Below are 56,698 nucleotides of genomic sequence, written 5' to 3'. Positions count from 1 at the left end.
CGATGATCTTGCGGCCGGTGAGGCCAGCGTCGCCTTGAGGCCCGCCAATGACGAAACGGCCAGTTGGGTTGATCAGGAACTGGGTGTCTTCGTCGATCATGTCGGCAGGCAGCTCAGGCTTGATGACGTTTTCGATCAGGAATTCCTTGATCTCGGCCAGCGTAACAGCTTCGGCGTGCTGGGTGGAGATGACGACGTTGTTGATCTTAACCGGCTTGCCGTCTTCGTAAGCAACGGCTACCTGGCTCTTACAGTCGGGGCGCAACCACGGCGCGGGGCTGTTTTCGGCCTTGCGGATTTCCGCCATTTTGCGGAGCAAACGGTGCGCATACATGACCGGCGCGGGCATGAGCTCGGGGGTCTCGTTGCAAGCGATGCCGAACATGATGCCTTGGTCGCCTGCGCCCTGCTCTTCCGTGTCCTTGCCTTCGGCGCCAGCGGCGTCCACCCCCTGTGCGATGTCACCTGACTGCTTGGTCAGGATGTTGTTGATGAAAACTTCGTCAGCGTGGAAAACATCGTCGCTGTTGATGTAGCCGATGTCACGAATAGCTTCGCGGATAACGTGGTTGTAGTCAAAATTGGCGGAAGTGGTGATTTCACCAGCCACCGTCACGACGTTGCTCTTCACGAGCGTTTCGCAAGCCACACGGCTCTTGGGGTCCTGCGCGAGGCAGGCGTCGAGAATGCTGTCCGAGATGTAGTCAGCAACTTTATCGGGGTGACCTTCACCCACGGATTCCGAGGAAAAGTGGTAAGATTTACTCATAAGGCTCTAGCAAAGTGCGCAGCCTGAGCAGAAAATCAAGACTTTAAATCAATACATCTAGATTTATTGATGGGAACATTTAGCTAAACCACAAAATGAGCTATTAGCCTGCTAAGATATCGGGTATTACGTTCCTTGATTGCCAAAATCGACATTGCTGTTTATTAGTCCCTGCAAATTAAGATCCCGTGCTCCCGTGATGATTCGAACCATATATCAGCTAGTACTCATCGGTCTCTTTTTGCTGGCAGCCACTGCATCCAGCTCCGGCGCGTCTGTAGAATACACCTCAAACCAAGCGCTTATCAACCGCGCTGACGCAATTGCAGTTGTTGAGATCACAAATGTAACCGGCTACCGGACAGTTACCGGCGCCATTCGCACCAAAGCGCTGCTTCGGGTGATAGAACCGCTTAAAGGCTCCTTGCCGCAGTATTTTTGGGCCAGCCAACCCGGTGGCGTCGTGGGCGAAGAAGCAAACTACATTAGCTCCTATCCCTTCCTGAATCCCCATGTGCGCGCCCTCGTCATTCTTGAGACCAGCGCCTACGGCCCGCAATTTCTGGAAGCACCCTACGGCATCACCCCGCTCCACGCGGATTGGGTCAGCCCAAGCTACACTCTGGCCGAAGAAAGCGCAGAAGACTGGCTAGAGGACATTCGAGACATCCTGACCGAAGAACCGCAGACGGGGGCCAATTATCGCGCCCTCGCCGAAACCAGTGTTTCACAGGCAAGCGTAACAAGCACCGGCCTCTCAGGAGGCGATACGCCCAGGCGCTACCTCGCCCCAGACCGAGGAAGCTACATCCCTGTATTATACGACGTTTCAACGACTCCGCCCGGCATCAGCGCCGCTGATTGCCTAGAGGCGCTTGAAGAAGCCATCGCAGCGTGGGAAGCGGCCAGTTCGGTAGATTTGGAAATCGTGGGAAGCGAAACGTTTGCCCTGGCTGCCAATATTTTAATCAGCAGCTCCCAAAATCCAGACTACAAGCCAGACGGCTATATCTTCATCCAATTCCACGACACTTTTAACACCATTGATAATGGGACCTCTACTCTGGGCTTGGGTGGGCAATCCTTCTCCGCTTCGAGCACCTATCCGCCCGGTGGCGTCATCAATGGCTTAGAGTTTGAGCAAGCGAATCGCGGATTCGTCATCCTGGACCACGATAAGAGTTCGCTGCAAAATTTACCTAAGTTCAAAGAAGTGCTCACTCACGAACTAGGTCATGCGCTGGGCTTAGCCCATAGCAGTGAAAACCAGTTTGAAGCAGACCCGTTTTTGTCAGGCGCAACGATGTATTTCCAAGTCCATAATGATGGGCGCGGCGCCGCCATTACGAGCTATGACGAGGGTATTATCGCCAAGGCCTACCCCACCGACAACACCCCGCCCTATGGCTTTAGCCGCTACGTGAAGCTGGTGAACGGCTTTGCTCCCATTCAAAACGATTCCATCAATCGCTACCGTCTGGCCTATGGCGACATCGATGGCGACAGTGTCACGCTGGAAGTCCTGGAAGATGTCGACTCGACTAAAATGACGAGTGAAATCGTGGACAATGACACCTACGTGGAGTTCACCCCCTCCTCTACTTTTGGCGACAGCGTTGCCACTCCACCTGCATTCTTCACCGGGCGCCGTTTAATATTACGCGCCAGCGACGGCCAATACCAATCCGGCGCTTTTATCATAAGCCTCAAAGCAATCCTCTTGGACACCCGCCCCAGCGGGGCTCCGGATGGTCTACCAGACTCCTGGATGACCACATACTTTGGGCAAACATCGCCTGGAGCCAACATGGGCCCAGACGATGATTTCGACAATGACGGACAAACTAACGAACAGGAATTTCTGGGTGACACTGATCCCACTAACGCCAGTGACTTCTTCCGCCTGACCTCCTTTGAGGACGGTGTGGGAACCTGGGATCAACCGGAGTATGATATGGTCGAACTCATGACTTCCACTGACCTTCAGACCTTTACCCCCGTCCAGTTTTTCCAGGTAATAGACGGAGATACCTCAGGCAGCTTCACTATAGATGCCGATGCTGAGGTGCCAGTGTTCTACAAACTACAGCGCGTAGAATAACTGTGCGGACGAATTAATTGAATGCCTTTGAGGGCGAAACTTCGGCCCAGCTGACGAGCTCTAGTTCACCGACTTCGGCTTCGCCATCGCTGTAGTCACCGCTATCATCCGACGCGCCGTCGCCGAGGTTCACGTCGTAGTAAAACTCAGTACCATTGGTCACCTCAATATAGCTTGCAACGACAGCACCGCGAAACTGGCTCTTGGGCGAGCCGCCAACACCCGCTAAACGGACATTCGAATTAGGCGCGTTAATCACCCCAGTGAAGACATCGAAGTTATTCAAAACAACGTCTTGGCTGTTCTTTGCAATTATCTGAAACTGCGATGGATATTGCTGATCGATGTAATCAGCATTCACGTGGATGTTTTCACCCGCCATGATGATGAGGCTTGCATCGGGCTGGATTTCGATGTTGCCACCAAGGTTCAAATTGCGCTTTGCGTCAATCACCACCGTGCCATAAATCGTCATAGTGGCGTTCTGGTTGGTCGAAATACGCTCTGTGTCGACCCAAGTTGGGGTCAAGGTATTTCCCAACGAAATAGTCCTAGTGTTCTGCCAGTAGTTCTGGTCGTAAGAAACCACCGTATAGCCATCTGAAGTGGGAATATCCGGATCTGTGATTTCGCCGTCGAAATCGGTAGAAATATAATTGGCGTCCACCCCACTGGTTTGCGAAGAGTCAGGCCCGATAACGATGGCGTTTTGGTCCTCCTGATTCGGATTATTGTATCCAGAACTGTATTTAACCGAACCGCCGCCAGTACGAATGGAGCCATGAACGGTGGAATTATTGATTTTAATCGCGCTGTCGCCGGAGGCAGGAGTAGCGACGGTGACATAACGGCCTGTGTTCACTCCAAACTCAGGCACACCGTTATCCACGGTGCTGTCGTAGCTAGCTACGATCATCCCAGGATTATTGTGGTTGAGCTTAATTTTGTCGCGAGCGATCATACCGTAAGCAAAAACGCCAGAGCCTGTATTTTCCTCTTCCTGCTCTTCACTCAGGCCCTGCCTAACCAATGTCTCAACGGCGCGCTGGACGGAATCGCCTGCCATGTCGATCGTCGCCAACGAGGTGATCAGGTATTCGCCACCGCCTTGCTCCACGACTCTAACAGTAGTGTTTGAGTCGTATTGCCCGACGGGAGAATCATCCGAATAGACCCAGGTCAAGTCACTTGTTTTGGACCAGTCGCTGCTGCCAAGCGACTCTTCTGTAATGGCATGCATACCAAGCTCGATGCCCGACTCCGCCAAGTGAAATGCCGTGTACCCGAGGCCATAACGAACGGTCGTCCGGTGCTGGGTTATTAAACCGCGACTCATGTATACGATAGAAAGAATCGCAATAGCGCTGAAAATCATGGCTAGCAGGATGACTGAGCCACGACGTGAGTGGTAAACAGTTTTCATAGGATTCGATTGCGGAAGGTGATGATGGATGTTTCCGTTTTAATGTCTTTGGTGCCATTGGTGGTCGAAATTTCCGTTTGGATCTCCAGCTTTGCGGCGTTGATGTCGATAAGCGTCGAGGTCTCATCCCCAAAACGGTCGTAGTAGGTAAATTCAGCGGACTCTACCTTATCCAGCAGCACACGCTTGCTGCCGCTTCGATCGGCCTCGATGAGCTGCTCGTTTTCGGCGTCGAAGTAAATCGTCAACCGCTCAGCGCTCCCTCCGAGGTCCTTGGTCGTGAATTCAAAACTGGTGGCTGAAGTCGCATGCGGCTCACTGATGGAATGCATCTTCTTGTTGATGCGCTCGAATGCATACTGGGTGTTTGCCGAGTGCTCAGCATGCTCCATTGAGACTTTCAAGCCCTTACTAAATGCCAAGAAAGTCGTCGTGACACCGCCTGCCAACAAGCCGAATATCACCAATGCAATCATCAGCTCTGGCAGCGAAAATGCGCCGCGTGCGACCTTAGTTTGCGGTGCTGAATTTTTTGTCGGATAGTCCATCTTTTGTGAAAATTGCGCGTCCTACTACGCTCTTAGTCCGCCCGCCGAGCGACCATTCAATAGTAACTGTGGATTCGATGACTTCCTGAGCAGAGTCGACAAAGGAGAGCTCACGCACGACTGAGTAATCCACATTGTTTAGGGTAGACTTCGATTTCGTCGTCACTGAGTTCGAGTTGTCACTGATGCCGATCAACTTTGCCAGTAGGCTGTTGTCATCCTCTTCTGAGGAACCCGAAATTGATTCAGATAGCTGATCAAAGGTCTGGGTTCGGAGACTTTCCAACTCGGAATTAAGAACCGTAAAGCCACTGCGCATACTGTCAGACTGGTAATTCAGCTCCCTTATCTCCGGAATCGCCAACAGGCTAGCGCCCATAACGAGCCCCAGGATCGTCATTCCGATCATAATTTCCACCAAGGAGAAACCGCCATGAACACGGTGATGCTTCAGTTCTGTTTGATAAATGTGTTTCACAATGAATCTAAAATATCGGTCTAATCTGCCCTAGCCTAAGTTGACCAATTACTCTGCCCTGATGAAAGCATAAATCAATCCCTTGCTGAGGCGTTTAGGGAAAAACTCCTGTTTGTACATTTTTTTTGCAATTGGTAAGGCCAACGCGACCAGTTTTAGCAGATCTAAACTTAACCATTAGTTAATGACTTTGCAAAAATACACACATTGACTCAAAATGAGTGTTGTTTACTAGCACGCTGTAGGGTCTATTGGCAACGCGGACGACAGTGACATCGATCTGCAATACACTCTCACCGACTTGATCAGACTTTTTCGACGCCCGCTAACGCAATTTTCGAGCTCGATAAAACTTTGTTTGTGAATCTTCAGAGTTACGACCAGTTTAGGGCACTTCGATTAAACCTGCCATGAGCGAAACGTTAGCGATTTTGATTCTGAGTCGGCGTTGCTCAGTTCGAGACAGGGCTTTTTGCCCAGCCACCAAACTAAGCGCCTTGCCTACCTTTCAATGGTTGCACTTTCTCGTCTCATGGAAGGTAATGGAAATGCCCTTTAGCAGAAAAATCCTGTTCAGAACATGAGACGGTTTCCATCAACCCAAAAATGAATCGTGCGCGAAAGCCGACAAATAGCTGAATTTAATCTGGATGCTGTCGTAACTTCATTTGGCGGTGTCGCTACTACGACATTTATTGACTTCCTGCGACAGAAGATCGTTACCAATTGCCCTGGCAACAGCGACCTTTACAAGCACACTGCCCAACCTCCCGTTTCCAATAATCCCTATTTTCGCGCGATTTACATTTTCGGTGACCCAACACTGGCTACGATCTCCTTGTTCAATAGGAATTTCCACCAGCACCATTCGCAAATTATGCAGGCAAATTTTGGGCAAACCTCCTTCATTCATGAGGCCCAAACTCTCGATGCATACCTTCAGCAAGGCGATGATCGTTTCAATTTTCGTCGTCATTTTGACCTCTGGAGAAACTCCGATTGCTGGTATCCTAGACTCATTCTTCGTTATGAAGTTCTCTGGGACAGATTGGATGAAATCGCAAATTTCCTCTCCATTCCGGCAAGCACATTTGCTGATTTCCCGCCACAGCAAGCTCGTGGCTCAGCTATAGATGACTTACCTGCCAAGACTCAAACTGCCCTTTATAACCTCTATGGATCTGATCAAGCTTATCTAGCATCCCAACCCGATTTCCAAATACTCCCCGGTAAACGACTACGCTACTTCACGGATTTGCGCTTCTTCCCGCAATCACACTCACACTTGCGCTCCATACCAAAATCTCTGTTTCGCAATCTCAAAAATCGCCGATGACCTCAAGGGAAAGATATGTTGTGCTCAAGGGCTCCAACGCCGCTGGCTTGGGAGACAGGCTACTGGCACTCTGTAGCGCACTGGCTTACGCTAAGCTAACTGGTCGCACGCTGGTGATTGACTGGCGTGATGGGCTATATGGCCAGGTTGGGCAAGACGCCTTCAGCTCCGCATTGCGCTTAGTCAACGTTAAGCACTCTGTAGAAATCCCCAAAGGCATCACGATTGCCCCACCACTATGGCGGGATAAACTCGATTTCACCTTTTCAGAACTGGTTTCTCACTACGAACCTCAGCACCCCTGGGACCGAAACGCTGCGCATACGCTCTACTCAATTGATCAAGGCAATTTAGACTACCAGGAAGACATCGTCGTCATCTGGGACTATGAGCAATTCGATAAAATGGTTCCTGCATTACGAAAGCACCTGAGACGTCCATGCGCCACGATATATGAACTTCGCAACCAACTCCTCCGCGAACATCTACGACCAACGCCCCCCCTTCAGAATCGAATAGATCGAGCGATTCATGAAATCCAGACTCCAGCAATTGGTCTCCATGTCCGCGCAACGCAGGAGGGTATGTCCCGCTACGTTGACGTTGCCATCTTTGAACACTTTCTTGAAGCCCTCAGCCAACGGCGCGCCTACGCCTCGATTTTCCTGGCAAGTGACAACATCGAAATTGTGGAGCGCCTGCAGCAGAATTTTTCCGTCACCACCACGCAAAAGTGGTATCCGGCTGCTTGGGAACCCATGCACCTCTCGGACAAGCGACCTGATAAGACCGAAAATCTCCTGGAAGCGATGACGGACATTTACCTGCTGGCATCATGTCAGACGATTCTGTATTCGCTCTGCTCGTCGTTCGGCCACGCCGCGAGTCTATTGAGTGAATGCTCTGAAGATGAAGTTTATTTGTTGGAAAATCTCCCCTACTGCCGCACTTGGAAAGCCTACCGCCAGCGCAAACTTAAAAATCGTCTGCGACGCTACTTGAATCGCCTCTTGCGCCGGGCTAACTAGCCAAAAAACTAAGCGAACTCCGCGATTGAATTCCCTTGAGGCGGTTGTTCTAATTGCTCACTTAGTATGTCTTTGCAACAGCAGCCCTATTGCCACTCACGCTTTAAAGCCATTCGCCGCCAAACGCGCGAAGTAATGGTTGGTTCCGTCGGCGTCGGCGGCAACAACCCAATCCGCGTGCAATCCATGACCACGAGCCTGACACAAGATGTCGAGGCCACAGTCAAACAATGCATCCGCCTGGCAGAGGCCGGTTGCGAAGCCGTCCGCGTGACCGCTCCCAACAAGACGGCCGCCGAAGCACTGGGGCCAATCCGCAAGCAGTTCAGTGCGGCAGGTTTTGCAAACGTGCCGCTGGTAGCCGATATCCACTTCCTGCCAAGCGCCGCTATGGTTGCCATCGAGCACGTGGAAAAGGTCCGCGTCAACCCGGGCAATTACGCCGACAAGAAGAAATTCGCCGTCAAGGAATACACAGACGACATCTACGAGCAAGAGCTCGAGCGCCTGCACAATTCCTTCACGCCACTCGTTCTGCGCGCCAAGGAACTCGGCCGCGCCCTGCGCATCGGCACCAACCACGGTTCGCTGTCCGACCGCATCATGAACCGCTACGGTGACACACCGCTGGGCATGGTCGAGTCCGCATTGGAATTTATCCGCATCGCCGAGAGCCACAATTTCCACGACATCATTTTGTCGATGAAGGCCAGCAACCCGAAGGTCATGATTCAGGCCTACCGCCTCGTCGTCGAGAAGATGAACCTCGAAGGCATGCAGTATCCGTTACACCTCGGCGTGACCGAGGCTGGCGAAGGCGAAGACGCCCGCATCAAGAGCGCAGTCGGCATCGGTGCCCTGCTCTACGACGGCTTGGGCGACACCATTCGCGTTTCGCTGACGGAAGATCCCTGGCACGAAGTGCCCGTCTGCCAGGAGCTGGTCAAGCGCGCGCACGCCCACTGGGAGCAGTCCGCCGCCCTGCCGGAAACAGATCGCGCCGAAAAGCACCAGAACTTCTACGAATACCAACGCCGCGAAATCGTCGATTTGTCCTTTGGCCAAAACGCGCCTCTCGGGCCACTAGAGCCGCCTCGGGTGATCACCGCCGCTGGCCGTCCGCTCTCCGAGCACGCCGAAATAGTGAAAGACGTGCTCGCCGTGAACCGCAAGTTCAAGGACGCCAAGGTCGAAGGCTTGTTGGTGGAAGTCGCTTCCAACGACGAGCTGCCCCTCCTCACACAGCTCGCGAAGGTGCTCGGTTCCTCCGTCGAAACCATCGTCGTCAAATGCCTGAGCGAAGACATTTCCATGGAGGGCGTGGAGTTCAGCGATGACGTTCGCTGGATGTTCGTTTGCAAATTCAAAGAGAACTGCCTAGAGCACGCGCACCAATGGGCCGTGGCCAATAATTTCCTCATCGCCCTCGATACCAGCGCGCACCAGGTCCTCGAATGGCAGGACACCATCAAACAGCTCGGTGACGGACATATCGTTTTCACCCGCACCGGCGTTCCAGGCGACACCCACGCAACCGGAGCTTACCGCGCGCTGGGTGATGCGCTGAAAGAAATCGGCAGCAAGGCCCCGCTTTGGATCCGCGTGACGCCAGAAATGCAAGTCCTGCAGGAACCCGGCTTTGGCAACCAACTGCTCGAAGCCTCCATGGTAGCAGGTAATTTGTTTGTCGACGGCATGGGCGACCTGATTTCCGTCGAAAATGTCGACACCTTTGCGCAACGCACGGCCCTCGCCTACAACATGCTTCAGGCCGCCCGCATGCGCGCCACGAAAACAGAGTATGTCGCTTGCCCAAGTTGCGGTCGCACGCTGTTCGATCTTCAGGAAGTCACCCAACGCATCAAGGGCCGCACCGGCCACCTGAAGGGCGTCACGATCGCCGTCATGGGCTGCATTGTGAACGGCCCCGGCGAAATGGCAGACGCCGACTTCGGTTACGTGGGCGGTGCACCAAGCAAGATCAACCTCTATGTCGGCAAGGAATGCGTAAAGGTGAACATTCCTGAAGCGGAAGCACTCGACCGCCTCGTGGACCTCATTTCCGAGCACGGCAAGTGGGTTGAACCAGAGGCCGCCGCAGAAACCGCTGAGGTATAATATTCTTTAGCAAAACACTTTCAGCGCCGCAATCCGTTCACCGGATTGCGGCGTTTTGTTAGCCAGAGTTTCTGAATTCCTGTTCATGAGGTAGGTATCTTAATGCGCAATTAAGAGATCTGTGCTATAATGCTGTCTAATTTCCAATGAGGCGGTTTCTACTCATCCTTTGCGCCATTTGTCTGGCGCTGTTAGCGCTGTGGCGCTGGAGCGGTCCAACGACCGTCGGCGAGTTTGGCCTTGGGCAGCAGGCGCGGATAGAAACGCATTCGGAAAATGAAGCTTCAGAAACGCAAAGTTACTCAGATACATTGGCGAAGACTGAAGGCTTACGAGAAGCCATTTCAGATTTCTCCCGCCGCGATCCCACGCTCGCTGCCATCCTCTCTCGCTCGACGCTGCTCGACACCCAAACCAATGCTAACAGTGACGGTTCCCGCGTCGAAAAGCGCCTCTACCACACGCCAGAGAAATATCCGCATTGGCGCGTGGAAACCACCTTTAGCTCCAGCGGCGCGTTCGTCCGCGATGAAGTCGTGGTGGCCGACCACTTGATCGTCCGTGCGCCCATTGATACACTTGACGCGACTGTCGGTCAATTGGAGCAGGCCGATTTGACGATTCGCCGCAAGCTGTGGGCACCGGGGCATTTGCTGGTCAGTGGCCCGGAGGCAAGTTTGGAGGCCCTTGAAATCATTCAAAACCGCATCCAGCAAAGCCTGGCAACCGAGATCGATACGGCCCAAGCCGACACCATTGTTTTTGCGGTCAACGCCATTACTCCCAACGACCCCAAATACGGCAACCAGTGGATGCACGACACGCTCGGCAATGACAACGGGCCGGACATCAATTCGCCCGATGCCTGGGGCGTTCAGGCGACGGCGGAAGATGTCGTCGTAGCGGTGATTGACTCCGGCATCGACCACACTCATGTCGATCTCACCGCCAATATGTGGATCAACTCCGGCGAAGTCGACGGCAACGGTATCGACGACGACCAAAACGGTCTGATCGACGACTACTACGGCTACGATTTCTACAACGACGACGGCGATCCCTACGACGACAACAAGCACGGCACACACTGCGCCGGCATCATCGCGGCCGCAGGCAACAACGGTGTCGGCATCAGCGGGGTGGCCTGGGAGTCACAGTTAATGGGCCTCAAGTTTCTTTCCTCATCGGGCTCGGGCAGCCTCTCCGATGCGCTCAACTGCATCTACTACTCGTGGTTTATGGGGGCGGATGTGAGCAGCAACTCCTGGGGTGCCAGCGGTGACACGCCCTCGCTGCTGAGTGACGTGATTCGCCAAGCGGGCATCCCGTTCATCGCCGCCGCTGGCAATGACGGCGAAGACACCGACACCAATCCCCACATGCCGGCTTCTGACGATGAGCCCAACATCATTTCCGTTGCTGCCCACCGCAGTTCGGACGCCTTGGCGAGCTTCAGTAACTATGGCGCGACTACAGTCGACCTCTCCGCTCCCGGCCAAAGCATTTACAGCACGCTGCCCGGCAACAGATACGGCAACCTCAGCGGCACCTCCATGGCCACACCAGTCGTTGCCGGCGCCGTTGCTCTGCTCCTTCAGCATTCCCCCGGACTGAGTACTGCCGAGGTCAAAGCGCAGCTCTTGGCGTCAGTCACGCAAATCAGCTACCTGGAGGGAAAAACCATGTCCGGCGGCCGCTTGAATGTAGCGAACCTGCTTGGCGCTGGCGCTCAGCCCCCAGAATTCACCAGCAGCACTAGCGCCCAGGGCTACGTTGGCGAGGCGTTCTATTTTGCCTTAACCGCAGACAACGAACCGACCAGCTTTGCCGCCGAAGGACTTCCCAGCGGGCTCAGTATTGACACGGAAACTGGCGAGATCTCCGGCTATCCGACCACTGCTGGCGAATACTCCGTGACGCTGACCGCCAGCAATGACGCCGGCGACACAGAGCAAACCTGGGCCCTCAGCATCGGTAGTGAGCTCGACCTGTGGGTCACTGAAAACCTGGGCGAGATCCAATCCCTCGCCGACCTGGAGACGCAGGACGCGAACGACGATGGCGTCTCCGACATTATCAATTACGCCACCGGCAGCTCACTCAGCGATAACTCGCGGCAAAATCTGCCCGAGGTAGAAACTGGCAGCGATCAACGCCCAGTCTTTACCTTTCGCCGGCGCGAAGGCTCGGGCTCGGGATCAACGGCCAGCGGTTACACGATTGGGGGCGTCACTTACACCGTCTGGTGCAGCGAGGACATGCAGACCTGGAACACAGGAGACAGCTACATCGAGCAAATCGACACGCCCACATCCAATGGCGATGGCACGGAAAGCGTCACAGTCGCCGGTATCACCGACGCCAATTTCTGCTTTTACCGGCTGGAAGTTACCTTGGCGGAGTAGCGGCTTAGCGTTCCCACTCGAGGCCCTTCTTCTTCATTTCGTAAACCAGACCAAGCGTCAGGATGAAGAGGAAGAACAGAATTGGCCAGAAGTCCAAAACGCCTACGGCCAGCAGTTCGCGGTAAACCATAACCCACGGGATCATGAACACCATTTCGATATCGAACAGGATGAACAACATAGCAACCACGTAGAACTTCACGCTAAACTTCGGGTGCGGCTTGCCCTCTTCCAACATACCGCACTCATAGGCGGAGTCCTTGACGTAGTTGCCTCGGGCGCGCTGGCCAAAGATGTGACTAGCAATCAAGATCGCTGCGGCAATCACCACAGCGAGAAGAATTTGAATCATTACGGGCAGGTAGTCCACCAATTCCATAACCGCCAAGCAAAGCAGCCGCTGAGCCGATGGCAAGCGGGTTTTGCGGAGATTTATAAAAACCCCGTCGGGAATTACGTTTTCGATTGTGGCCCATGAGTGGAGTTGTTTTCTTCAGCGCATGACGGATACCGGAGGAATCTTTATCTCCTTTGAAGGCTCGGAAGGCAGCGGGAAAAGCACCCAAATCGCCCGACTCGCCAAAGAATTTGAAGCACGCGGGCGCGAAGTCGTCCTCACACGCGAACCAGGCGGCACCCCGCTGGGTGAAGAAATCCGCCACTTGCTCAAGCATGCGGACGCTGGCTTTGGCATGTGTCCCGAGGCCGAGCTGCTACTCTTTGCTGCCAGCCGCGCGCAACACGTCCGCGAAGTCATCCAGCCTGGCATCGCCTCAGGCAAAGTCATCCTCTGCGACCGCTTTCTCGACTCGACCACGGTTTACCAAGGCGTCGCCCGCAAACTGAGCGAAGACCCGGTTAGCTCGATCAACCGCTTTGCCGTGGGTGATGCGATGCCGCACCTGACCATCGTCGTGGATGTCCCGGCCGAGATCGGGCTCGCCCGTGCCGCCAAGCGCGCCAGCGACCTCCCCGACCGCATGGAGCAGGAAAATATCGAGTTCTACCAACATGTCCGCCAAGGCTACCTCGACCTGGCCGAGCAAATGCCGGAGCGCTTTTTCGTCGTCGATGGGGCTTTGGCCGTAGAAGACGTCGCCACCCTGATTTGGGCCGAGGTCACCGAGCAATTTAAGTTAGCCTAAGAGGGCGTCTAAAAAGTCTGATCGAGTCGGCGAGATGTATTCGAGAGGCAAAATTTCCAGTGGAGGGTGCTTGCTTGGCTGGAGGGCAACGCTTCGTCGTTGCCGCAACCTGCCGGCCACTCTGCCTCTCCGGAAATCTGATCCCACCTAATGCGGCAACGACGAAGCGTTGCCCTCCAGCTACGGTGATCTTGCAACTGTGGCATACGCTGGTGCCTTAGGACTATCTAAAACGATATCGTCCATCGGACTTAGCTTCTTGAGGTGAAGAAGTGGAATATTGACCCCGAAGACGCTCTCCGACGATGACCACTTGAGTTTTTAGACGTCCTCTAAAATTGGACGGAGGACTGGAAGCCGATGACAAAGGCATTGCTGTACTGATGCGCGGCACCGGGGTTGATGATGTATTGCAGGTCCGGCTGGAAGGTGAACCACTGGTTGACCTGGATCATGTAGGTTAGTTCGATGACGGACTCGTATTTCTGCGCCGGAAGCCCACGGTTCGTCTGCGACTGCGCGAAGTCGTCACTGAATTCGCCGTAAACAAAGCCCAGCGCCAGGAAGTCATCCTTCCGCGACGGGATAATCGCGTCCCAGCGGGCACCACCGTAAAATGAATACGGCATCTGGTTTACCCGCTCGTCCGGCGCAATGCTGACGACAAACCACGGCGTGATGCCGGTCTTATCTCCCTTTGAATTGACGCCATTGGAATAGACCATTTGGTCGAACATCCAATACATCCCCCACTTTCCTTCGACCTCAGAAGAGGTGCCTGGCGGCGGCGGCGCTGGCAGGAACGTTTGGTGATCGCCCGTCACATAGTAGCCACCCATCGAGTAATTGCCCGGCAGCCCCGTTTGCCCGCTAATTTTCAATTCCGGCCGCCAGCCAAACATCCCCATGAAATAGGCGTTGTCGTAGTCGAATGACCAGTCCAGGCCATGGGCGCTGTTCCGATTCTGGTTCGGCGTTTTCGCACCGCCGTAGAGACCCCCTTGAATGAAAAACGACGACTCCTTCGGCGAGTATTTGATGAAACCGCCCCAAGTGGCGTTCGGGTAGGCATACATCGGCGAGTTGAGGAAGATCGACACCGGGTTGCCGTCGAAGGCGTTCTGGACGTAGCTCCAATAAATCGGGCGTGAAAGAAAGTCATCACCCTGCGCGATGCGGCCCAGCTTGGTCTCGATTTGTTTATCTAGCCACAGTTGACGCCAGTAGAGGCAGTAGAGCCGAAGGTTTTGCCCCCCATAGATTTGCTGAGTCTGGAAGACGTTGCCAATATAGTGATTCGACAAGCTCTTACCCGAACGCCAGACGGTCGTCATGTTGATCTTCGCGCCTTCGATGTTGGCGAGCTTTTCCAGATCAGCCTCGACGTCGAAGCCCATTGAACCGGTATAGGTAAAGCCTTGGTCGCGGCCACCGGTAACGTTGCCCAAGCTGTCGGTGACAAACTTCAGCGACAGCGTGAGTCCTTTTTCCGACAACCGCTTTCGCCCGTCGGCATTGCCGAGCAAGTATTGGTAATTCCACCAGTCGTCGAAAGACTCAGGCGGCAGAGGCTCGCTATACTCGGAGAAGAACGTCTCTTCGCCTTGGAGGTTAGCAGTCGAGGTAAACTCGTCGGCAGCATAGGAAATCGACGTCGCGGCCATGAGGCTCGCCACACAGAGGAACCCAAGCGGGCTCCGGGCAACTTTTATGTTCATCGTCGTGGGTATTCGGGGGTTCTAGACGACCACAAAAAAGCCCCAGTTGGGCGGGTTGTTTTTTAACGCGTATCCATTATGGGGCAGCCTTGTGGCAACAAGCAAAGGTGTGAGGTAGAAATCATAAGTCGCGATTGGAGTTGCGCTCAATCAGCGGGAGCATCTGACCGCGACGGAACAGCGTAACCTGCCCCGAGCTGGCCGAGACGACCAGCGCAATGCAGTCCGTGGCCATCGAGATCGAGGCCGCCGCCGCGTGCCGCGTGCCGAGGCCGCTGGGTAGTTGCTGGGGCAATTCGTTGGCGTGAATGAGCGTGCCGGCGGCTTCGAGCACGCCATCGCCACGAATGATAAACGCGCCGTCGAGCAGCGAAAACTCCTTCACGGTTTCGTCCATGAATGGGTTCAAAATATTGCGTTCTTCCGCCTCGTAGCCGAAGAACGGATTGAGCACGAGCTGCTTGGTGTGCGGACGCACTTGCTGGGAATCACCAAGCACAAAGAGCGAGCCAACCGGTTTGCCTTCGCGACCTTCGACGGAAAGCTCCGTCGCAATGGCGAGCACGCGCTCAAGCACTTCGGGCTTCACTGCGGCGGGCAGCATATCCGTCTGGCGCGTGAGCACGCTTTGGAATTCACGCTCCACATCGACGACGACCAGCGTGTCAAATTGATTGCTATGCGGCAGACCGCCCACACAGCAAAGGCGCTCGTTGTGCTTGATGATGCCGCGGGTCAAGCCGATCAGCATCGCACTACGCAGTTGCGACAAACGGCTGTGGCCGAACGAGCGCGCCGGAATGATCGCAGTGACGGTCTTGCTGTCGAAGGACGCTTCCGTAGCCGACTGTGTGACGAGAATCGTCTTCATGTCGCCGAAGGATTCCGTCAAATCAACGCCGCCGATGAAGGTGTCGCCGAAGACCATAATGGCCGAGCTCTGCGAGCCCTTGGCGACCTTGACCGCTTCCTTGAGGATCAGGCGGTTAAATTTATTGTCCTTGGTGCCCTGCTTGGTTCCGCTGCCGCCAAAAGTGGACGCCACCGATTCACGCAGTTCCGTGAGGTCCTTGGAATGCGTCAGCTTTTCGACGACACCGGGCTCCTGGAATGTCCGCGCCAATGAGGCAAGGACATTCAGATAAGACTTCTCCTTCTCCGAAGCGAGCAACAGAAAGATAAGCCGCATTTCGCGGTATTCATCGTGCCCTTCAAACTCCAGCCCACGCGGACAGCGCCCGATGGCGAACTGATAGGGACGCTTCATCGGAATGCGGACGTGCGGCAAGCCAATGCCACTGCCCAAATAAGTCGTCATCGTCTGCTCGCGTTCGATCAGCTCGCCCAGTAGTTGCTTTTTGGACATGCCTGCCTCCTCGGGAAGCTTGCACACCTCAAGCAATTCTTTGAGCGCGCCCTCCAAATCCGAGCTGACGATGTCGATGATTCGGGACTTGGAAATATACCGGTCTAGTCGCATGAAGGAGTTTTATTGAAAATGGGGCATTATGGCCCAACTGACAATCCTTTTCTTTGGTTATCAGCAGGTTATTGATCTCAATTTCGTAACGCGCAACGGAGAAATCAACGACTTGCGCGATTTCCGTTGCCAACACAGTTGAAGGAATGCTCCTTCCTGGGCTTCCAAATCAACCGGAAGAAAATCCGGCGCACCGACCAAGCGATGCAACGGTTCAAAACGCGGATCAAGGACATCACCGCCCGCAGTCGTGGCGGCTCAATGGGGCAACGCCTCAACGAGCTGCGCCAGTACGCGGTCGGCTGGTTCCATTACTTCAAAATAGGCCTAGCCTATGCTGAAGCTCTCCGTCTGGACCAATGGATGCGCCGAAGGGTGCGCCTGTGCTTCTGGAAGAACTGGAAGTGGGCCCGAACGCGTAGGTGCCGACTCATCGCGCTCGGGGTTGATCCCGAGCGGGTGAAACTCGCCTCGCGCTCACGCAAAGGCCTCTGGCGCTTGTCCCGAAACTCACTGGTCTGCCAGGCCCTCAACGACCAACACCTCAAAAACCAAGGCGTCCCGTCTCTGCGGGACCTCTGGGTCGTCTTCAAATACGGCGAGAAGGCCAAAACCTAATCGCCGGTCACTGTCTCTTCGGAACCGCCGTGATACGGACCCGTATGTCCGGTGGTGTGAGAGCGGGGGAGTCAAGGCCCCTCGCTACTCGATTCGCATTCCATTATTCACCTGTCGTCATCCAAAATATTACTAAGGTCATTAAAATTCCTTATTCTGTCCTCAGCTGCATTTATTGCAGACAAACTACTGTCGGAATCTCTTGCTTTCTCATAAAGTCTCCTAGCTTTTGTAAGATCCTTTTCAAAGCCAATTCCCAAAATCAGCATATCGGCCATGTCGATCATGCAGCTACCTTCTCCCAGCTCAATTCCTTTGTTATGCCAATCGATACAATCTTTTAAACAATCAGGACGGGAGCCGCTTTCATAATAATAGTATCGAGCAATATGCAATATCGCCGATGTATTATTACGTGCCGCCGCATCTTTGAGTAAACTGAGGCCCTTTTCTTGATCCTTATCAATCACCTTCTGATTCAAAATCTCTTCAGAATACCCTGCATTTCCCATGCCGCCATTCATGTAAAACCAACCCAAAGTGTAGATGGCATCAACATGACCGAGTGACGCTGACCGTTCAATATAGTCAAAGGCAAGCGAACGGTCGAAGTATCCAGCTAAGCCATCCTGTAAAATAACTCCAGCTTCGTATAGACAAATGGGATCATTGACTGCAATTCCCTGTTCAAAAACTCTAAGTGCTTTTGCTGGGTTCATTTTTACTAGGAACCCTCCGTATCGCAGTTTCATGCCTTTTTTGATTAACTTCGAAATATCAGTCATTCGTTGATTCTGCTAACGCTAAGAGTAGGTGTAATGGCGCTTAGTTAAGGTCTTGTTTCGGTAATTTTAAGGCCTGTCAAAACCTGTGATGGCGGGATTAAAAGCGTTGGCAAGTGCCGAGGCAAGCGCAGGTTGTTGTGATGTCTTTGCACACACCATTTTTTCCTGCTTTAGTTGGTCTGACTGGCGGTCGTCGTGGTGGTTTGTCCAACGTCCAGCGTGAGTGGGATGCGGGGCAGTGGCAGTCGCTTTATGAACTGCTTTTTCCGGCGAGCAGGCTCAGGCGCAGTGGTGAGCGTCAGCGTCTTTTTCCGACGAGCACGGCGTTCTATTCCTTGCTGCATCAGGGCTTGCATCCGGACAGTGCGGTGCGCGAGGCGCTTCAGTTTATTCAGGCCGACTGTTATGAGCGCCGCGCTTCGATGCCCGGCGCAGGAACCGGTGGTCTTTGTCAGGCGCAGCGTCGGGTGCCGCTGAGCTTGCTGGATGCGCAGCACCGGCGAACGGTGGAGCGACTCGACGCGACGATGGAGCCGGTTGTTGGCTTTGGCGCGCGGCACATCAAGCTGATCGATGGCACGGGGTTGAGCTGCGATGACACGGCTGCGAACCGCCACTACTTTCCACCGGCGGTTCAGTGCCGCAAGGGCTGTGGGTTCCCGCTGATGCAGCTGGTGGGGCTGTTTAGTTTGAACCACGGTGGCCTGCTCAAAACGGCGGTCACCGAGATGCCTGAAAGCGAGATTGTGGTTTTTAACGCCGAGATCGCCAGTGCGTTGGAGCCGGGCGACATCCTGGTTGGCGACACGGCTTACTACGCGTTTTGGAACGTGCACGAGCTGCGTCAACGCCAAGTTGACGCGGTTCTGGCCATGCCCGCCGACGCCGCACGGGGAGCCCGCACCGTGGCTTATCACGGCTGTGCGCAAGATCGCCTGGTCGAGCTGCATTTGCCCAACCGGCACCGCAAGCACCTGACTAAACTGTTCGTGGCCAGCCTGCCCAAACGCCAGTTTCTGCGCGTGATCGAGACCCGTCGCCTCGACGAGCAGGGCCGCCCCAAAGCGCTGTTTATCGCCACCACGCTGACCGATCCCCAGCGCTATCTGACCGAGAAAATCCTCGAACTTTACTTCCGCCGCTGGCAAGTCGAAGTCAACTTCCGCGACCTCAAGCGCACGCTCAACTTCCGGCACGTGCGCGCGCGTTCGCCCGAGATGGTCGAGCGTCGTTTGCGCGCGGCATGGATCGCCTACAACGTGGTGCGCATCGTCATGCTTGAAGCCGCCAAAGGCCACCTCGTTGCCCTGGAATCAGTCAGCTTCAAGGGCGCGCTCAAAGGGATCAAGGCCTACGCTCCGTTGATCCATCGACACCGGCGCTGCCGTTCCCGCGCCCGCGCAGCCTTCCACCAAATGCTCGAAGGCATTGCCCGGGACAAAGTCCCCCGCAGACCCAAACGTACCGAGCCCAGACGCGTCAAACTCAGAGACCGCAACTACCTCTACCTCACCAGACCAAGGCACATCGAAAAAACAATCATTGAACACCAAAAAGCCCGAATGAAACAACAGACGAAAAACACCCTTAACTAAGCGCCATTAAAGAGTAGGTGCGATGTGAATCGTCACCTACCTCGGTTTGTTCGATTTGTCGAAGTGATGTTTGGCTCAATGAAGACTGTGTCTATGTCATTAAAATATATCTGAACTGTCTGGTTTTCCTCCAATAGAAATAGCCCTGTGTCAGGAGGTGTTCTCAATGCTACAACATCCTCCTCTTGTCTCAGCTTGATTTTGTCTTCGTTGAAGTTGCCTTTTATGGTTTCTAAATTTCCAAACTCGCAGTATTTAATGTATCCATAGGGAGCCGTATTCGCTATGGAAAATGAATCTCTGATCGAGATAAGTCCTTGGCTGTATGCCTGAACGACAGTCGCATGCACGATATTATCTGATTCGTTTGATTTTTTCCTAGCTTGATCAGCACTGATAACTTCGGCCTTTATGACCTCTCGGTAACTACGATCTATGTTATTGCAACCGGTTAGAGCGATGACGGTGGCAAATAGTGCTAGAATAGAGTTTCTCATCGAACTATTAGTTATGCGACATAAATATGTCGCATAAGTGGATGGCGTAAAGGGTTGATGGTGGCTGTTGAGCCCCTGTTTTTGAGGGGGAATCGCACACGCCGTTGAAATATGTATACTTGCTAAAGGGGACGATTTGTCCCCTATTACTTATTCGACATGTATGATTGGGTGACATCGTGTTTGCAGGATAAGCAAGGGCTGTCTGACGGGCAGCGCGAGGCGTGGTTGATTACACTACGATGCTATTTCGGTTTTTGTGCCAAACGTCAATTGGCGAATCCGCTGGACAGTGAAGCGGGTAAGGTATTTTGGCGTGAGGCTGTACTGTCGCGGCAACTGTCGGCGGATCGGAAGGAGCAGTGTGGGCAGGCGCTGCGGTGGTTGTTTGAAGAGCTGGCGGCGCAGGATGCTGCGGGCGCGAAGATGCGATCGGCGATGCGCCTGCGTCATCTGGCCTTCCGCACCGAGAAGGCTTACATGGGTTGGTTGCGGCGGTTTATGGCGTTCATCCATCCAGCGGATGCCTTGACGGCATCGCCGCGGGAAGTGGTGCGTTTTTTGAGCTAGCTAGCGGAAGAGCGCGAACTGGCACCGAGTGCGCAGGATCAGGCATTTATCCATCTGAAACAACACAGGCGGTACGCCTGTGCTACGCAGTGACGCCACCCCAAATGTGCCGATGCATCGCCGAGAATTCGCCAATTCCTGCCCGAGGATCTAACAGTTCCTGCCCGAGGAACTGGCAATTCCTAACCGAGGAACTGGCGCGGAGCTGGGTAAAAGCACGTGCAGGCAGGCAAAAAAGGCATGGTCGGCACTGATTGCCAGCCATTTGCGAATTTCCGTTGCCAGCGGAAGCTCTGCTTTAATGATGCCAGTGAACATGACCACTCCCCACGCCAATTGGACCGCTATCGCCGCGACGGCTGAAAACCGCGTTATCGGCAACGGCAACGCCATCCCCTGGCGTTTGTCCGAGGACTTCAAGTTTTTCAAGCGCACCACCATGGGGCACGTGCTCGTGATGGGCCGCAAGACCTGGGACTCGATTGGGCGCCCCCTACCCGGCCGCGAAACCATCGTGGTTTCCCGCAACGCCTCGCCTGACGACGTGCCCGGCGCCACGCTTTTGCGCTCCCTCGAGGCCGTGGAGAAATTCGATGCCGCCGACCGCAAAATCTTCATCGCGGGCGGCGCGGAAATCTACCGTCAAACCCTGCCGTTGTGCAGCGAAGTCTTGCTGACGCGTGTTTATGGATCGCCCGAGGGTGACGCGTTCATGCCGGAGTTTGAAGACCTCTTCGAGCCCGTCGAAACGCTGCTTGAGTTCCCGGAGTTTGAGACGATTCGCTACACGAGGTTAAAGTAAAAAGTTTAAAGGCAAAAGCTAGCGCACCACAAAAAAGCCCCCGGCAACTTGGACTGCCGAGGGCTTCATCAAAATCGTTAAACAAGGCCTAGAAGTCGCCTTCCTTGGTTTCCATCGGCACCTTGTTGCTGGTGCGCAGCATGTAAACGGGCTCCTTGTTTTTGATCCAAATCTTCTGCTCTTTGGCGATGCGGGCGGGCACGTGTTCGCAAACTTCGGCGATGGTTTTCACCGGCATACGACGACCCTTCTTGCTGAGGTTGTGCTCGTAGGCGCAACGGAACAGGCGCTCCTCGGCCACGTAAACAGAGTCTTCTTCCGGGATCTGCAACACCCAGCCAACGAGATCGAGGCCCTCGAGCTTGCCTTCGGGGTCGGACACCATCATCACGAACTGCTTCTTGACGGGCGGCGGCTTCTCGTCTTCGTCTTCCTGCGCCTTGAGCTCAAGATTGATCTCCTCGATAATCTGGGCTACCGTACGCACATCGAGGCCGGTGCGCGTCATCACCATCTTCACTAAATCTACATCGACTTTCGCCATAGCCCGCTAAGCTCACGCACAGCCGCGCCGCTGGCCAGTCAATTTTCACTTTGGGCCGAAATTTGGTCGGCCGAGGCTTAAAATGGGGGTCGCCTCATGCCTTGGCTGGGTGGTCCATTCGGGTGCCCGCCTCCACCGTGTGGCGACATGCCCTGGTTGAACTTGCCGAAGCTGTCGTCCGGCTCGCCGAGGAAATAGCGTGGTGCAAAGGGGAACTCCTCCGTGAGGTAATATTGGTAAATGCCGTCCGGGTATTCGGCCGTGGGGCCGAATTTGCCGTTGAGCCAATCCAAGTCGCCGGACTTCGCAATGTATTCGTAGTCACGCGTGTATGCGCCGTCGGGCTTGCCGCCGGGACCGCCCTCGCGCTGGCCCTCTTTCAGACGCCAACTGGACTTCATGCCCTCCAAATAATAAATAGGATAACCGTCGGCCGCCCACCCCACCAGCAGCGGATAGTCCTTGCCCGCAGCAGGATCCTTTTTCTGCAGCTCTTTGACGAGCCCCCACGGAATGCCGTGGTAGTGATACATGCCGCTGGGCTGCACGTGCGCATTGTTCTGATCAACGCCCAAGCGGTCGGGCTCGGACTTCAAAATCGCCTCCTCGCGCCAGCTGCGGTCGTTGCGCCATGCCTCGCCGGTATTGGGATCGAAGGGTACCCCATTGACCGCCACGCCGAACAAGTAGCCATCGTAGGGACGCGCCCGCGCAGCACGCTTGGGCTTGAGCGGCACTTTGAAATTCAAATTCTGCGCGCTCATTCGATTGGGGTTTTTACGGTTGGGGAATTGGCCAACGTCGTGCGTCGGCTGATCCTTCGACGCGATGATCAAGTAATCGCCGGTTTGCGTAATCGACACTTCGCCCAAGGCAGGCGCCTCGGCAATGGAAGCATCTAAGTCAGTTCCGGATTCGTGAGCGTGGTCATCGTGCGCCAACAGCCAGGCGCAAGATGCAAGGTAGAGAGTAGCTAGAGTTTTTAAATTCATCTCAAAAACACCTAACCCCCACCACGAACTATTGTTTCATTAGTGAACCACTTTTCATCGAAGCATGCAGCTGGGTTGCGCTGTCCTCAGCCGTTGGTAGGCGATCAGGGAAGTCCAGCGTGTAATGCAGTCCGCGGGACTCCTTGCGCTGCAACGCGCAGTCGATAATCAGCTCGGCTACCTGGATCAGGTTGCGCAATTCGAGCAACGACATGTCGACTTTGAAATTCCAATAATACTCGGTAATTTCCTGCTGAAGATTTGCCACACGGGTCTTGGCGCGGCGCAGGCGCTTCGTGGTGCGCACAATGCCCACGTAGTCCCACATCGTGCGCTTGAGCTCGTCCAAATTGTGAGACAGCACCACGCGCTCGTCCGGGTCGCGCATGTCGCCATCGAGCCAGTCGGGAAGCTTGTGCGCGGTGGCCTTTTGCTTGTCCAAAAGATCAAGCGTCGTCTGCACGCCGTCGCGGGCGAGCACACAGGCTTCGAGCAAAGAGTTGCTCGCCAGGCGGTTGGCGCCATGCAGGCCGGTGCAAGCCACTTCGCCACAGGCCAGGAGGCCTTCGATGCTGGTGCGGGCCTGCAGGTCGGTCTTCACGCCGCCACACAGGTAATGGCAGGCCGGCACGACGGGGATCTTGTCCTTCGCCATGTTCACGCCCTGCTTGAGCAGCTCATCGAAAATATGCGGAAAACGGTGGCGCAGGCTTTCCTCGGACTGATCCGTGATGTCGAGCCAGAGGTGCTGGGCACCGCTCTTTTTCATCTCGCTGTCGATTGCGCGGGCCACGATGTCGCGCGGCGCCAGATCTTTGCGCTCATCATAGCGGCTCATGAACGCCTCGCCCTGCAAATTACGCAAAATCGCGCCCTCCCCGCGGACCGCTTCAGAGATCAGGAAGCGCTCATTGGTGTAGGTGAAAAGCGAAGTCGGGTGGAACTGGATAAACTCCATATTCCGCACTTCGGCGCCAGCGCGGTAAGCCATCGCAATACCGTCTCCAGTAGCGATGTCCGGATTCGTCGAGTATTGGTAAACCTGCCCCACGCCGCCGGTGGCCAGCATGACCACGCGCGCGCCAAAGGTTTCGACTTCGCCGTTTTGCGAATCGAGCACGTAGAGGCCGACCACTCGGTTCGCCGTGGGCCCCATCGACATGCCTTTGCGGCGGAGCTTTTCAAAAGTAATGAGATCGATCGCCATGTGGTGCTCGAGCACCTCGATGTTTTCACAGGCAGCCACTGCGTCCAAGAGCGCGGCCTCAATAGCGGCACCGGTCAGGTCCTTAACGTGCAAAATGCGGCGCTTGCTGTGCCCGCCCTCGCGGTGCAGCGACACGCGGCCATCGTCCAAATGCGTGAAGTCCACCCCCAGCTCGATCAGCTCCTGAATACGGGACGGGGCGTCACTGATGATGGCCCGCACGACGTCTTCATTGCACAAACCGTCGCCTGCGGTGAGCGTGTCTTTGACGTGCAATTCGAAGTCATCCGTTTGCGAAGTTACGCTAGCGATGCCACCTTGTGCGTAGTTGGTGCTGGATTCGGCACGGTTCTTTTTCGTGATGATCGCGACCCGGTGGCCCTTTCGACCAATGCCCAAAGCATAACTCAGCCCGGCAATGCCGGAGCCGACAACAATGACGTCAAATGTCTTCAAAAGTTATCGAAACGGTTTATTTTCAACGAGTAAAGGACTCTAAACTGAGGAATTAGCTAAGAAAATCAACGTATTTAATAAATTTCGTGAAAGGATGGAATAAATTCCCCGACTACATGTCATAACTAACACAAATACCATGAAAGACTTGCTTCTCATATTTGCCTTCATCGCCGTAGCGTCGGCGCTCTACCTGAATACCAGCGGCAACTGCGCCTTTAGCGGCACCACCGCAACCGCCCAAGCTGCCGCGGGAGATTCTGCAACCACCGTATCCATGGACGCTCAGCCCAACGTGCCTGCTGGCTGGGTAACCGACTATCAAGGCGCACTCGCCAAAGCAAAAAAGGAAGGCAAGGCCGTCCTGATCGACTTCACCGGCTCTGACTGGTGTGGCTGGTGCATCAAACTCGACAAGGAAGTTTTTGACCAAGCGGCATTTGAAGAATACGCCGAGAAAAACCTCGTCCGCGTTTACCTCGATTTCCCGAATAATAAGCCACAAACCGAGGCCCTCTCGAAGCAAAACGAGGAACTTGCCAAGAAATACGGGGTCCAAGGATTCCCTACGATCATGGTATTGGATTCCGACGGTCAATCGCTGGCCAAGATCGGCTACCAGCGCGGTGGCGCGGAAAAATATGTCGAAACACTCAAGGGCATCATTGATGGCACGGAGAAATCCTAATAAATTTCAGTCAGTATAAAGAGTAAAAGTTAGCAGCAGCATAGAGAGTGTCGGTTCGAAGCGAGCCGGCGCTCTTTTTTATGCCGGCTTAGTTCTACTTAGTTAGAAAGAATAGATCGCCACAAAAAGGCGCAAAAGAGCGCAAGACCAGTAGGCAGCGCAGCAAGTATTTGTGTTTTTTTGAGCCTTTTTGCGGCCATTTCCACCTCATGAACCTTCCTGATTCGGTCTAAATGAATTTAACGAAGTAGTCTTAGGCCAAGCTGGACTGATATGCTGCCAACAGCTGGTCTGCGGTCAGGTCCTGCAGGCCCTCGGGCGATTCTTGCCCAAACACCACGCGGTGCTCATCGCCGGGCGGCAACCACTCAACTTTACCCTCGTAGTCGCGAAACCAGGAAACCGTCGCCGTGTTCATCATCAGCGCCAGATGCAGCGCACCGGAATCTCCGCCAAAGTGACGCTTCGCGCGGCCAATCACCTCGGCCAATTCCAGCAGCGTCAACTCTCCGGCAAACACCTTCCAGGGCTGTTCGGACAAGCGGCTGAGCAACTCCGCAACCTTGCCCTTTTCGCGGTCGTTGGGGGCACAGGAAATAACGACCTTCGGGCCGTCATTGTCGGCAATCAGCGCGGCGACTAGCTTGGCAAGCTCGTCCATCGGAAGCTCTTTTAAATCCTGCGTCGTGCACGGGCTGATGTGAATGTAGTCGTGCCCGCCGTCGAGTTTGACATCCACCGCGGCTTTCACGTCAGCGGGGATTTCCACCGCGTAGCCGGCATCTTCACTCACGGGCAAACCAGCGGCCTTCAGGCAATCCAGTCGCTGGATAAACACCGGGCGCCCGCCCTGCCCCACGTCCACCGTGTGCGTGAAGCAGTATTTCCAGAACGCCGCTGGCTTCGGCGGCACGCGGCCCAATCGCCATTTCGCGCCACTCGTGCCAGTCAAAATACTGGAGCGATCCGAGCCGTTGAGGTTAATCACCGCGTCGTAGCCGCTGGTGCGGAGCCTTTTCACGCGGCCGAAATCCTCGTACCACTTCGGACCCTTGGGGAAACGCGGGTAGCCCAGAATCACGTCGATGCCCGGCACAACTTCGAGGATTTTCTTCGCCTTTTCCTCGGCCATCACGTGCAGCTCGGCCTTCGGCCAAGCGCGGCGGATCTCATGCAAAGCAGGAATCAAATGCACCGTGTCGCCCAGAAAGCCCAAATCGAGCACCAACAGGCGGCTCACATCGCGTGCTTGATCATAGAAGCTTCGGCCTTGCTCGTTCATTGCGTAATCGTTTTGGTGGAATGCTTTACCGGCGAACTGACGCCTAAAAATAGAATACTCCCAACCGTGCGACGCGAAAAAATCCTGGCAATCAAATTCAAGTTTCTCGGCGATGTGGCCATCATGGTCCCAGCGCTGAGAATGCTGCGCCAGCACCTGCCCGAAGCCGAAATACACGTCCTTGTGGCCGCCGAAGCCGCCACCGTGCTGGAGCGCCTGGACTGGATTGACAAAGTGTGGAGCCTTAAACGCCACCGCGGCAAACTGCGCCTCCGCGACAGTCTGCCGCTGATTCGCCAACTGCGCGCCGAGAACTTTGACCGCAGCGTGGACTTCGTGGGCAACGACCGCGGCGCCGTACTTTCCCGCATGATTGGCGCACGCGAACGCCTAGGCGTGCTCGCGCCCAAGGGCTTCAAAGGCAGGACTAAATGCTACACGCAAAGCTTGGAGCAGCTCGACACCACCCGCCACGAATGCGTGCGCGATGCCTACGTGCTGTCCGGTTGGGGCGTCCCCTTTGACCGCGAAGCACTGCGCTTGGAACTCGTCCCCAATCCTGATTTCGCTGCCGAGGCCGCTAAAATTCTCCCCGAACCCTGTCTCATTTGCCACCTGTCTACCAGCCAACCCAAGAAGGAATGGCCCATCGGAAACTGGGTGGAGCTCTACGGGCTGATGACGCAAGCCGGGCACAAAGTGGTCTTCACCGCTGGCCACACTGACCGCGAACAAGCCTTGCTAACCGAGCTCAAAGCCGCGCTACCAGAAGCAAACTGCCTGCCGGTTTTTAGCTCGCTGGAGTTATTCATTGCGACGATGGCGCGCGCCACGATGTTGATCTCGCCCGACACCGCGCCCCTGCATTTGGCGGCCGGACTCTGCGTGCCGACCGTTGGCTTCTTCGGCCCCACTGCTTCTTCCTGCTGGGCGCCGATTGGCCCGAAGAACCGCAGCATCCAAGGCGAAGCCTGTCCCTGCAGCGGGCACCTGCATGTTTGCAAAGAAAGCGTGCCCTGCATCAACACGGTGACTCCGGCGCGGGTTGCCGCCGAGGCGAAATCTCTCGCCGCAGCAATCGCGCGCTAAGCTAACCAGCAAACGCGGCCAGCGCCTGCTGAAAGTATTCCAGCGAATGAAGCTGCGCGTATTCTTCGTAGCCAGGGTCCGTAAGCGTGGCGCGGCCAGCCTCGATGTTCGACAGCTGCTTCAGCAAATCATCGCGACTCCCTAGCTGCGCGAGTAAACCCAAGCGATGCGTGCGAATGCGCTCGGCAAGCAGATCAAAGTCCGTGCCGATCACCGGGCGCTGCGCCGCGGCCGCGCGAGCAATGACGTTGGACGAGCCACGGTGCTCCTGATAAAGCAGCGAAACCCAGTCCGCCGCCGCGAAATAAACTGGCGTCATTTTCTCGGCAATGCGCTCATTCCACACGTAAGCGCGGCCTTGCTTCTTCAGCTCTTCGAGTGGCGCTTGGATTATGGGATCGTCTTCTAGTTTCCCCGCCACCAAGAGCTTGAATTTCGAGTCCGGCGGGAGCTGCTGAAATGCGTCAGACAACAGCGCCAAGCCCTTCCGTTTATTGCCCACTCCAAAGTGTAGCAGGTAGATTGCATCGGAGTCCAAGCCCAGCTTTTCACGCGCCGTTGCTTGATCCGGAGCCTTGGCTACTTCCGCCGCCGGGTCCGCCAAGGCATGATGCCGAATCGCTGGAAACTTTTCCTCGGCCAGCGCTGGCAAGCGTTCGTCCAAATAAAAGAAATCCGTGAAGCAGCCGGATTGATAAAGGTTACCAAAGCCACGCCTTTTCAAGAAAGCCGAGACTCCTGACTGCTGATCGAAGAGGTAGTTTGGCCGCAGGAAAATGCCACCGACTTTGCCTTTCAGCTCGGCTGGCAATTGCTTACCCCACGCGCAGGCGCGCAACAGGCTCGACATGTAGGAATCCATGCAGCAAAGGAACAGTCGCTCGCAATTGCTTGCCGCCATCACCGATGCCAGAGCGTGAAACGCAGCCAATGGCTTCTTCGGTTTGAAGGAGACGTCGATGTGCCATTCGATGCCCGCCGCCACCCCTGCTTCTTCCAGAAAAGTCCGCGTCGCCTCCTGCGTCGTGGCGATGGCGATGCGATGCCCCTCTCCGTGAAACGCATCACTGATGTATTTCAGGAAATACAGGTGATGCCCTTTGATCTCCGGTTCGTACAGCAGAATCTTCATGGCTACTCCTGCTCGCCGCGGTGCAGCGACTCGGCCCGCAATTGGTCGAACTTAGCCTTCACTTCGGGCGTCGTCTCGTATTCGTAGATCCGGCTGTGGCGCACGAAAGAGCTAAACGAGTTCACGATCGCAATGTAGAACCCCGGAAAGCCATCCAGAAAACCGAGGCGCAAAAAATAGCCGCGAACAAAGCGCCAGAACGGCCGAAAGATAATGCCCAACACGCTGAACTTTTTGCCCTTGTCGATCTCCCGTTGCAGGAAGATGTCAGAGAAATAACTGATCTTCCCGATCTGCGACGTGAGCGTCGGCGTCGAGTAGTGATGCAGGTCATGCTTGAGCTTATAGACGCTCCCTTCGACGCGCATGCTGTCGTGCTCCCGGGAGCCCGCCCACTTGCCGGAACCGTTCTTAAAAAGACGCAGCGAGCGGTCGGGATACCAGTCGCCGTGGGTAATCCAGCGGCCGAGAAACCAGTTTTTACGCGGAAAACTAGCCCCGCTAAAATCCTTGGCCAATGTCTTCAGAAACGCGCGAATCTCATCCTGCAATGCGCCGGACAGCTCTTCGTCGCAATCGACGCACAGCACCCAATCCTTGGTCACGTGCTGCAGCGCGATGTTCTTTTGGTCGCGGTGGCCGTGCCAGGTTTCGTAGATCACGCGCGCGCCGTATTCTTCTTGCGCAATGGTGTCCGTGCCGTCGTCGCAATCATTGACCACGAGGATAATCTCGTCCGCCAAATCCTTCACACTATCCAGGCAGCGCCGAATGATGGCGGCCTCATTGTGCGCAATTATCGATACAGAAAGGCTGGGGAAAGTTTCACTCATTGTCTATCGACCGACCGGCTCGATGAATCTAGGAAGATAGAAGCCGAACTTGAAAATGAAAGCACTAATTCCTGCACACCAAGCGCTTCCCATCTGCCTCGACAGCATCGCTGCCATTACCTTTGACGCCGCGGGCACGCTGATCGAGCCCTACCCGTCCGTCGGCGAAGTCTATGCCGAAGAGCTCGCTCTGCTCGGCTATCCGCTGGATTCCAACCTGCTGGAAACACGCTTTCGCGCGAGCTTCAAGGCGCTGAAAACGAACCGCCCGGGCGCAGTCCTCGACCGCGTAAGCTGGCGCGAAATCGTCTCTGGCACGCTGGACGGACTCACACCAGCCGAGACCTTCGACTCGCAATTCGACGCGCTATGGAATTCATTCGCGCAGGCCAAACGCTGGCGCATCCTGCCCGGTGCCGAAGCCGCACTACAGAAATTACAAGCTCGCGGGCTGCGACTGTTCGTGCTTTCGAACAACGATGCGCGACTCCACGGCGTGATCGATGGCCTGGGCCTCGCAGGCTACTTTGAGCAAGTCTTCGTCTCGGAGCAGTTCGGCGTGGAAAAGCCGAACCCTGAGATTTTCCACCGCGTGCGTGAAGTCATCGGCGCACCGACGGATGCAATACTCCACGTTGGCGACAGCCCGGCGGAAGACATCGAAGGCGCGCTGAATGCTGGTTGGCGGGCGGCGCTGGTCGGACCGAAAGCGTCAGTCGCAGAGTTCCCGACAGCCATTATTCGCGCGGCGAACATTGAGGAATTATTCGCTGAATAATTTCCTTCAGAAAAATGCATTGAAGCGTGCAAGGTTTTGGCAAACATTACGTCTATAAGAAAAAGATCTTTTCTGACGTATGTTTCTCGCAGTTTACAAATGGTTCACCCGTAACTTCTTAACGTGCCACGACGCGGCGCGTTTAGCGTCCGAATCCTGTGAGCGCGAATTGACCACTGGCGAGAAGATCAAGCTGAAGATTCTTTGCGTCATGTGCCCTTACACGGCCCGCTACGACAAACAAGTTGAGCTGATGCACGACAAGCTGGGCGCCTGCTGTGACGATATTGGCGAGCAAGCGGTGTCCGACGGTATGTCCAACGATTGCAAGGAACGCCTCAAGGCGAAGTTAGCTGCCATCGAGTAAGCCCTAAACGAAATACTGCGCGGTCAACCTGACCAGCACGTGTAGGCAAACGCAGGTTGCGACGCCGGCCGCTAAATCATCCACCACTACTCCAAGACCGCCCGGCATGCTTTGGAGTTTTTTAATGCCGAAAGGCTTGAGGATATCGAAGAGCCGGAACAGCCCAAAGCCCGCGAGCAGGATGATCCACGCCCAGCCGCCGAAGGCCACGATTGCTGGTTGGAGCCCCAGGAAGCACACCGGCAACGCGACCACTTCATCGAGGATCACTTCGCCCGGGTCTTGTTTAAACATCCGCTTCTCCGCCTCACCGCAAAACGCGATCGCGAGGTAGATCCAGATCGCCAGCATCACGAGATACCAGAACGGATGCAGCGGGAAAAACATCACCGTGTAGAGCAAGACGCCCGCGACTGAGCCATTGGTGCCCGGTGCTTTGCCGAGGTAGCCCAGCTGGCCGAGCGTCGCAACGTTATTAATGACGGGGCTCGGCAACAAGCTCGTCCAGGGATGCCATTTATCCGGATTCATTTATTGTTCGGTCTTATCGCCGGCTGGCGGCGTCGAGAATAAATACCAGTATTTCGTCATGTAGGTTCCGCCGGATTGCAAAGTCAGCGCGGCGGCAACGACGAACAGCGCCATGCCGATCCAATAAAACGTGGAAACGAGCCCGCCGCTCATCCCGAAGTCCTGCGAGAGCGAAAGCGCCAGGAGAAGAATCGAGCAGGCCACGATTTGGAAGACCGTCTTGATCTTGCCGCCCTGCTCTGCCGCGAGGACCACGCCGCGACTCGCCGCCACGAGGCGCAAGCCGGTGATCAGGAATTCGCGGCCGATGATCACGAGCACCAGAAACAAGCTCCAGCGCGGCAAAAAGTCCGGATGCGCCACGAGGATCACAAACATACCGACCATCAGCACCTTGTCCGCCAGCGCGTCCATCAGTTTGCCGAAGTCAGTAATCATTTTAAAGCGCCGCGCCACGTAGCCATCGGCCCAGTCGGTGATTGCGGCGATAATAAAGAGCACCAGCGCCGACAGCACCGCGCCTTTAAAGTCAGCGAACAGCAGCGCCGCGATCACAAAGAGAAACGCGATGCGGGACAGGCTGAGCAGATTAGGAAGATTCAAAGTGTTAGGTCGGGTTGGAGTTTCGGGCTCTTAATGAAGCGCAAAATCTCACATTACGCAGCACCCCGCCGCGCCCAAGCCAAAAATCGCCCCTTCGCACGGAAACCGCGAACCGGCACTGAAGCTAATGTAATCTCGTAAATTAAACGTTGCTAGCAGGCCACTTAGGGCCAATCTCCCTAGGCCATGGGCAATTTATTGGCAGGCGCAGGCTGGTTTCTCTATCCTTTGGCTCTTTGTTCGATCCTGATGGTCTTCATTCTGGTGGAGCGCCTCGTCGCGCTACGCAGCTCGAAGATCCTCCCCAAGTCGATCGTCGACAGCTTCGTGAAGGGCGACGTGCTGGAGCTCGAGGGCGATCACGAGTCGACTGCGGGCCGCATTTTGTTCTTCTACCAGCTCAACCGGCCGGACCCCGAGGCGCTCAAGGCCTTTGCCTCGCTGGAAACCGCCCGCCTTGAGCGCGGCATGTTCATCCTCGACATCGTTGTCGGCGCCGCCCCGCTACTCGGCCTGCTCGGCACGGTCACCGGCCTCATCGACGTCTTCAGCGGCATCGACCCGTCCAGCGGTATGCCCGACCCGACTCAATTCATGCAAGGCATTGCGATGGCGCTGACCACCACCATGCTCGGCCTGTCCATCGCGATTCCCGCCCTCGTCGGTGCCAGTTATTTAAACCGCCGCGTCGACCTCCTCACCGCGCAGCTCTTTGTGGGCGTCGAGCGCATGGTGGATTTGGCCAAGGGCCAGAAAGGTTAAAGGGAAAAGATTAAAGGAAAAAGCGCCAGCAACGACGTGCATTCCTTTAGCCGATCCAATTCACCACTCTGAAACTTTAATCTTTTTCCTTTTTACTTTTTCCTCCTTCTCATGAAACGCCTCCGTCCACGCCGCAAAGCCGAGATCAACATCGTGCCGTTGATCGACGTGCTGATCGTGCTCATTTTCTTCTTCCTGATGACGATGCAGTTTCGCAACCTCAACGTGTTGAACATCACCCCGCCGAAGATGGAAACCGCGGGCAAGGCCGGAGAGGTCGACCAGCTCGTCGTGGGCATCACCCCCGAAGGCGAATACTTCCTGAACAACGAAAAGATTACCGAAGACGAAATCAAAGTCGCCTTCGCCGAGGCCGCTCAGCAGGAGCAAAAGCCGAACATCCTCGTCCAGGCCGATGAAGACGTGCCGCTCAAATACGTGACCTTCGTGATGGATGAATCCAACAAGGTCGAGCTGGGCAAAGTCCGGCTTCAGGCGCGCTAACCGAACGTCTATTCAGTCGGCACCCCTCCCTGTTTCGCCCCAACTCCAGACTGGTGTTGGGGTAACTCATGCCCGTGTGTTGCGTCGACACACCCACTGGTGTTGGTGGTTACGCCCGTGGACGTAGCCCATTTACGTCCGTGGACGTAGCATAGTTACGTCCCGGGACGTAGGCCCCTTACGTCCGTGGGCGTAAGGACCAACAACCGAGGCTACGTTACTGCAATACAGCAACTTATGCGTATCCAACAACCGGCTAGGTTCAGTCATGCATGACCATTATGGCTCAATCAGAAGCGCCAGCGTTTTCAGGCATAAAATTATCCATTGAGATAAAAACGTCTCCCTTTTTAGCGCTTGGCACAAAAATACCACCATTTTTAGCTTGAAAAGCAAAATATAGCTGCTTTTTTAGCTTTCAGTTGCATTTACTCATGGCCTCCAACGAAACCACACTCGATTTCTCCATTGTCCGCGACATGCGTAAGCGGGCGGGCATGACGTTGGAGGATGTTTCCAAGCTCTGTGGCATCACCATCGCCGGCCTGTCGAAGCTGGAGCGCAACCAGAACATGATCGAGCTCGACACCCTTTACCGCCTCGCGCGGGTGTTTGGGCTCTCCGCCACCGATCTGCTGAACCTCGCCGAATCCTGCTCGGCCACAAAGAAGGATCAGGATAGCTACACCAGCGGTCCGTTCGACTTCGACCGCGTCGACTTCAAGGGCATCCAGTGCTACCAGGCCACAGCGAAGGCCGGTTCGCAGCTGTCCAAGCCCGAAGCCCACGGCGACGACTTTGAAATCTGCTGGCTCAAGTCCGGCAAAATGCAGATCAACCTCCCCCGCGAAAAGCACCTGCTTGAGCCCGGCCAGGCGCTCAAGTTCGACGCCGCGTTGGAGCACACTTACGAAATCCTGGAAGACAGCGAAATCACTATCATCCACCTCAACAAGGCACACCGCTTTTAAGAATCGCCGCAAAGAAGCACAAAACACACAAAACTTCCCGTCTCCAATTTTGAGTTTTTTTGCGCCTCTTGGCGGCCAACCAAACCACATCCCCAACCTTACGAACTTACACACCTACGAACCCTACGAACTTTTAAATCCCTATGATCGACTTAAACTCCGCTCCCGAACTCAAGTCCCTCGAGCCGCAGCTCAATCAATTCTTCGACCTGGCCAAGACCAAGATCGCGGCCATCGACGCCGAATACGACGACGCCAAGGGCTCGCCCGTTTTCACCGTCGAAGGCAAATACACCACCCGCGGCTGGACCGAATGGACCGAGGGTTTCCGCTACGGCATCTCCGTGCTCCACTTTGACGCCACCGGCGACGAGGAAAGCCTCGCCTCCGGCCGCAAGCGCACCGTCTCGAAGATGGCCAACCACGTGAGCCACATCGGTGTACACGACCACGGCTTTAACAACTTGTCGACCTACGGCAACTTGCGCCGCCTCATGCTCGAAGGCCGCATCCCCGAGAACGAGTGGGAGCGCAATTTCTACGAGCTCGCGATCAAGGTCTCCGGCGCCGTGCAGGCTGCCCGCTGGACCAACCGTCAGGGCGGCGGCTTCATCCATTCTTTCAACGGACCGCACTCGCTCTTCGTCGATACGATCCGCAGCTGCCGCATTTTGATGGTCGCGCACCGCCTCGGCCACGTGCTCATGGGCGAAGGCGACAAGCCGATCAACCTGCTCGACCGCGCGCTACAGCACATCGAGTCCACCGCGAAGTATAGCGTGTTCTACGGCGAAGGCCGCGACAGCTACGACGAGCGCGGACGCACCACGCACGAAGCGATCTTCAACACCAAGGACGGCGCCTACCGCTGCCCGAATAGCCAGCAAGGCTACACCGGGTTCAGCACTTGGACCCGTGGTCAATCCTGGGCCATCGTTGGCTTCGCCGAAGAGCTCGAGCTGCTCAAGGAATTCTCCGACGAAGAGCTCGCCGAGTTCGGTGGCCGCGAAGCCATTGAAAGCATGATGCTGAAAGGTGCCACCGCGACAGCCGACCACTGCATCGAAAACACGCCCGTCTGCGGCATTCCTTACTGGGACACCGGTGCTCCAAAGCTCCACTTGCTCGGTGATTACATGGACCGCCCGGCCGATCCTTACAACGCCTACGAGCCCGTCGACAGCTCCGCCGCCGCGATCAGCGCGCAAGGCATGTTCCGCCTCGGCAAATACTTCGAAGCCAAGGGCGACACCGCCAACGCCGAGAAATACACCAAGGCCGGCATCAAGATGGCGTCCAGCCTCTTCAGCGAGCCTTACCTCTCGACCGACCCGAAGCACCACGGCCTCATCCTGCACTCCATTTACCACGAGCCCAACGGCTGGGACCACAAGCCCGAAGCCGGCAAGGCCGCCCGCGGCGAGTCCTCCATGTGGGGCGACTACCACGCCATGGAGCTGGCGGTTTACCTGCAGCGCCTGATTCAGAATAAGCCGTATTACACCTTCTGGGCCTAAGAAAATAACGGTTCGTAAGTGTGTCAGTGCGTAGGTGCATAAGTAAAACACCGAAACAACTTACACACTTGCACACCTACAGACTTACACACCTATGCTTCGCACCGGCCTCACTTCTATCACCTTCCGTCCATTGTCCGTCGATGAAATCATCGCACTCGTCAAAGAGTGCGGCATCGACGGCATTGAATGGGGCGGCGACGTTCACGCAAAGCCCGGCGAAATCGAAGTCGCCAAGGAAATCAAGGCAAAGTGCGACGCCGCCGGCATCGACTGCCAGTCCTACGGTTCTTACTACCGTTGCGATGAAGAAGCCGGCGCCTTCGATGACGACCTCGCCACCGCGCAAGCTCTCGGCTCCACGGTGATCCGCGTTTGGGCTGGTCGTAAAGGTTCGGATGTGGCCGACGCTGCCTACCGCGCCGAGGTGGCTGAGTCGCTGCGCAAAGCCGTCACCGCGGCAACCGCAGCGGGCATCACCATCGCGCTCGAATACCACGGCAACACCTTGACCGACACGCAGGCTTCCGCGCACCAGCTGCTCGCCGAAGTCGGCCTGCCCGAGCTCAAGCTCTACTGGCAGCCGCGCTCTGGCGGCACGCTGGAAGACGACTTGGTCCAGCTCAAGGCCGCCCTCCCCGTCATGTCGCATGTGCATTGCTTCCACTGGGGCCCCGGCGGTTGGAACGACAAGCTGCCGCTCGCCGACGGCATTGCCGCGTGGACCGAATACCTGAAGCTCATCAAGCAGGCCGAAGGCGACCGCTACATTATCACGGAATTCGTCGCTGGCGATACGCCCGACCAATTCCGGGCCGACGCCAAGGTCCTCAAGCAACTAATCGCAGATTCATAGCCACAAGAAAGCACAAAAGAACACAAAAACACCTAACTACATTTTGAGTTTTCTGTGCCTTTTCGTGACAAACAATTTTATACAATGGACAACCTCGACCGACTTGCCATCCACACGATGACCACCAAGCCCTGGGACCTCCCTACGGCTTGCGCCAAGTATTCCGCCGCCGGTGTGCCCGGCGTTGGCCTCTGGCGTCAATGGCTCGACGGCCGCCCACTGGCCGAGTCCAAGCAGATGCTCGACGACCACGGCCTCAAGGCGGTGTCGCTCGTCCGCAGCGGCTTTTACCCATATCTCAACGCCGCCGAAAAGCAGGCCTCGTACGATGACAACATCAAGGCGCTCGACGAAGCTGCCGCCGTTGGCGCCCCGCAAGTCGTGCTCGTTTGTGGCGCGAAGCCCGAGCTGAGCATCACCGAAAACCGCAAGCAGATCACCGAAGGCATCGGCTCGCTGATCGACCACGCGAGCAAGGTCGGCGTGAAGCTTTCCATCGAACCGCTCCACCCGATGTATGCCGACTGCCGTAGCGCCGTGAATACCATCGGCCAGTGCAACGACATGATCGACCAACTCGGCGACGAGTGGGTCGGCATCGCGGCCGACGTTTACCACATCTGGTGGGACCCGCAGCTCGAACAGGAAATCAAGCGCGCGGGCAAGCGCATCATCGGCTTCCACGTTTGCGACTGGATGACCCCCACCGCCGACATGCTCAACGACCGCGGCCTCATGGGCGAAGGTTGCATCGACAACCGCGGTATTCGCGAGCTCGTTGAAGCCACCGGGTTCGACGGCCCGATCGAAGTCGAAGTCTTCTCCACCCGCCACTGGGCAACTGACCAGGACGAGTATCTCAAAAAGATCATCAGCGCCTACAAGCAGCACGTTTAGGCAATTATCAATTTTCAACCATCGGTTATCAATTTTCAGTGAGCACAAATCACCCCTACGGAATCGATAACTGACCCCTGACAATCGACCACTGACAATTAACCAAATCCTTATGAAAACTCACCGTATCGGCATCATCATGAACGGCGTCACCGGACGCATGGGCACCAACCAGCATCTGCTTCGTTCCATCGACGCGATCATCAAGCAAGGCGGCGTTAAGGTCTCCCCGACCGAAGTCATCATGCCCGACCCGATCCTCGTTGGCCGCAACGAAGTGAAGCTAAAGGCCCTCATCGACCAGACCTCCGTCACGAAGTACACGACGAACCTCGACGAGGTCATGAACGATCCGGCATACCCGATCTACTTCGACGCTCAGAGCACGCTGCGCCGCTTCGACGCCGTCAAGCAGGCTGCCGCCGCCGGCAAGCACGTTTACTGCGAAAAGCCGACCGCCATCACCACCGAAGATGCTTACAAGCTCTACGAAATCTGCCGCGACGCCGGCGTGAAGAACGGTGTTGTCCAGGACAAGCTCTGGCTGCCGGGTCTCGTAAAGTTCCAGCGCCTCGTGGAAAACAATTTCTTTGGCGAAATCATGTCTGTCCGTGGCGAATTCGGCTACTGGGTATTCGAAGGTCACACCGTTCCGCCGCAGCGCCCGTCCTGGAACTACCGCAAGGAAGACGGCGGCGGCATGATCATCGACATGCTTTGCCACTGGCGCTACGTGATCGACAACCTTTTCGGTTCCGTCAAGAGCGTGTCCTGCCTCGCCGCAACACACATCCCCGAGCGCATTGACGAAGAAGGCAAGCCCTACAAGTGCACCGCCGACGACTCCGCCTACTCGACCTTCGAGCTCGAAAACGGCGTCATCTGCCACTTCAACTCCTCTTGGAATGTGCGCGTTCGCCGCGACGACCTGTTGACCATGCAAGTAGACGGCACCAAGGGCAGCGCCATCGTCGGCCTGCGCGACGTCTGGACCCAGCACTACGGCAACACGCCGCGCCCGGTTTGGAACCCCGACATCAAGCAGCCCATCGATTTCTTTGACGGCTGGCAGAAGGTTCCGGAACAGGAAACTTACGACAACGCTTTCAAGATTCAGTGGGAAATGTTCCTGCGCCACGTCGTGCTCGACGAGCCGTTCCGCTGGAACCTGCTCGAAGGCGCCAAGGGCGTGCAGCTCGCAGAATACGGCCTCAAGAGCAGCGAGGAACGTCGCTGGTTGGACCTCCCGGAACTGAAGGCGTAATAGAAATTGTCAATTGTCGGTTTTCAATTTTCAGTGGTCAGTTCATGAGCGATGCAAAGCAACAATGGGCTGACCAAATTGAAAACCGACTGATTGATTTCGGCGCTGATATTATCGGCTTCACTGAATCACTACCGAAGAGTTTCGCAGGCATTCATATCGGCAAGCAATTGCTCAGAGCAGGAACATCGCCAGCTCCGAACTTTGCCGAGGCACGCGGAGCGGAAAGCAGACAAGACTTCGTCCATAAGCTCAAGATAGTCATCAAGGAACTAAACGAGACCCAAGTCTGGCTCAAGATGCTAAGTCGAAGAAATATCGGCAACACATCAGCCACGAGCTCATTACTCAGCGAAGTCGGAGAACTCAGCCGAATCATCAATGCGTCAATAAAGACCGCAAAATCCAATCGATAATTGATAATTGAAATATGACTACTGAAAATTCTTCAAAGCCCGTCGCGCTAGTCACCGGCGGTTCGCGTGGAATCGGCTTCGGTTGCGCCGCCAAGCTTGCGGAACTCGGATTCAATGTCGCCATCAATGGGATGCGCGACGAGTCCGCCGTCAGCGAGCCGATCGAAAAGCTCAAGGCGCTCGGCGCTGAGGTGCTTTACTGCCAGGGCGACATCGGTTCGGCCGATGCCCGCGCTGCGATGCTCGGTAAGATCAAGGAACGCTTCGGCAAGCTCAACGTCCTCGTGAACAACGCGGGCGTCGCGCCAAAGGAGCGTAAGGACATCCTGGAAGCCACCGAAGAAAGTTTCGACTATGTCGTCGGCACCAACGTCAAGGGCCCTTACTTCCTCAGCCAGGCTGCGGCCAACTGGATGATCGAGCAAAAGGCCGCCAACGCGGACGAGTTCTTCACGATCATCAACGTGGGCTCAATCTCGGCAACCGTCGTTTCGACCAACCGCGGCGAGTACTGCGTATCGAAGGCTGGCATCGCCATGATGTCTCAGCTGTTTGCCGCGCGTCTCGGCGAGTATGACATTCCGGTTTACGAAATTCGCCCGGGCGTCATCAAGACCGACATGACTAGTGGCGTGACTGATAAGTATGATAAGCTGATCGGCGATGGCCTGTGTGTCACTAAGCGCTGGGGCTTCCCGGAAGACATCGGCAAAGCAGTGGGCTCGCTCGCCAAGGGCGACTTCCCCTACTCGACCGGTCAGGTGATTATGATTGACGGCGCCCTCACGATGCCGCGTCTGTAAATCAAACCCAATAGATATCATGGCAGACTTAGATCAATTCCCAGTCATCCCGGTTATCGTCATCGACAACGCTGACGACGCCGAGCCACTCGCCGAAGCGCTGATCGCTGGCGGCCTCAACATCATCGAGGTCACCTTCCGCACCGCCGCCGCCGCTGAAGCCATCGAGCGCATCGCCAAGCGTTTCCCTGAAATGCTGGTTGGAGCTGGCACGGTGGTTACGCCGGAGCAAGCCAAGCGCGCGATCGACGCTGGCAGTAAGTTCGGCTTGGCCCCGGGCACCGATCCCGAAACCATCGCCTACTTCAAGGAGCAAGGTGTGCCGTTCATTCCGGGCATCATGACGCCCACGGACATCCAGGCTGCTTACAAGGCTGGTTGCAAGCGCTTGAAGTTCTTCCCCGCTGGCGCAGCTGGCGGCCCGAAACTACTCAAGGCAATGACCGCCCCTTACGGCAACCTTGGCGTGAAGTTCTGCCCAACCGGCGGCGTGTCGCTCGACAACATGCTCGACTACCTGTCGATGAAGGAAGTCTTCGCCATCGGCGGCTCCTGGCTCGCAACGAAGGACCAGATAGCCAACAAGGACTGGTCCTCCATTACGCAGCAAGTCAAGGAAGCCCTCGCCAAAGCATCCGAAGCTTAAGCTTTTATTACCACTCAAACTAAAAAGCGCCCGGGCATGATGCCCGGGCGCTTTGCTTTACAAAGTTACTTTGCGGTAGAGAGTTTACGCAGTTGGCGCCGGCTCTTGAACGCCGTGCTTCGCGGCAAGGCGATCAGCCGCTTCGCCGCGACCAGTTTCACGCAAACGCTTCAGGTAGGCTACCGGGTCCGTCTTCGAGTGCAAGGAGCCACCTTCGCTGAGCACGGTATCCATCGGGTCGACGTCGTAGCGGGACTTCTCCATCATTTCCTGCTTCCACTTGGCGATCATCGCCTTGCCCTTCTCGGCAAGCTCAGGATTGGAATCTGCAAGGTTGTTTTGCTCGTGCGGATCATTGGCCAAATCGAACAACATCAAATCCGGGTAGTCATGCCAGGAGTCGTGATAGGTCTCGATGCAGATGTAGTCATCCCAACGTGCCGCACGCTGACAGCACCATGCAGCCTGAGAGGTGACCAAGTTGTCGCGATGCGCCTTGTTCGGCTCGCTCAGGTTCTGCGCAAAGCCTTGGCCGTCCCACACGTCGGGCACTTCCATGCCGGAAAGCTCCAGCGAGGTCGCGGCCATATCGAGTGAATACAAGAGGCGATCATCGGATTCGCCTGCGCGGTCATCCGTGACTCCCGGCCAGCGAACGATCATCGGAATGTTGCAAGTAAATTGGTCGGCGGTCTGATGGTCGCCATAGACGTTCAGCTCGCCGAGGTTCTCCCCGTGGTCCGCTGAGATGATAATGGCGGTGTTCTCATACAACCCCTGTTCCTTTAGCGACTCGATGATCTTGCCCACATAGTAGTCCGCGTAAGCCACGCCGCAGTCATAGCCATCGAACATGCGCTTGGCCTGCTCCATATCGTGGATGCTGTCAGGCTGACGCTCCTTCACCGCATCGCGACCGTCGAGCAGCCATTTGGGTGCGGGGACATAGTCGTTCACTTCTTGAGCGGAATGCGGTCCAGCTTGCTTCCAGTGCTCTTGGCGAACTTCCTCGGTATACCATTCAGGAATGGGTTCATCCTTGAATGGATTCTCGTAATCAAGCGGTGTGCGATAAGGCGTGTGCGGGTCCCATACATTGAGCCACATGAAAAACGGCTTATCGTCGCCACCTTTGCGCTCCAGCCAATCCGTAACCTGCGGTGCGATCACGTCGGCCGTTTCCTGGCCACCGCCGCCAGTATTGTGGATTTCCATGAAACCGGCATACCAATGCCAAGCGCCATGACGCTGCGCAAACGGGCTGAAGGCAACTGTATGGTAGCCATTGGACTGAAACTGCGAAGCCCAATTCGGCTGTGTCATGTTGCAGAAAAACTGACGATCCTCGCCCCAAATGAACGGCTGACAGGCAACACCGCCGTGATTGATGACGCCCGTGTGAATGCCAAAGCGACCTGTGGTCATCGCCGTACGACTGGGTAGGCAAGGCACGTCCGGCGCATAGCAGTTAGTAAAGCGAAGGCCTTCGGCCGCTAGGGCGTCGATGTTGGGAGTAGTCTTACGGTGGTAACCATAGCAGCCCATGTGATCAGGCCGCAACGAGTCGATATCGATATAGAGGATATTCATAGTGTCGGGTTGGATTTGAGGGTTTTTAAAATCTGAACTTTCTCGCGCTCAGCGCGTGGAGTTTGACGCTGAACGACCGCCAAAACGCCGAGTAATTGCTCCCCGTCTAAAATCGGCTTGGCAAAGCGACGAAAGCCATTCTCATTAAAATCATTGTCCAGCGCATAGCCTTGCGCTTTCGCTTCCTGAACACGCATCGACGCCACACGCGCTCCAATACGCTGACATCGCCCCTCGTGCCAGCACCAGTATTTAGGCACATTGCTGAACTCTTTTTGAAATGCAAAGAAAACGAGAGCTGTTGCATCGAGCTCGGTGAGATCACGCTCAAACCCGATCCGAGCCTTTATCGCCACCATGCCATCTTCCGGCTCAGCTCGATCAACAAGGATCAGTTGGTTGCCTTGAACCCGATAAAGTTCGGTGCAACATTCCGTCTCGGCTGCCCACTGCGGCAAGAGCGACCGGGTCGACTCCAAGGCCCCGCCAGTCGCACTATCGACCGAGCGCAGCACCTGTAGCGCTTCCCATCGCTTGCTTTCAAAATCCTGACGTACGGCACCGATCGACTCCAGCGCCTGTAAATATCGCCAAAGTGACGACTTGGGCCAGCCGGTTTTGCGTACCAACGTTTCCAGCGAGCTCTGGCCATCCCGAGCCAACAGAGCTAAGAGCTCTAACCCACGCGTCAGCGCAGGAGCAGCCTCGGTCTTAACAGTGTCTTTAACAAGCGATTCCATGTTTCATATATAGAATACTTATTTCATAAAAGAAATTTTGTTTTTTACGTCAACCTTAGAAATCACTGCAAAACTTTGACGAAAAGCACCCGCTTTTGCTTTGCCGTGATGAGTAGAATAAGACTAGCTTACCGTGCATGAGCCCCACCAAAATTGTGCAGCGGCTTCGCGATGTGCACTTATTCCGCGAGCTGAGTGACCCCGAACTTCAATCCTTGGCTCAGGCCTGCCAACTGCGTAGCGTCGAAGACAGTGAGCTCATCGTGGAACAAGGCGACGATGGAGACGAACTACACATCATACTTGAGGGGCAGTTCGAAGTTTTTCTCAGTCAGAAAACGCTTGGTTTCGAAAAGCAGATTGGCCAACTAAAGGAGGGAGATTACTTTGGCGAAATCGCGCTGATCTCCGGTAAAAAGCGCTCGGCTTCCGTTCGTGCGTCAACATCGGGTAAACTACTTTCACTCAGGCGTGGTGCATTTCTGGCCCAGTGCGAGCAGTCGCCCAAATTATCCCTCAAGCTTTGCCAGGCATTGGCCAACTATGTTCAGGAAGGCGCACGGCAACGATCCTCGGTGGCTTTCATCAAACTCGGAGACGCCCACCCTCCCAAGGAAACGCTCGAACTGATTCCACCGGAGGTTTCCAAGGCCTGCGATGCCATGTCCATCGAACATGAGGGAGAGCGGGTGACCATTGTCATGGTCGACCCGGACGATGCGCAGAAGCGCAATTTCCTCGAACAGGCGCTCCAGCCCCTCAAACCGGAATTTGCCGCAACAACCGCTGACGAGATGAAGAAGTTCGTCGACCGCATGCAAGTCCAACACGGCTTTCGCGCGAAGCCCCCTGCTGAAGTTGCGCTCGACTTCCGGGGTCCCGATGGGCAGGCAATCGACATCTCACATAACGAAGCAGCCAAAGTTCTGCGAGATGCTTTGCGTGAAGCCATCGCACTGAAGGCCAGCGATGTCCATTTCGAGCCCAAGCGCGGGCGACTGGATGTGCGCGCGCGCATCGATGGTCGCTTGCTACCTCTGCGAAACGACGTGCCCGTAAATTTGGTCCGTCAGGTCATTTCGATGATCAAAGTCTTAGGCAATCTCGACATCGCGGAGCGCCGTTTGCCACAGGACGGCAACTTTGTCATCCAAGCCGAAGATCTCGAAATCGACACCCGCCTATCCCTCATGCCCAGTCAGCATGGTGAGAAAGCCGTGATGCGCTTACTTGATCCACGCGCGCAGCTGCATTATTTAAACCAGATCATCACCAGTGAGCGAGTTCATGCCCTGGCCACGGAGCTCTTTACCCGCGCAGCAGGGCTAACGCTCGTCACGGGCCCGACAGGCTCCGGTAAGACGACGACGCTCTACGCTGGCCTACGCAGCATCTGGGAGGACAACCGACTACTCAATATTGTCAGCGCAGAAGACCCCATTGACCAGCGCCTCGACTTTGCGACACAAACCCAAATCCTGACGCAAGTTGGCCTGACATTTCCCACCGTCTTACGTGGCCTTTTGCGTCAAGACCCCGATGTGATTCTAATTGGCGAGATCCGCGATGAGCACTCGGCTTCCATCGCGTTGGAAGCGGCTATCACCGGGCACAATGTTCTCTCTTCTCTGCACACGAAGCATGCGGCAGAGGCTGTAGCACGGCTGCGTAAACTCGGAGCCGAACCCTATCTGATCGCCGCGGCGCTCAATGGCGTCATCGCCCAAAGGCTGCTGCCAAAACTCAATCCTGCTGCCGCCCAACCCGTTCCTATCGACGACAGCGAACTGACCCGCCTGATTAAAATTGGCGTGCTCGATGAACCGACCGACGCCTTGCGACGCGGCGTATCGATCAGCCCGGATCAGCCCGCAGAACGCGGTCGGGTTGGTTTGTTCGAGGCGTTGGCGGTCGACGACTCGGTACGCGACGCAATCGAATCCCTGGCCACCAGCCAAGAAATGGAATCCCGGCTCAATGCAACAAACTTTGTCGGCATGAAGCGTTACGCGCGCTACCTTCTGCTGGAGCAGCTCGTATCCCCCGCGGCAATTCTCGGCGTTTTCCCAGAATCACCGGAAGTTGGGGCTCTATAGGAAATAGAAAGCCAACGCCCCGATTGCTTTGAGGCGAAAATCGCCTAATGGCAGCAAAGATACTCCAACCATCCGAAATGGTGTTTTTTGCTTTAATCAAGCGTAAGACCCAGGCAATATTGATTCATGAGATCCCCCCTGATCGCCCTTGTCGTTGCCCTGATCATCACGCAAATTCTGTCCGCCAAAACGTCGACTTCCACACTTTATGGCAGTCACATGGTTTTCCAGCGTGACATGCCAATCCTGGTCTGGGGCTTTGATGACCCCGGCCAAGAAGTCGTGGTAAACTTCGCTGGCACAAGTGCGAAGACGGCGACCAACAGCGACGGAGAATGGCGCGTCGAGCTCCCGGCCCAATCAGCCAACGCCGAGGGGCAGAAGATGACCATCGAGGGCTCAAGCTCGCTGACACTCGACGATATTCTAATCGGTGAGCTTTGGGTGCTCTTTGGCCGCTCGAATGTAGGTTTCCCATTAGAGAAAACCGTGAATGGCAAGGCTGTTGCAGCCGAATCCGACCTTCCCTTAGTCAGGATCAATAGCCTATACGACAAGCCGTCTCTGGATCCCGCAAAAGATGTTCAAGCACGCGGCTGGAAAATCATGACACCCCAAGTTGCCGGCAAACAGTCAGCGGTAGGCTTCTATTTCACACGTGCACTTCAGCGTGAGACCGGGATTCCCGTCGGCTTAATCAAAAGTGGCTGGGGTGGCAGCCCGGGCTACATGTGGATCGAGCGCAGCATATACGAAAAGGCGTTTCCCCCCGGAACGAAGGAGAAAAATCTTGAGTGGTTGGCCGATTTTGAGGCCGAGAGCCACAGCTATCACAAGTCCGGCGAAGGAGCGCGTGAGTATTCTGACCAACGAAAAAACGAGCGCATCGGCGCACTCTACCACCCATTTGTGGAGCCTATCGTCGGCTTGCCCGTGAGCGGCATCATCTTTTACTGCAGCGGCACGAGCGCCGAGGAAACCGAGATTGTGGCCACAACCTATCGCAGCGCCTGGGGGCGGGATGACATGCCCTTCCTCTATGTGCAAATTCCACCCAATGGCGGCCCCAAGGATGCCAAACAACCCTGGGGCGACCCGAATTTCAATGGTGCCTTTGACGCGCTTGATCGGTCTGGCCGATTACAGAACTCCGCCATGATCGTTACCATCGACACCGGCGAAAAGTCAGGCAAAAAGGATATTCACCCGCCGATCAAGGAGCCAGTTGGCGAACGCCTCGCCCTGGCGGCGCGCGGACTGGCGTTGCACGAAGAGCTCGTATTCCGTGGCCCCCGCCTCAAGGATGCCCAATTCAGTGGCGGTCAATGCATCATTACATTTGCCGACGTAGGTAGTGGCCTAATGGCGAAAGACGGCGATTTGGAAGGTTTCGCAGTTTCCAGCGACGGTCGCACTTGGGAATGGGCAAAGTCCGCAGAGATCTCCGATGATCAAGTCATCATCGAAAGCGGAATAAGCGACCCCAGATATGTTCGCTACGGAGTCTTCGGGCACCCGACAGGCAACCTCTACAACAAAGAAGGGTTGCCAGCGTCCGTCTTCTCCACTGCGGTGTCCTACCCTGAATGATGCTGCAAATCTCCGCCAGAGTCACGATACCGGCCCATGAAATCCAATGGAACATGGTGCGCGCTCAGGGGCCCGGCGGTCAGCACGTCAACAAGACATCCACTGCGGCCCAGCTCTTCTTCTATGTAAAAGAGTCCTCACTGCCCGACTTCTATAAAGAGCGCTTACTCAGACACCGTGACCACCGGATGAACGAAGATGGCGCGATTGTGATTAAAGTCCAAGACACCCGTTCTCAGGAGACCAACAAAGCCATCGCATTGGAGCGGTTACGAGAAATTATCCTCGCGGCAACAAAAGTTCAGAAAAAGCGTCGCGCAACCAAGCCAACTCGCGGATCGCAGATCAGGCGAGTCGACAAAAAAAAGCAGCACGGCGAGAAGAAAGCACTGCGGCGCAAGCTCGACTAGGGTACTTCGATTAGTTTTCCAGACCAGTCGCTTCCTCAATATCCCAAAACCCCTGAGCAATGCCGTACCGCATCAATTCCGTGGTCGCATGGAGTTCCAGTTTTTTCATCACATTCCGGCGGTGCCACCGCACAGTTTTATCACTAAGAGTTACCAACTGACCTATTGTTCCGTCGTCCAACCCCTTAGAGAACATAGGCAACAACTCTAATTCCTTGTTGCTCAATATCTTGTGAAAAGCTAGGGGGTTTTTCCTAATTTCTTCTTTAACTTGGGCAAATGATTCAGAAAAATACGGCTCACCACGAGCGATAGCATCCATCGCTCGCATCACGGTATCTAATTCATCACTGAACTTATTCACATAACCATGCACCCCAGACTTCAACAACCTAAAGACCGTCACGCTGTCCAGTTTGGCGGATACAGCTAAAACTCTCAGCGAGGACTGCTCCTCAATTAAGGTTTCCGCCACAGAAATGCCATCTGGCTCAGGAATACGAATATCCAATAGCAAAATATCCGGTTTTGTCTCCCGACAGATATCCAGAGCCTCCTGCCCGCTACCAGCCTCTCCGACTACATTAAACTTCTCGCTACACATTTTCACGATCAACTGACGGAATAAACTCTGGTCCTCGACAACAATTACGTTCATGATATTTCTTATATTGTATTCTATCTGCAATACACAAGGAATTGCGCCCATTTTTTCTCGTAGCAGCAATGAATATTCATCCCCTAATGCCCCTTCATAACTTTTTACTACGCACGCTCATCCTGACTTTGTGTAGTGTTACTGGTTACTTATTCGCGGAAGAACCCGAAATCGAGCAACCAGACGAGCCGTTGTATGAGCTCGAGCCGGTATATCTCACTGGGTCACTGTTTATCCCACATGAAAGCGAGTTAATCAAGCCAATCACGATTCTTAGTGCTGAGGACATGCAACTGATGGGCATACAACGTCCAATTGAAGCGCTGCGCCTACAGCCGATGATCTTCGGGGCAATGAATACTGCGAACAACAACGACAGCAGTGGAGCCTCCTCGCCCAATATACACGGTGTTGGCACATTAAGAACCCTGAATTTGATCAATGGTCGTCGCGCGGGTGGAAACAGCGCCTTTTGGCTGGAACCAGGTGGTTTTGCCAACCTGAACTTAATTCCCCAGTCGGCAATCAACCGCATTGATATCCTTCAGCAAAGCGCCAGCACCACCTATGGCTCTGACGCAATCGCGGGCGCTATCAACGTAGACCTAATCCGTCGCTTCGAAGGCGTTGAGGTGGATGCACTGTATGGCGACACGACTGATGGCGGAGGTCAAACCCAGCAATATTCACTAAAGGCTGGCTTCAAGCTCGATGAAGACACCCATTTGACTGTCCTCGGTAGCTTCTATGATCAGCGCGCAGTCTGGGCGCGAGACCGTTCGCTTTCAGCCTCGACGGATTATAGCTCAAGAGGTGGCGTCAATCGAGGCAGTAGCACCTTCCCTGGGCGCGCCACGATTCAAGTCGGGGGAACCCCGCAAGTCAGTATTTTGGCGCCAGGTGTCCCATTTCCCACCAGCGCGGCGAGCTATGTACCCTATAATCACAACACCGACTCTTTCAATTACAACGCATATTCGGCGGACATACCAGCACAGGAAATCACCAACGCTTATGCCGCGATTGAGCACGATTTAACCGACTGGGTAACACTATATGGTGATGTCCTTTACGCTTACAACACATTCGAGAGTGTATACGCCCCTGCTCCTTGGAGCCCTACGCCCGGCACTTCGTTATTCAATGCAGTCGTCAATAGTCCCCATGCGCCCGTGCCCGCCGCCAGCATTAGCAGCGTCTCTTATCGGAGTTTTGAATTGGGCAACCTGACCAACGACATAGATCGCAATGCAGTCCGCACTGTAGGCGGTGCTCGCGGCTTGATCGATAACCGCTGGGAATGGGATACCGCAGCGCTATACACTCAAACATCCGCAGATGTCACCGTCAGTGGCATTGCCGACGCCAGATTGCTAATTCCTTATATCAACAGCGGACAATTCAACCCCTATGCACGTTCGACAACTGGCGTCAATGGCGGTATCGCATTCGACAATGCGACCGCTTTGCGCGCAGCCGCAACCACCGCCAAGAACAAGTACTTTGAAAACCTGTTTTCTTATGATGGAAAAGTGTCAGGAAGCCTATTTGAGCTGCCAGCTGGTGATTTGACTAGCGCTATCGGCGCCGAATATCGCTACGAGAGCATTGATGTGAATCCCGATTCACTCTGGGCAAGTTATCAGAACCTTGGCGCCACCGGGTTTACTCAGCCATTCAGTGGCAAACGTAACGTTTTTGCCATTTTCAACGAAACGCACGTTCCCATCATCTCCAAGCACCATAAAATCCTGGGGCTACAGCAAGTCGATTTAAACTTGGGGTTCCGCTACGAAGATTTCTCCGACCAAGGTGTAGACCCCAAAACGTCTCTCGACGCCAACAATCATTACAACAACTTCTCCTGGGATGCCGCAATCAGCATCAAACCTGTCGAACAGCTAACACTACTCGCCGGCTATAGCACCGGATTCCGTGCGCCTACTTTATTCGAATCCTATTCCAGTAGCGTGTTTGACTATCCCATTCTCGTGGACCCTACAGGCATCACGCCGCCAGGAACCGCGATCCCCACACTAATTCAAGGCAATCCCTACCTAGAACCAGAAGTATCCCAAAGCTGGAACGCTTCCGGCATCTGGAAGCCAGAGTTTGTCAATGGGCTAACTTTCCGAGTGGATTACTATTATGTCAACGTGGATAACGCCATCGCTAACGGCGCCCAGTTTACCCTCAATCAAAATTCGCCAACCGAAGTCATTCGCGATAGCTCTGGAAATATCCTGCTCGTCAATTCCCAGTTCTTCAATGCATCCCGCTTAACCACCCAAGGTATGGACTATACCATTGAATACTCGCATGATTTCACCGATGCGGTAACGGTCGTCACGACTCTCACTGCCAACCAAGTCCTTAGCTACGACGCCGTTGTTCCCGGCGTAGGCGAGTTGAACTTTTTAGGCAACTACATAGACAAACGCACGAATAACCTCAGCCCTGGTGCCATCCCCCGCTGGCGTGGCCTAGCCAGCGTATTTGCCTACGTTTACGATGCATCCTTGGGCGTAACCGTGCAATACATCGACTCATATAACGACGACCCTAATTTCACCGCAGGCAACCAACCTCGTCGTGTCAACGACTACACGACAGTAAACTTGGTTGCAAATTATGACTTCAAAGACAGTAGCAACATGCTACTGAGAAACCTAACCTTGACGGTGGGCGTGGACAATGTCTTCGATACCAGCCCGCCATTTGCAGCCGGTGCCTATGCCGATGGCTATGACACCTCGCTTTACACAATCCGTAATCGCTTTGTCTTTGGATCAGTCAGCAAAAAGTTTTAGTAGGCACCCAAATGAAGCAGTACGCCGATTCAAGGGGCAAGCTCAAGCGACCATGCCGCATTTACGTGGCTGATCATCAGGCGTAGCAGCCTGTCGGAATTGATCGCACTGCTCGAATGAAGTTGATTTGTGGTTCAGAAAACGATGCGACTACTGGCTGTAGCCTTTCCAAAACGAGAAAAGATATATCAATCTCCATTCATTGAAGCGGGGTTGAAGCTGGATGGTTCGGTGTGAAACTTAATCTCTAGCTTCTTTGCACTACATTTCGCCGTATTCGACGACGAATCATTTTTAAGGCTTTGTCCACTCTTGCGCAATCGGGGCGATGAAATAAGAGTGATGGGCGTCATGGGCTCAGAACACAAACACCAGCACAGTTCCAAGGAACACGAAGGCCACGATCACGCCGACCACGGCGAACATTCCTGCTGCGGCGGACACAACCACGACGCACCCCCTAAAGAATCAAAAGATTCCTGCTGCCACGAAAAGCCTAAGGAGAAATCCGACTGCTGCCATCAGGAGCCAGAGCCCGAGGAACATGCCTGCTGCGGTAGCAAACCGAAGCAGGAGAAAAAGTCGTGCTGCCACGAAGATCCCGCCACCAAGGAGCATTCTTCCTGCGGTGGGCATGATCATGGTGAGCACGAACACAGCGAACATTCCTGCTGCCACGGCCACACGCCCAAGAAGCAAAGCGGCCCCGCCGATCCGAATGCGATTTACACCTGCCCGATGCACCCCGAGATCGAGCAAAAGGGCCCCGGCGAGTGCCCCATCTGCGGCATGGCGCTTGAGCCCAAGGAGCCGACCGGCGTCGTCGACGACTCCGAGTATCGATACATGAGCAAGCACTTCTACGGCTCGCTCCTCTTCTCGATCCCTGTCTTCTTGCTCGCCATGCTGCCGATGATTCCCGGCATGGGCGACATCGCGTTTTTCCACTCGGCGGCCAACGGCTGGCTACAGCTCGCGCTAACCATCCCCGTGCTCACCTGGGCGGGCGGATTCATTTTCATCCGCGGCTACAAGTCGATCATCAGCTGGAACCTCAACATGTTCTCGCTGATCGCGATCGGCGTCGCCGCAGCGGTTATCTTCAGCACGGTCGCCGTCATCGCGCCGCATCTGCTGCCCGCGGAATTCAAAATGGACGGCCATGCGCCAATCTACTTTGAGTCGGCCGCCGTCATTATCTCGCTCGTCCTACTCGGTCAAATGCTTGAGGCCCGCGCACGCGGCAAGACCGGCGAAGCACTCCAGCTCCTGATGAGCCAGACGCCAGACACTGCCATTCTCATTGGCGAGGACGGCACAGAGCGCGAAGTCCCGCTCGAAGAAGTAACCGTTGGCCAGCGCCTCCGCGTCAAGCCTGGCGCCAAGGTGCCCGTCGACGGCAAGGTGCTCGACGGCAGCGGCGCAGTCGATGAGTCGATGATCACCGGCGAGCCCGACCCAATCAAGAAAGCCAAGGGCGACGCCGTCACCGCTGGCACGCTCAACCAGCGCGGCTCCTTCACCATGGAGGCGGAAAAGGTCGGCGGCGACACCCTGCTCAGCGGCATCGTGAGCCTCGTCGCTTCGGCCCAGCGCAGCCGCGCGCCGATCCAGGCCACGGCCGATAAAGTCGCGGGCATCTTCGTGCCGGCGGTCATCGCGGTCGCGGTGATTTCGTTCATTTGCTGGGCTGCGTTTGGCCCCTCGCCGCAGCTCGCCTACGCGCTGATCAACGCCGTCGCCGTGCTGATCATCGCCTGCCCCTGCGCACTCGGCCTAGCGACTCCAATTTCCATCATGGTCGGCGTCGGCCGCGCCGCGCACGAAGGCGTGCTCGTGAAGAACGCCGAGGCCATTGAAACTTTAGAGAAGGTCACCACGCTCGTTGTCGACAAGACCGGCACGCTGACCGAGGGCAAGCCCGACGTGACCGACATCGTGGCCGCCGACGGCTTCGACGAATCCACGGTCCTCCAGCTCGCCGCCAGCATCGAAAAGCAAAGCGAGCACCCGCTCGCATTGGCCGTCATCCGTGGCGCGGAAAACCGTAGCATAGCGCTGGCTGATGTCAGCGACTTCGACTCCGAAACCGGCGACGGCGTGCTCGGCACAATCGACGGCGCGGAAGTCCGCATCGGCCGCCTGGACTTCGTCACGAAAGACACGTCCACCAACGATCAACTAAAAGCCAAGGGCGACGCCCTCGCGCAGGAAGCCAAGACCGTCATCTGGGTGTCGCAAGGCGGGAGCCTCGCGGGGCTGATTGCGATTGCCGATCCGATCAAGCCGACGACCAAAGACGCCATTTCCCAGCTCCACGCGCAGGGCCTCAAGATCATCATGATGACCGGCGACAATGAGCAGACCGCGAAGGCGGTTGCCCAAGCAGTTGGCATCGACGACTTTCAGGCGGGCGTGAAACCCGCCGACAAGCACGACGAAGTGCAGCGTCTCAAGCAGGCCGGCGAAAAGGTCGCGATGGCGGGTGATGGTCTCAACGACGCCCCTGCCCTCGCCGCGGCCGATGTCGGCATCGCGATGGGCGCCGGCACCGATGTCGCGATGGAAAGCGCGGGCGTCACGCTCGTTCAGGGCGATCTCGTCGGCATCGTCAAGGCGCGCGCGCTGAGCCAGGGCGTCATGAAGAACATCCGGCAGAACCTGTTTTTCGCGTTCATCTACAACGGCGTGGGCGTGCCCGTGGCCGCCGGGATTCTTTACCCGCTGTTCGGCATTTTGCTCAGCCCCATGATCGCCGCCGCCGCGATGAGCCTCAGCTCGGTCTCAGTGATCACCAATGCACTTCGTTTAAAAGGTCTGCGCCTCCGCGGGTAGGCTCTGGTCAACAGGTAGGCTCGGGTCGGTGGCCATAGCACCGTCGCCCATGCCGATCAGGTCCTTCACGAAGTCTTTCACCAAGTCCAAAAAGTGCTTGATGCCCCCCCAGCCGTATTCCTGGAAGAAGTGGATCAGGAAGTAAATCGCCACGAGGTAAATCACCACCGCTAACACCCCGGCGAGCATTGCCGCCAGCGCCACCAGCCCATCCTCCTCACTCAGGCAAACGCCGATCAGGAAGATGACAAAAGCCGGGAAGGTATTCGTCCCGGGAATGGGCAAAGTCATCAGGCAAGCCATCAAAATCACCAGGAACGAAAGCGCCCGCCGCCCATTAGTTTTGGTAACTCCACGCAGCCGCGGACGGATGAAACGCTCCAAGAAACCGAGAAATTTCGTAGCCCCGGAGATCATTTTTTGGAAAAAACTTTGCGGCAAACTGATGTTTTTTGCCTTCTCCGGAAGCCATGGAGAGTGCTTTCCCTGGAGCATTTGGATCCCAATTGCCAGCATCGCCAGTCCAAATGGCGTGCTGTATCCAGCCGCCGGAACCGGCAGTGCACTGGGCAGGCTCAGGATCACTAGAACTAGCCCAAACCCTTTTTCATCAATTGCTTGCAAAATCTCGCCAATCGAATAACTGCGCTTTTCATCCATGGCGCGGAAGCGGGCAAGCGCTTCGCAGAGACTGGTTTTATGGTTATCCTGCATGTGAAATTGTTATTAGTTTGAAAAATTTCGGCAATTAGCGCGGGTAAGGTGATATATTCAGAAGATCTACTAATTTACTCGAACCCTAATTTCAGTGTGGCATTGTGATCGATTCTCGATGCATTATAAAAGCCAGAAAGGCAACGCCTTCCTTACATTTAGAACGTAATTCTCACATCGAAACCTTGGCGAGCTTGCTGATCGCCACCCAATAATCAACCCACCCTAGAAACATGAGCGTCGAAGACAGGTCTGTTCGCCCGCATCTGATGAGTGGGTTGGGCCGTGTCCAAAGTAAGGACGAGCAGGTCAGCGAGCGCCTCTGCCGCAAGACCATTTCCCGCCACCGAGTTCAGGTAGACTACCTACTCCATGTGCCGGATTGGGACGCGCTATACCAGCCCGGCCTCGAAGATCTTTCCCTCCCCCTGCCCCGCCGCGGCATCAACCTGCGATCCCTGCTCGACAGCCTCCTCGTCGAATACAAGCAGCAGCTCGCGCAGTGGGTCATCGCGCAATACCGCGGCCGCTTCCCCTCCAGCCAGGCCAAGCGCATTGCGCGCATCTGGGCCCTCGACGGCCTCGAAGAACCTATGGGCGAAACCCTCAACTTCAGCGAGTGGCTGGAGTTCAAGGAGCGCCTCCTCTCCCGCATGAAGCTGGAGCACAATCGCTACAAGAAAGCGCAAACCATTCTTTTCCGCCGCTATCAGTCCCTGCTGCACAAGCTGGTCAACCGTCAGGTCTTCGACCCCGGTCAGCGGTCCGACGCCTATCAGGAAGCCTCGCTCGGCCTCATCCACGCCATTGACAAGGTGGAAGACTCCGGTGCCTCCTTTGGCAGCTACGCGCGCACCTGGATTACCCGGCAGATCCGCAACTACCTCATGGGCGAACGTTTCCCCGTGCATGTGCCGATCAACCTCGCTTCGCGCCTTCTCCGCGAAGGCAACGAAGCCCAGCGCCGCGGCGAAGACGACAAGAAAACCAAGCGCCCCGGCGACCCCGCTCCGCGCACCAAGGAAGAGCTCAGCCCCTTCCACGAACTCCTGCACCCCGGCGTGCCGCTCGACGCCCCCACCGGCGACGACGAAGCACCGCGCCAACTGGCGGACGACCTTGCCCAGGACCCGCACGAACGACTTTCCCGCAAAGACCTCCACGCCGCCCTGCGCGGCCTGATGAGCGAGCTCACCGACAAGCAGCGAGAAGTCCTCGCCCTGCGCTTCGGCCTCAACGAGGGCAACCGCCAATGGACTCTTTCCGAGATCGCCCAGGAAGTCGGCATCAGCCACCAACAGGTCTCCCAACGCGAGAAACGCGCCCTCGAAAAGCTAGAAAGCGTCCTCCGCCCCCTTTACGAGGAAATGAACGCGTTGTAAGGCGTGTATCTCGTTAAGTTGCTAGATTTTCTTTAACCCACGTTTACCACGTGTAGCCGTATCTCTCTTTGAGTCTTGTGTGTTCGTCTGCAAAAATTGCGCTTAGCTTGCTTTTCCAAGGTTCTTCCAATTCGCGCTTCTCGCTAACGCGGACTTTGCTTTTCACCGAATCTGGGATAAAGCGCTCGTCTGCCTCTACACCGAGAAAACGGTAGAGATCCATCAACAGCTCCCTGGGATGCTCGGCTATGTCATCGAAGCGACCCACAAAAAGGTTTCCCGGCTTCAGCCGACTTTCCCAGTTTTCAATCAGCTCGCTAAATCGTGCTGCCCGAAGCTGGTGAGCGTCATGGAGAAATGCGTCAACCTCATCTGTGGGTACTTCGTCGAGTGATGCATAGCCGCCATGGCTGATCATTTTACGGCGAAAGTTGGACCACACTTTATCCACCGGATTCCGGACCAGCATGACGCACTTCAGGTCGGGAATGCACTCCAGGATCAAATCGATCATAAACGGGCGCTGCCATGCACTGGAGGCAGTCGACTCACCTAAGATGAAGGGCCTGGGCCCAAAAAAGCGTTCACGCCAAGAGCGATGAAACAGCGCATTATATTCGTCGAAATTCAGCTCATCTTCACGCCCGAGGTACTCCAACAAACGATGCTCGACAAAGAAATGCGGCTCCTTCTTCGCCGACATCTTGATTTGCGGATGCGCAGCCAAATTCACATGCACCCAAGTAGTGCCCGTCCCCTGTGGCCCGATCACAAACAAATTGGGAAAGCGATCATGTTTGATCCGTGGCTTGAGCGCACGCACCATCGCGGAGATGTCCTGTATTTGCTGTTCATCGGCCTGCGGCGGGCCAGCCAGCGAAGACTTGGGTTGATTCATTTCAGTGCTCATCGAGTGTGTAGTGCAGTTTCGTCGATTTCAGGACATCCGTAAAGAATCCACCCCCAGCTTTCGAGCTTTGATATACAAAATTAAGCCAAGCCATCAGACTGGCCCATTGCCGAGATCGCCCAGGAAGTCGGCATCAGCCACCAACAGGTCTCCCAACGAGAGAAACGCACCCTCGAAAAGCTAGAAAGCGTCCTCCACCCCCTTTACCCCCTTTACGAGGAAATGAACGCGCTGTAGGCAGCCAGCACGCGGAGCGTGCTGGAGATATTTGGAGATTTGCAGGCTATACAAGATGTAGCGCAGAGGATGTAGAAGCGCGTGGCTCGCTAATCTGTAGTAGCCACGATCTGATCTGACAGATCGTGCTGTCTGGTCGATTAAAGTGTCAGGCTATTTTCGTTTGGTTGTT

At 55.6% G+C, this 56,698-nt stretch carries 53 protein-coding genes (1 of these 53 cut by a window edge); 31 read left to right on the top strand and 22 right to left on the bottom strand.

Translation table 11 applies throughout. The features are described 5' to 3' along the window. A protein-coding gene (metK, locus tag RBB62_RS13740; protein WP_309399516.1) for a methionine adenosyltransferase crosses the window boundary here: on the bottom strand, nucleotides 1-769 show its 5' portion. The gene continues 404 nt to the left of window position 1, outside the view; 769 of the gene's 1,173 nt are visible here — the first part of the coding sequence; it begins with the start codon at nucleotides 767-769; the stop codon falls past the left edge of the window. A gap of 199 nt (nucleotides 770-968) precedes the next feature. On the opposite strand from metK, the gene RBB62_RS13735 reads away from it, so the two are divergent. Next, complete coding sequence (locus RBB62_RS13735; RefSeq protein WP_309399515.1) at nucleotides 969-2,870, top strand: matrixin family metalloprotease; 1,902 nt, start codon at nucleotides 969-971, stop codon at nucleotides 2,868-2,870. Nucleotides 2,871-2,883: 13 nt separating this feature from the next. Here RBB62_RS13735 and RBB62_RS13730 read toward each other — a convergent pair whose 3' ends face one another. Genes RBB62_RS13730 through RBB62_RS13720 form a run of 3 tightly spaced genes read right to left on the bottom strand, consistent with a single transcriptional unit; the run spans nucleotide 2,884 to nucleotide 5,319 of the window. After that, a complete protein-coding gene (locus tag RBB62_RS13730; RefSeq protein WP_309399514.1) occupies nucleotides 2,884-4,293 on the bottom strand; it encodes a DUF7305 domain-containing protein in 1,410 nt (469 codons plus the stop codon). After that, nucleotides 4,290-4,841, bottom strand: a complete 552-nt coding sequence (locus tag RBB62_RS13725) for a PulJ/GspJ family protein (RefSeq protein WP_309399513.1) — start codon at nucleotides 4,839-4,841, stop codon at nucleotides 4,290-4,292. Before RBB62_RS13725 ends, RBB62_RS13730 begins: the two co-directional genes overlap by 4 nt. After that, nucleotides 4,804-5,319 (bottom strand): pilus assembly FimT family protein, encoded by a 516-nt coding sequence (locus RBB62_RS13720; protein WP_309399511.1) that lies wholly within the window; start codon nucleotides 5,317-5,319, stop codon nucleotides 4,804-4,806. The genes RBB62_RS13725 and RBB62_RS13720 overlap by 38 nt, the downstream gene beginning before the upstream one ends. Before the next feature lie 613 nt (nucleotides 5,320-5,932). On the opposite strand from RBB62_RS13720, the gene RBB62_RS13715 reads away from it, so the two are divergent. The 4 genes from RBB62_RS13715 to RBB62_RS13700 all read left to right on the top strand — a co-directional run bounded on the left by RBB62_RS13715 (nucleotide 5,933) and on the right by RBB62_RS13700 (nucleotide 12,206). Beyond that, nucleotides 5,933-6,655: a hypothetical protein gene (locus tag RBB62_RS13715; RefSeq protein ID WP_309399510.1), complete on the top strand. Its 723-nt coding sequence runs from the start codon at nucleotides 5,933-5,935 to the stop codon at nucleotides 6,653-6,655. Then, the gene (locus tag RBB62_RS13710) at nucleotides 6,652-7,683 is read left to right on the top strand and encodes an O-fucosyltransferase family protein (RefSeq protein WP_309399508.1); all 1,032 of its coding nucleotides are present in this window, start codon (nucleotides 6,652-6,654) and stop codon (nucleotides 7,681-7,683) included. The genes RBB62_RS13715 and RBB62_RS13710 overlap by 4 nt, the downstream gene beginning before the upstream one ends. A 66-nt stretch (nucleotides 7,684-7,749) precedes the next feature. Then, entirely contained in the window at nucleotides 7,750-9,801 is a 2,052-nt protein-coding gene (gene ispG, locus RBB62_RS13705; protein ID WP_309399507.1) for a (E)-4-hydroxy-3-methylbut-2-enyl-diphosphate synthase, read from the top strand. Nucleotides 9,802-9,947: 146 nt separating this feature from the next. Beyond that, entirely contained in the window at nucleotides 9,948-12,206 is a 2,259-nt protein-coding gene (locus tag RBB62_RS13700; protein WP_309399505.1) for a S8 family serine peptidase, read from the top strand. 4 nt (nucleotides 12,207-12,210) lie between these two features. Here the strand turns inward: RBB62_RS13700 and RBB62_RS13695 are convergent, their stop codons facing one another. Next, nucleotides 12,211-12,585 (bottom strand): NADH-quinone oxidoreductase subunit A, encoded by a 375-nt coding sequence (locus RBB62_RS13695; protein WP_309399504.1) that lies wholly within the window; start codon nucleotides 12,583-12,585, stop codon nucleotides 12,211-12,213. A gap of 121 nt (nucleotides 12,586-12,706) precedes the next feature. Between RBB62_RS13695 and tmk the strand changes: the two genes are divergently transcribed. Continuing rightward, on the top strand, nucleotides 12,707-13,351 hold the full coding sequence (gene tmk, locus RBB62_RS13690) for a dTMP kinase (protein WP_309399503.1): 645 nt from the start codon (nucleotides 12,707-12,709) through the stop codon (nucleotides 13,349-13,351). A gap of 332 nt (nucleotides 13,352-13,683) precedes the next feature. Here tmk and RBB62_RS13685 read toward each other — a convergent pair whose 3' ends face one another. Further along, entirely contained in the window at nucleotides 13,684-15,069 is a 1,386-nt protein-coding gene (locus RBB62_RS13685; protein WP_309399502.1) for a carbohydrate porin, read from the bottom strand. Between the two features lie 121 nt (nucleotides 15,070-15,190). Next, nucleotides 15,191-16,549, bottom strand: coding sequence for a diadenylate cyclase (locus RBB62_RS13680; RefSeq protein WP_309399501.1), 1,359 nt, complete (start codon nucleotides 16,547-16,549; stop codon nucleotides 15,191-15,193). Nucleotides 16,550-16,753: 204 nt separating this feature from the next. Between RBB62_RS13680 and RBB62_RS13675 the strand changes: the two genes are divergently transcribed. Then, complete coding sequence (locus tag RBB62_RS13675; protein WP_309399500.1) at nucleotides 16,754-17,167, top strand: group II intron maturase-specific domain-containing protein; 414 nt, start codon at nucleotides 16,754-16,756, stop codon at nucleotides 17,165-17,167. 107 nt (nucleotides 17,168-17,274) lie between these two features. Here RBB62_RS13675 and RBB62_RS13670 read toward each other — a convergent pair whose 3' ends face one another. Next, the gene (locus RBB62_RS13670) at nucleotides 17,275-17,952 is read right to left on the bottom strand and encodes a tetratricopeptide repeat protein (protein WP_309399498.1); all 678 of its coding nucleotides are present in this window, start codon (nucleotides 17,950-17,952) and stop codon (nucleotides 17,275-17,277) included. A gap of 140 nt (nucleotides 17,953-18,092) precedes the next feature. Between RBB62_RS13670 and RBB62_RS13665 the strand changes: the two genes are divergently transcribed. Then, complete coding sequence (locus tag RBB62_RS13665) at nucleotides 18,093-19,547, top strand: IS4 family transposase (RefSeq protein ID WP_309399496.1); 1,455 nt, start codon at nucleotides 18,093-18,095, stop codon at nucleotides 19,545-19,547. Between the two features lie 32 nt (nucleotides 19,548-19,579). Here RBB62_RS13665 and RBB62_RS13660 read toward each other — a convergent pair whose 3' ends face one another. Beyond that, on the bottom strand, nucleotides 19,580-20,044 hold the full coding sequence (locus tag RBB62_RS13660; RefSeq protein ID WP_309399495.1) for a hypothetical protein: 465 nt from the start codon (nucleotides 20,042-20,044) through the stop codon (nucleotides 19,580-19,582). A 159-nt stretch (nucleotides 20,045-20,203) separates the two neighbouring features. On the opposite strand from RBB62_RS13660, the gene RBB62_RS13655 reads away from it, so the two are divergent. Together RBB62_RS13655 and RBB62_RS13650 are read left to right on the top strand one after the other, a co-directional pair. Further along, nucleotides 20,204-20,614, top strand: a complete 411-nt coding sequence (locus RBB62_RS13655; protein ID WP_309399494.1) for a phage integrase N-terminal SAM-like domain-containing protein — start codon at nucleotides 20,204-20,206, stop codon at nucleotides 20,612-20,614. A 316-nt stretch (nucleotides 20,615-20,930) separates the two neighbouring features. After that, nucleotides 20,931-21,416 carry a dihydrofolate reductase gene (locus RBB62_RS13650; protein ID WP_309399493.1) on the top strand — a complete coding sequence of 162 codons (486 nt, stop codon included), beginning with the start codon at nucleotides 20,931-20,933 and terminating at the stop codon, nucleotides 21,414-21,416. 88 nt (nucleotides 21,417-21,504) lie between these two features. On the opposite strand, the gene RBB62_RS13645 is transcribed toward RBB62_RS13650, so the two are convergent. The 3 genes from RBB62_RS13645 to nadB all read right to left on the bottom strand — a co-directional run bounded on the left by RBB62_RS13645 (nucleotide 21,505) and on the right by nadB (nucleotide 24,615). Then, on the bottom strand, nucleotides 21,505-21,960 hold the full coding sequence (locus RBB62_RS13645) for a hypothetical protein (RefSeq protein WP_309399492.1): 456 nt from the start codon (nucleotides 21,958-21,960) through the stop codon (nucleotides 21,505-21,507). Between the two features lie 77 nt (nucleotides 21,961-22,037). Next, nucleotides 22,038-22,952, bottom strand: a complete 915-nt coding sequence (locus tag RBB62_RS13640; protein ID WP_309399491.1) for a YHYH protein — start codon at nucleotides 22,950-22,952, stop codon at nucleotides 22,038-22,040. A gap of 28 nt (nucleotides 22,953-22,980) precedes the next feature. After that, nucleotides 22,981-24,615, bottom strand: a complete 1,635-nt coding sequence (gene nadB / locus RBB62_RS13635; RefSeq protein ID WP_309399490.1) for an L-aspartate oxidase — start codon at nucleotides 24,613-24,615, stop codon at nucleotides 22,981-22,983. Between the two features lie 139 nt (nucleotides 24,616-24,754). Here nadB and RBB62_RS13630 point away from each other — a divergent pair, with 139 nt between their 5' ends. Next, nucleotides 24,755-25,303 (top strand): thioredoxin family protein, encoded by a 549-nt coding sequence (locus RBB62_RS13630; protein ID WP_309399489.1) that lies wholly within the window; start codon nucleotides 24,755-24,757, stop codon nucleotides 25,301-25,303. Nucleotides 25,304-25,556: 253 nt separating this feature from the next. On the opposite strand, the gene RBB62_RS13625 is transcribed toward RBB62_RS13630, so the two are convergent. Continuing rightward, nucleotides 25,557-26,585, bottom strand: coding sequence for a glycosyltransferase family 9 protein (locus tag RBB62_RS13625; protein WP_309399488.1), 1,029 nt, complete (start codon nucleotides 26,583-26,585; stop codon nucleotides 25,557-25,559). A gap of 66 nt (nucleotides 26,586-26,651) precedes the next feature. Here RBB62_RS13625 and RBB62_RS13620 point away from each other — a divergent pair, with 66 nt between their 5' ends. Beyond that, a complete protein-coding gene (locus RBB62_RS13620) occupies nucleotides 26,652-27,674 on the top strand; it encodes a glycosyltransferase family 9 protein (RefSeq protein WP_309399487.1) in 1,023 nt (340 codons plus the stop codon). 1 nt (nucleotide 27,675) lies between these two features. Here RBB62_RS13620 and RBB62_RS13615 read toward each other — a convergent pair whose 3' ends face one another. Next, a complete protein-coding gene (locus tag RBB62_RS13615) occupies nucleotides 27,676-28,806 on the bottom strand; it encodes a glycosyltransferase (RefSeq protein ID WP_309399486.1) in 1,131 nt (376 codons plus the stop codon). A 2-nt stretch (nucleotides 28,807-28,808) separates the two neighbouring features. After that, nucleotides 28,809-29,639, bottom strand: a complete 831-nt coding sequence (locus RBB62_RS13610; protein ID WP_309399485.1) for a glycosyltransferase family 2 protein — start codon at nucleotides 29,637-29,639, stop codon at nucleotides 28,809-28,811. A 55-nt stretch (nucleotides 29,640-29,694) separates the two neighbouring features. Here RBB62_RS13610 and RBB62_RS13605 point away from each other — a divergent pair, with 55 nt between their 5' ends. Next, complete coding sequence (locus RBB62_RS13605) at nucleotides 29,695-30,417, top strand: HAD-IA family hydrolase (protein ID WP_309399484.1); 723 nt, start codon at nucleotides 29,695-29,697, stop codon at nucleotides 30,415-30,417. Nucleotides 30,418-30,496: 79 nt separating this feature from the next. Continuing rightward, complete coding sequence (locus RBB62_RS13600; protein ID WP_309399483.1) at nucleotides 30,497-30,784, top strand: hypothetical protein; 288 nt, start codon at nucleotides 30,497-30,499, stop codon at nucleotides 30,782-30,784. 3 nt (nucleotides 30,785-30,787) lie between these two features. Here RBB62_RS13600 and RBB62_RS13595 read toward each other — a convergent pair whose 3' ends face one another. Both RBB62_RS13595 and pgsA read right to left on the bottom strand, forming a co-directional pair. Further along, nucleotides 30,788-31,315 (bottom strand): phosphatidylglycerophosphatase A family protein, encoded by a 528-nt coding sequence (locus RBB62_RS13595; RefSeq protein WP_309399482.1) that lies wholly within the window; start codon nucleotides 31,313-31,315, stop codon nucleotides 30,788-30,790. Further along, complete coding sequence (gene pgsA / locus RBB62_RS13590; protein WP_309399480.1) at nucleotides 31,316-31,918, bottom strand: CDP-diacylglycerol--glycerol-3-phosphate 3-phosphatidyltransferase; 603 nt, start codon at nucleotides 31,916-31,918, stop codon at nucleotides 31,316-31,318. It abuts the gene before it with no gap. A gap of 186 nt (nucleotides 31,919-32,104) precedes the next feature. Between pgsA and RBB62_RS13585 the strand changes: the two genes are divergently transcribed. The 10 genes from RBB62_RS13585 (at nucleotide 32,105) to RBB62_RS13540 (ending at nucleotide 40,554) form a co-directional block, all read left to right on the top strand. Next, a complete protein-coding gene (locus RBB62_RS13585; protein ID WP_309399479.1) occupies nucleotides 32,105-32,680 on the top strand; it encodes a MotA/TolQ/ExbB proton channel family protein in 576 nt (191 codons plus the stop codon). Between the two features lie 111 nt (nucleotides 32,681-32,791). Next, nucleotides 32,792-33,184, top strand: a complete 393-nt coding sequence (locus RBB62_RS13580; RefSeq protein ID WP_309399478.1) for an ExbD/TolR family protein — start codon at nucleotides 32,792-32,794, stop codon at nucleotides 33,182-33,184. Nucleotides 33,185-33,618: 434 nt separating this feature from the next. Next, nucleotides 33,619-34,155, top strand: a complete 537-nt coding sequence (locus RBB62_RS13575) for a helix-turn-helix domain-containing protein (protein ID WP_309399476.1) — start codon at nucleotides 33,619-33,621, stop codon at nucleotides 34,153-34,155. A 143-nt stretch (nucleotides 34,156-34,298) separates the two neighbouring features. Then, nucleotides 34,299-35,672, top strand: coding sequence for a glycoside hydrolase family 88 protein (locus RBB62_RS13570; protein ID WP_309399475.1), 1,374 nt, complete (start codon nucleotides 34,299-34,301; stop codon nucleotides 35,670-35,672). A 94-nt stretch (nucleotides 35,673-35,766) separates the two neighbouring features. Continuing rightward, a complete protein-coding gene (locus RBB62_RS13565) occupies nucleotides 35,767-36,528 on the top strand; it encodes a sugar phosphate isomerase/epimerase family protein (RefSeq protein ID WP_309399474.1) in 762 nt (253 codons plus the stop codon). Nucleotides 36,529-36,612: 84 nt separating this feature from the next. Next, nucleotides 36,613-37,425: a sugar phosphate isomerase/epimerase family protein gene (locus RBB62_RS13560; protein WP_309399473.1), complete on the top strand. Its 813-nt coding sequence runs from the start codon at nucleotides 36,613-36,615 to the stop codon at nucleotides 37,423-37,425. 112 nt (nucleotides 37,426-37,537) lie between these two features. Further along, nucleotides 37,538-38,689 (top strand): Gfo/Idh/MocA family protein, encoded by a 1,152-nt coding sequence (locus RBB62_RS13555; protein WP_309399472.1) that lies wholly within the window; start codon nucleotides 37,538-37,540, stop codon nucleotides 38,687-38,689. 44 nt (nucleotides 38,690-38,733) lie between these two features. Further along, complete coding sequence (locus tag RBB62_RS13550; RefSeq protein ID WP_309399471.1) at nucleotides 38,734-39,105, top strand: four helix bundle protein; 372 nt, start codon at nucleotides 38,734-38,736, stop codon at nucleotides 39,103-39,105. 14 nt (nucleotides 39,106-39,119) lie between these two features. Further along, entirely contained in the window at nucleotides 39,120-39,908 is a 789-nt protein-coding gene (locus RBB62_RS13545; RefSeq protein ID WP_309399470.1) for a 3-ketoacyl-ACP reductase, read from the top strand. Nucleotides 39,909-39,927: 19 nt separating this feature from the next. Further along, nucleotides 39,928-40,554 carry a bifunctional 4-hydroxy-2-oxoglutarate aldolase/2-dehydro-3-deoxy-phosphogluconate aldolase gene (locus RBB62_RS13540; RefSeq protein WP_309399469.1) on the top strand — a complete coding sequence of 209 codons (627 nt, stop codon included), beginning with the start codon at nucleotides 39,928-39,930 and terminating at the stop codon, nucleotides 40,552-40,554. An 84-nt stretch (nucleotides 40,555-40,638) separates the two neighbouring features. On the opposite strand, the gene RBB62_RS13535 is transcribed toward RBB62_RS13540, so the two are convergent. Next, nucleotides 40,639-42,144 (bottom strand): sulfatase family protein, encoded by a 1,506-nt coding sequence (locus tag RBB62_RS13535; RefSeq protein WP_309399468.1) that lies wholly within the window; start codon nucleotides 42,142-42,144, stop codon nucleotides 40,639-40,641. Beyond that, complete coding sequence (locus RBB62_RS13530) at nucleotides 42,141-42,884, bottom strand: helix-turn-helix domain-containing protein (protein WP_309399467.1); 744 nt, start codon at nucleotides 42,882-42,884, stop codon at nucleotides 42,141-42,143. The genes RBB62_RS13535 and RBB62_RS13530 overlap by 4 nt, the downstream gene beginning before the upstream one ends. A gap of 137 nt (nucleotides 42,885-43,021) precedes the next feature. Here RBB62_RS13530 and RBB62_RS13525 point away from each other — a divergent pair, with 137 nt between their 5' ends. The 3 genes from RBB62_RS13525 to arfB all read left to right on the top strand — a co-directional run bounded on the left by RBB62_RS13525 (nucleotide 43,022) and on the right by arfB (nucleotide 46,980). Next, entirely contained in the window at nucleotides 43,022-44,980 is a 1,959-nt protein-coding gene (locus tag RBB62_RS13525; protein ID WP_309399466.1) for an ATPase, T2SS/T4P/T4SS family, read from the top strand. Nucleotides 44,981-45,106: 126 nt separating this feature from the next. Continuing rightward, nucleotides 45,107-46,570, top strand: a complete 1,464-nt coding sequence (locus RBB62_RS13520) for a hypothetical protein (protein ID WP_309399465.1) — start codon at nucleotides 45,107-45,109, stop codon at nucleotides 46,568-46,570. Further along, complete coding sequence (arfB, locus tag RBB62_RS13515; protein ID WP_343219094.1) at nucleotides 46,570-46,980, top strand: alternative ribosome rescue aminoacyl-tRNA hydrolase ArfB; 411 nt, start codon at nucleotides 46,570-46,572, stop codon at nucleotides 46,978-46,980. The genes RBB62_RS13520 and arfB overlap by 1 nt, the downstream gene beginning before the upstream one ends. 10 nt (nucleotides 46,981-46,990) lie before the next feature. On the opposite strand, the gene RBB62_RS13510 is transcribed toward arfB, so the two are convergent. Further along, nucleotides 46,991-47,638 (bottom strand): response regulator transcription factor, encoded by a 648-nt coding sequence (locus RBB62_RS13510; protein WP_309399462.1) that lies wholly within the window; start codon nucleotides 47,636-47,638, stop codon nucleotides 46,991-46,993. Between the two features lie 86 nt (nucleotides 47,639-47,724). Between RBB62_RS13510 and RBB62_RS13505 the strand changes: the two genes are divergently transcribed. Both RBB62_RS13505 and RBB62_RS13500 read left to right on the top strand, forming a co-directional pair. Further along, nucleotides 47,725-50,448 (top strand): TonB-dependent receptor domain-containing protein, encoded by a 2,724-nt coding sequence (locus RBB62_RS13505; RefSeq protein WP_309399461.1) that lies wholly within the window; start codon nucleotides 47,725-47,727, stop codon nucleotides 50,446-50,448. Between the two features lie 351 nt (nucleotides 50,449-50,799). Beyond that, a complete protein-coding gene (locus RBB62_RS13500) occupies nucleotides 50,800-53,283 on the top strand; it encodes a heavy metal translocating P-type ATPase (protein WP_309399460.1) in 2,484 nt (827 codons plus the stop codon). Here RBB62_RS13500 and RBB62_RS13495 read toward each other — a convergent pair. Then, on the bottom strand, nucleotides 53,257-53,997 hold the full coding sequence (locus tag RBB62_RS13495) for an exopolysaccharide biosynthesis protein (protein ID WP_309399458.1): 741 nt from the start codon (nucleotides 53,995-53,997) through the stop codon (nucleotides 53,257-53,259). The genes RBB62_RS13500 and RBB62_RS13495 overlap by 27 nt on opposite strands. A gap of 233 nt (nucleotides 53,998-54,230) precedes the next feature. Between RBB62_RS13495 and RBB62_RS13490 the strand changes: the two genes are divergently transcribed. After that, nucleotides 54,231-55,379: a sigma-70 family RNA polymerase sigma factor gene (locus RBB62_RS13490; RefSeq protein ID WP_309399457.1), complete on the top strand. Its 1,149-nt coding sequence runs from the start codon at nucleotides 54,231-54,233 to the stop codon at nucleotides 55,377-55,379. Between the two features lie 43 nt (nucleotides 55,380-55,422). Here RBB62_RS13490 and RBB62_RS13485 read toward each other — a convergent pair whose 3' ends face one another. Beyond that, a complete protein-coding gene (locus tag RBB62_RS13485; RefSeq protein WP_309399456.1) occupies nucleotides 55,423-56,289 on the bottom strand; it encodes a sulfotransferase family protein in 867 nt (288 codons plus the stop codon). Nucleotides 56,290-56,394: 105 nt separating this feature from the next. On the opposite strand from RBB62_RS13485, the gene RBB62_RS20310 reads away from it, so the two are divergent. Next, a complete protein-coding gene (locus tag RBB62_RS20310) occupies nucleotides 56,395-56,526 on the top strand; it encodes a sigma factor-like helix-turn-helix DNA-binding protein (protein WP_425499897.1) in 132 nt (43 codons plus the stop codon). Nucleotides 56,527-56,698 lie beyond the last annotated feature (172 nt).

Origin of the sequence: Cerasicoccus maritimus, from assembly GCA_031296935.1 — a bacterium.
GTDB classification, from domain to species: domain Bacteria; phylum Verrucomicrobiota; class Verrucomicrobiia; order Opitutales; family Cerasicoccaceae; genus Cerasicoccus; species Cerasicoccus maritimus.
Note: the sequence above shows the minus strand (reverse complement) of the source record. Positions and strands in the feature narration are given on the sequence as shown.

Excerpts from the sequence above, each read along its gene's own strand:
- RBB62_RS13735 (WP_309399515.1), top strand. The coding sequence starts at position 969 with ATGATTCGAACCATATATCAGCTAGTACTCATCGGTCTCTTTTTGCTG.
- RBB62_RS13730 (WP_309399514.1), bottom strand. The coding sequence starts at position 4,293 with ATGAAAACTGTTTACCACTCACGTCGTGGCTCAGTCATCCTGCTAGCC.
- RBB62_RS13725 (WP_309399513.1), bottom strand. The coding sequence starts at position 4,841 with ATGGACTATCCGACAAAAAATTCAGCACCGCAAACTAAGGTCGCACGC.
- RBB62_RS13710 (WP_309399508.1), top strand. The coding sequence starts at position 6,652 with ATGACCTCAAGGGAAAGATATGTTGTGCTCAAGGGCTCCAACGCCGCT.
- ispG (WP_309399507.1), top strand. The coding sequence starts at position 7,750 with ATGTCTTTGCAACAGCAGCCCTATTGCCACTCACGCTTTAAAGCCATT.
- RBB62_RS13700 (WP_309399505.1), top strand. The coding sequence starts at position 9,948 with ATGAGGCGGTTTCTACTCATCCTTTGCGCCATTTGTCTGGCGCTGTTA.
- RBB62_RS13695 (WP_309399504.1), bottom strand. The coding sequence starts at position 12,585 with ATGGAATTGGTGGACTACCTGCCCGTAATGATTCAAATTCTTCTCGCT.
- tmk (WP_309399503.1), top strand. The coding sequence starts at position 12,707 with ATGACGGATACCGGAGGAATCTTTATCTCCTTTGAAGGCTCGGAAGGC.
- RBB62_RS13685 (WP_309399502.1), bottom strand. The coding sequence starts at position 15,069 with ATGAACATAAAAGTTGCCCGGAGCCCGCTTGGGTTCCTCTGTGTGGCG.
- RBB62_RS13680 (WP_309399501.1), bottom strand. The coding sequence starts at position 16,549 with ATGCGACTAGACCGGTATATTTCCAAGTCCCGAATCATCGACATCGTC.
- RBB62_RS13675 (WP_309399500.1), top strand. The coding sequence starts at position 16,754 with ATGCAACGGTTCAAAACGCGGATCAAGGACATCACCGCCCGCAGTCGT.
- RBB62_RS13670 (WP_309399498.1), bottom strand. The coding sequence starts at position 17,952 with ATGACTGATATTTCGAAGTTAATCAAAAAAGGCATGAAACTGCGATAC.
- RBB62_RS13665 (WP_309399496.1), top strand. The coding sequence starts at position 18,093 with ATGTCTTTGCACACACCATTTTTTCCTGCTTTAGTTGGTCTGACTGGC.
- RBB62_RS13660 (WP_309399495.1), bottom strand. The coding sequence starts at position 20,044 with ATGAGAAACTCTATTCTAGCACTATTTGCCACCGTCATCGCTCTAACC.
- RBB62_RS13655 (WP_309399494.1), top strand. The coding sequence starts at position 20,204 with ATGTATGATTGGGTGACATCGTGTTTGCAGGATAAGCAAGGGCTGTCT.
- RBB62_RS13650 (WP_309399493.1), top strand. The coding sequence starts at position 20,931 with ATGACCACTCCCCACGCCAATTGGACCGCTATCGCCGCGACGGCTGAA.
- RBB62_RS13645 (WP_309399492.1), bottom strand. The coding sequence starts at position 21,960 with ATGGCGAAAGTCGATGTAGATTTAGTGAAGATGGTGATGACGCGCACC.
- RBB62_RS13640 (WP_309399491.1), bottom strand. The coding sequence starts at position 22,952 with ATGAATTTAAAAACTCTAGCTACTCTCTACCTTGCATCTTGCGCCTGG.
- RBB62_RS13630 (WP_309399489.1), top strand. The coding sequence starts at position 24,755 with ATGAAAGACTTGCTTCTCATATTTGCCTTCATCGCCGTAGCGTCGGCG.
- RBB62_RS13625 (WP_309399488.1), bottom strand. The coding sequence starts at position 26,585 with ATGAACGAGCAAGGCCGAAGCTTCTATGATCAAGCACGCGATGTGAGC.
- RBB62_RS13615 (WP_309399486.1), bottom strand. The coding sequence starts at position 28,806 with ATGAAGATTCTGCTGTACGAACCGGAGATCAAAGGGCATCACCTGTAT.
- RBB62_RS13610 (WP_309399485.1), bottom strand. The coding sequence starts at position 29,639 with ATGAGTGAAACTTTCCCCAGCCTTTCTGTATCGATAATTGCGCACAAT.
- RBB62_RS13605 (WP_309399484.1), top strand. The coding sequence starts at position 29,695 with ATGAAAGCACTAATTCCTGCACACCAAGCGCTTCCCATCTGCCTCGAC.
- RBB62_RS13600 (WP_309399483.1), top strand. The coding sequence starts at position 30,497 with ATGTTTCTCGCAGTTTACAAATGGTTCACCCGTAACTTCTTAACGTGC.
- RBB62_RS13595 (WP_309399482.1), bottom strand. The coding sequence starts at position 31,315 with ATGAATCCGGATAAATGGCATCCCTGGACGAGCTTGTTGCCGAGCCCC.
- RBB62_RS13585 (WP_309399479.1), top strand. The coding sequence starts at position 32,105 with ATGGGCAATTTATTGGCAGGCGCAGGCTGGTTTCTCTATCCTTTGGCT.
- RBB62_RS13580 (WP_309399478.1), top strand. The coding sequence starts at position 32,792 with ATGAAACGCCTCCGTCCACGCCGCAAAGCCGAGATCAACATCGTGCCG.
- RBB62_RS13575 (WP_309399476.1), top strand. The coding sequence starts at position 33,619 with ATGGCCTCCAACGAAACCACACTCGATTTCTCCATTGTCCGCGACATG.
- RBB62_RS13570 (WP_309399475.1), top strand. The coding sequence starts at position 34,299 with ATGATCGACTTAAACTCCGCTCCCGAACTCAAGTCCCTCGAGCCGCAG.
- RBB62_RS13565 (WP_309399474.1), top strand. The coding sequence starts at position 35,767 with ATGCTTCGCACCGGCCTCACTTCTATCACCTTCCGTCCATTGTCCGTC.
- RBB62_RS13560 (WP_309399473.1), top strand. The coding sequence starts at position 36,613 with ATGGACAACCTCGACCGACTTGCCATCCACACGATGACCACCAAGCCC.
- RBB62_RS13555 (WP_309399472.1), top strand. The coding sequence starts at position 37,538 with ATGAAAACTCACCGTATCGGCATCATCATGAACGGCGTCACCGGACGC.
- RBB62_RS13550 (WP_309399471.1), top strand. The coding sequence starts at position 38,734 with ATGAGCGATGCAAAGCAACAATGGGCTGACCAAATTGAAAACCGACTG.
- RBB62_RS13545 (WP_309399470.1), top strand. The coding sequence starts at position 39,120 with ATGACTACTGAAAATTCTTCAAAGCCCGTCGCGCTAGTCACCGGCGGT.
- RBB62_RS13540 (WP_309399469.1), top strand. The coding sequence starts at position 39,928 with ATGGCAGACTTAGATCAATTCCCAGTCATCCCGGTTATCGTCATCGAC.
- RBB62_RS13535 (WP_309399468.1), bottom strand. The coding sequence starts at position 42,144 with ATGAATATCCTCTATATCGATATCGACTCGTTGCGGCCTGATCACATG.
- RBB62_RS13530 (WP_309399467.1), bottom strand. The coding sequence starts at position 42,884 with ATGGAATCGCTTGTTAAAGACACTGTTAAGACCGAGGCTGCTCCTGCG.
- RBB62_RS13525 (WP_309399466.1), top strand. The coding sequence starts at position 43,022 with ATGAGCCCCACCAAAATTGTGCAGCGGCTTCGCGATGTGCACTTATTC.
- RBB62_RS13520 (WP_309399465.1), top strand. The coding sequence starts at position 45,107 with ATGAGATCCCCCCTGATCGCCCTTGTCGTTGCCCTGATCATCACGCAA.
- arfB (WP_343219094.1), top strand. The coding sequence starts at position 46,570 with ATGCTGCAAATCTCCGCCAGAGTCACGATACCGGCCCATGAAATCCAA.
- RBB62_RS13510 (WP_309399462.1), bottom strand. The coding sequence starts at position 47,638 with ATGAACGTAATTGTTGTCGAGGACCAGAGTTTATTCCGTCAGTTGATC.
- RBB62_RS13505 (WP_309399461.1), top strand. The coding sequence starts at position 47,725 with ATGCCCCTTCATAACTTTTTACTACGCACGCTCATCCTGACTTTGTGT.
- RBB62_RS13500 (WP_309399460.1), top strand. The coding sequence starts at position 50,800 with ATGGGCTCAGAACACAAACACCAGCACAGTTCCAAGGAACACGAAGGC.
- RBB62_RS13495 (WP_309399458.1), bottom strand. The coding sequence starts at position 53,997 with ATGCAGGATAACCATAAAACCAGTCTCTGCGAAGCGCTTGCCCGCTTC.
- RBB62_RS13490 (WP_309399457.1), top strand. The coding sequence starts at position 54,231 with ATGAGCGTCGAAGACAGGTCTGTTCGCCCGCATCTGATGAGTGGGTTG.
- RBB62_RS13485 (WP_309399456.1), bottom strand. The coding sequence starts at position 56,289 with ATGAGCACTGAAATGAATCAACCCAAGTCTTCGCTGGCTGGCCCGCCG.